Raw genomic sequence first — 57,671 nt, 5'->3', positions numbered from 1 at the left:
GCAAGAGACGGATCGGCTGGCGATGCTGCGCGGACGCAAAGTCGGTCCACGCCCCGCCGGGTGCCCGGACTCGCAAGTGAATGTCGCCGACATGGACATACCCGTCACCCGCGCGCTCGGCTTCGCGGCTACCGGGGACGAAATCGAACCCCGGCAGCGTATTTGGCGACAGGCGCGCCAGGGTCTGGGTATCGCTGCGCAGCGCCACACGAAACGCGCGCGTCTTCAGGCTTGTCACGACCACCGGCGGATAGGAGACTTTGATTGCGACGGGTTTGCCATCTTCCGCACGACTGATCGTCGACGTGAACAGCGTACCGCCGATCACGGAAGCAAGAAGGACGGTCCGCAACGGCAACATAGGATGGCTCACAATCGATCAGGGCGGGTGGAACGTGAAACGCCACGTCCGATGCGTCAATGTATATTATACCGTATATTATTTTGTGGAAATATCCGGCGGTACACGGCAGACCCGTCATGCCGATAGTCGGATGGGAGAATGAGATGCGCGCGAACCGGCGGGAATGGATGTGGGGCATGGCCGCGGTCACGCTGGCAAATGCGCCTGCGCGCGGGATGGCGGCGGTCGCGACGACTGCGCTTCCGGCTAAGGCCAAGCCGCTGCCGCTGTCGTCGGTCCGGCTGCTCCCCTCCGCCTATGCCACCGCGGTCGAGGCGAACCGGACGTATCTGCTGCGGCTCAGCGCGGACCGGCTTCTCCACAATTTCATGGCCTATGCCGGGCTTCCCCCCAAGGCGCCGATCTACGGCGGCTGGGAAAGCGACACGATCGCGGGCCACACGCTCGGCCATTATCTCACCGCGCTCGTGCTGATGCATCAGCAGACTGGCGACGCCGCGTGCCGCACCCGCGCGGACTATGTCGTCGCCGAACTCGCGCGCGCACAGGCCAAGCGTGGCACCGGCTATGTCGGCGCGCTCGGGCGCAAGCGGAAGGACGGGAAGATCGTCGACGGGGAGGAAATCTTCCCCGAAGTGATGAAGGGCGACATCCGCTCAGGCGGGTTCGATCTCAACGGGTCATGGTCGCCGCTCTATACGGTGCACAAGGTGTTCGCCGGGCTGCTCGACGTCCACGCCGGCTGGGGCAACATTCAGGCGTTGCAGGTCGCGACCGGCCTCGCGGAGTATTTCGCCAGGGTCTTCGCCGCACTCGACGATGCGCAGATGCAGAAGTTGCTCGGGTGCGAATATGGCGGGCTCAACGAAAGCTATGCCGAGCTGTCCGCGCGCACCGGCAACCCGCGCTGGCTTGCCGTCGCGGAACGGCTGTACGACCGCCGCGTGCTCGACCCGCTCGTCGCGGGCGAGGACAAGCTCGCCAATTTCCACGCCAATACGCAGGTGCCAAAGCTCGTCGGCCTAGCGCGCATCCACGAGCTCAACGGCAAGCCCGAGCCTGCCAATGCCGCGAAGTTCTTCTGGCAGACCGTCACCGGCCACCACAGCTACGTCATCGGCGGCAACGCGGACCGAGAATATTTCACCGCGCCCGACACGATCGCGACGCACATCACCGAACAGACGTGCGAGCATTGCAACAGCTACAATATGCTCAAGCTGACCCGGCAGCTCTACGGCTGGCAGCCCGACGGCGCGCTGTTCGATTATTACGAGCGCGCGCATCTCAACCACGTGATGGCGGCGCAGAACCCGCGCAATGCGGGCTTCAGCTACATGACCCCGCTGATGTCGGGCGTAGCGCGCGACTATTCAACCCCCGCCGACGACGTCTTCTGGTGCTGCGTCGGCAGCGGGATGGAAAGCCACGCCAAGCACGGCGAATCGATCTTCTGGGAAGGCGGCAACACGCTGCTCGTCAACCTCTACATCCCCGCCGAAGCACAGTGGCGCACGCGCGGCGCGACGCTCCGGCTCGACACACGCTACCCCTATGAACCCGAATCCCGCCTGACGCTGACGACGCTCGCCAAACCCGGCCGCTTCGCGATCGCGCTACGCGTGCCTGGCTGGGCCGCAGGCAAGGCCGTCGTGCAGGTCAATGGCGCGCCAGTCGAACCGGTGTTCGCCAACGGTTATGCGCTGGTCGAGCGCCGCTGGAAGAAAGGCGACACCGTCTCGATCGGGATCCCGCTCGACCTGCGGATCGAAAGCGCGCCGGGCGATGCGGACACCGTCGCAGTACTGCGTGGGCCGATGGTGCTCGCCGCCGATCTCGGCCCCGTGGCGGACAAATGGGACAAGGCCGACCCCGCGCTGGTCGGCACCGACCTGCTCGCCGCCTTCACGCCGGTCGCGGGAAGCGCGGGCAGCTATGCGACGCGCGGGATCGTTCGCCCTGGCGACCTGACCTTCGTCCCCTTCTACAGCCAGTATGAACGCCGCAGCGCGGTCTATTTCAAGCGCTTCACCGATGCCGCATGGAAGCGCGAGGAAGCCGCCTTCCTCACCGAACAGGCGCGCGCACGCGATCTCGCCGCCCGCTCGGTCGACACGATGCATCTCGGCGAAATGCAGCCTGAACGCGACCACGGGCTGACCTCCGAGATTTCCTACCCGGTCAGCTATCGCGGGCGCAACGGGCGCGATGCGCGCTCGGGCGGCTATTTTGAATTCGCGATGAAGACCCGGCCCGGCCCGCTGGTGTTGCAGGCCAGCTATTGGGGCGACGAGCGCGCGCGCGACTTCGATATCCTCGTCGACAACGTCCGGATCGCGACCCAGCATCTCGAGGCCGACCAGCCCGGCAAATTCTTCGACGTCGACTATCCGATCCCGCCTGCGCTCACCAAGGGCAAGGCGAGCGTCAAGGTCCGCTTCCTGCCACACGACAAGTCGTCCGCCGGGCCGGTGTTCGGTGCCCGACTGATGACCGCCGCACCCGCCGCGAAACCGGGGCTGACCGCGTGAGCGCACCCGACACCCGCCCCGACGTCCGCCTGTCGCTCGACGCGCTGCGCGATCTGGCGCGCGCGAAACTGCTCGGGGCGGGCCTGTCGCGCGCCCATGCCGAGGCGGTCGCCGAGACGATGGTCGCGGGCGAACGCGACGGCTGCGCGAGCCACGGCATCTACCGCCTGCTCGTCGCCGCCAACAGCATCGCGCGCGGCGTGGTCGTCGTCGATGCCGAGCCGCGCATGAGCGAACCCGCCACCGCGCTGGTCCGCGTCGATGGCGGCGGCGGGTTCGCGCAGCTTGCGTTCGAAAGCGGCAAACCCCGCCTGATCGAAAAGGCACGCGCAGGCGGCATTGCCGCGCTCGCGATCACCAATGTCGTGCATTTCGCGGCCTTGTGGCCCGAGGTCGAGGCCCTCGCGGACGAAGGTCTGGTCGCGCTGGCGGTGACGCCGAGCCACGCCTGGGTCGCGCCCGCAGGGGGCACGCGCCCCGTCTTCGGTACCAACCCGATCGCATTCGGCTGGCCGCGCCCCGGCGGCGAGCCGTTCGTCTTCGATTTCGCGACCAGCGCGGTCGCGCGCGGCGAGATCGAGCTCCACCGCCGCGCGGGCAAGCCCGTCCCCGACGATTGGGGCTATGACGCCGCCGGCAACGCGACGACCGATGCGCAAGCCGTGCTCGCAGGCGCGATGCGGACGTTCGGCGGGCACAAGGGCTCGGCACTCGCGGCGATGGTCGAACTGCTCGCGGGGCCGTTGATCGGCGAGATGACCAGCCGTGAATCGCTCGTGGCGGACGCGGGGCGTGGCGGATCGCCGATCGGCGGCGAGCTGATCCTCGCGATCGATCCGGCGGGGTTCCTCGGCGCGGCGGTCGCCGAGCATCTGGAACGCGCCGAGGCGATGTTCGCCGCGATCGAACGCCAGGGCGCGCGGCTGCCCTCGCAACGCCGCTACGCCGCGCGGCAGCGCAGCCTGGCCGACGGGGTGGTCCTCCCCGCGGCCTTGTACGACGACATCATGGCGCTGCCGCAGGGAGAATGACGATGACGACGATTCCGCGGAAGATCCTGCTGCTGATCGCGCTTGGCGGGACGATGCTCGGCAGCGTCGCGGTGCAGGCCGCCCCCCAGCGCAAGGCCACCGCGCAATCCGCCGACGCGCGATTTCAGGCGCTCTACACATCCGAATACCAATGGCGGCAACGCCAGATGGAGCAGGACGAGGACACCCCCAGGGGCAAGAGCGCGAAACTCCCCGATGTCGGCCCGGCGGCGCAGGCCGAGCGCCTCGCCCGCTGGAGTGCGACCGAAACCGCCTTGAAAGCGATCGCCCCTGCCAGCCTTTCGCCCGCGAACCGCGTCAATTACGTCGTCTACAAGCAGCAGATCGACGCGCTGCTCGCCGAGCAACGCTACCGCGAATATGAAAAGCCGCTCAACGCCGATTCGAGCTTCTGGGGCAATATCGCGGGCTCCGCGCGCGGCAGCTTCCGCTCCGCGCAAGACTATCGCAACTATATCGCGATGCTGCGCGACATCCCGCGCTATTACGACCAGCAGATCGCCAACATGCGCGCCGGCCTCGCGCGCGGCTTTACCCCGCCGCAGATCACGCTCCAGGGCCGCGACGCCGGCGTAGCGCAAGTCGTTGAGGCAAAAGGCGTAACCGCCTCGCCCTTCTACGCGCCGTTCGAGACTTTCCCCAAGACGATCCCCGCCGCCGAACAGGCCACCCTCCGCGCCGAGGGCAGCGCCGCGATCACCCAGGCGGTGGTGCCAGCCCACGCGAAACTGCTCGCCTTCCTGCGCACCGACTATATCCCGCACGCCCGCGTCGCGCTCGCCGCCTACGACCTGCCCGACGGAAAAGCCTATTATCAAAGCAAGATCCGCGAATATACGACCCAGGATCTGACCCCCGACCAGGTCCATGCGGTCGGCCTCGCCGAGATCGCCAAGATCCGCGCGCGGATGGACACGGTGATGCAGCAGGTCGCGTTCAAGGGCGATTTGCAGGCGTTCTTCAACCACTTGCGCACTGACCCGCAATTCTACCCCAAGACCCCCAACGAACTGCTGTACCGCGCCGCGTGGATCGCCAAGACCTTCGACGGCAAGGCGTCGCAATACTTCGGCCACCTCCCGCGCAGCCGCTTCGCGATCAAGCCGGTCCCCGCCGACATCGCGCCCTTCTACACCGGCGGGCGCGGCGGGCCGGGGATCTACCTCGTCAACACCTACGACCTGAAGTCGCGCCCCTTTTATTCGCAAATCGCGCTGACGCTCCACGAAAGCGCGCCCGGCCACGCGTTCCAGATGCCGCTCGCGGGTGAGAATACCGCGCTGCCCGCGTTCCGGCGCGATACCTATCTGTCGGTCTACGGCGAGGGCTGGGCGCTCTATTGCGAGGCGCTCGGGGAGGACATGGGGATGTACGAGACACCGTACGACACCTTCGGCTTCCTGAGCTATCAGGCGTGGCGCGCGGCGCGGCTGGTGGTCGATACCGGCATCCACGCCAAGGGCTGGACCCGGGCGCAGGCGCAGGCGTATCTCCATGACAATACGGCCTTGTCGGATCACGAGATCGAGACCGAAGTCGACCGCTACATCGCCTGGCCCGGGCAAGCGGTGTCCTATTACATGGGCGAGCTCGCCTTCCTCGCCGCGCGCGACAAGGCGCAGAAGGCGCTGGGTGCGAAGTTCAACATCCGTGCGTTCCACGATGCGATGCTCGAGATGGGGTCGGTCCCGGTCCCGGTGATCGAACAGCGCACCGACCAGCTGATCGCCGCGGGTGGCAAGGGGCCGTATCCCGACGAGGAATGAGGCGAGCGGGGATGCCCCAAACGCCGTCATGCACCGCGAACGTGAGACCGCTGCGTGAAGGCAATCGGAGGTTTGCCCGCCACCCCGCGCCCCAAAAGCTGCCGTCATGCTGAACTTGTTTCAGCATCCACCGCGCAACAGGCATAGTCCGGAATCGCGGAGCGCTGGATCCTGAAACAAGTTCAGGATGACGGACGGTTTAAAACGCTCGTCTGCGCCGTGATTGATACTGGCTGGCGCCGCCCGTCCTACCGAACCGTCCTTTGCCGTTTTCCCGCGAAGGCGGGAATCCAGAGCCACGCAAAACAACGGCTTACAGATCTCGCGACTCCTGGACTCCCGCCTTCGCGGGAGAACAGCGATGGTTGCGCAGAGGCTATGCCTACGAATGACGGAAGGAAGTGAACCTCAGCGCGCGCCGTCGGCCATTTCCGCCTCGATCAACGCCACCGGAATAATCCCCGGCGCCCACATCGCCTGCAACGCCGCCGCCGCGTCGAAGCGCGTGCCGTCGCGCTCGGCACGGTCGGACAGGTCCGACAACAGCCGGTCATATTGCAGCTTCCCCGTCACGTAGCTCGTCCCATAGCCCGGCTGGCGCAGGTACAGCAGCTGTTCGAACCCGACGAGATCGCTCTTGGCATCAGAGAACCCGCGCGGCGTCCAGCGCGCGTGATATTGCCCCGCCTCCGCCAAGGTCATCTCGTTCGCCTGCACCTTGAGCGACGCCAGCCCCCGCGCCGCCCGGTTCGCGAGCATGATCCACACCAGCTCGCGCCCGCGCGGCAGATCGTCGTACAGCCCGGTGTGGAGCGCGATTTCCTCCATCGCGGTCGCGAACCCCTCGGAGCGTTCTTCCCAAATGTTGTAGAGCAGCGGCCCCTGCCGGATCGGGTTGGCCTGCGGCTCGTGCTTCAGGCGCGCGAGGTCGATCCAGTGATAATCATGGCTGTACAACGGCAACGGGTCGCGCGCGGTGACGTGCGAGAAGAAGTTGCGCTCGGCGAGTGGGGTGAACGGCACTTGCTGCGCGGCGATCGCGGCGCGGTAATAGGGTTTGTCCGGCACCATCCCCGTGGTAATCAGGAAATCCGCAAACCGCCGCGCCTTCTCGGCGGCCAGTTTATTGTAGGCGGCAGGATCCTCGATCGGATCGAGCGGCGGCAGCGCACGGTTGCGCACTTCCTCCAGCCGCAACGACGCGCGCGACCGGTCGAGCTCGCGCTGGAGCAACGCGACCTGTTCGTCATAGCCGTACGGCAGCAGGTGGACGTTGCGCATCGCCCAGTCATAGTCCGCCTTGCCCACCCCCGATGGCCCGGTCTTCTTGGGTGCTTCCGCCGCGATCCACGTCGCGAACGCATCGGTCGCCGCGCGCGCCGCGCGCACCGCGGGCAGCGCCGAGCGTCCCGCACCCGACAGATCGGCGTGCTTCGCGCCTTCCAGCGTGCGCATCGTCAGCGTCCCCGCCTCGAGCTTCGCCAGCACCGCCGACTGTTCGCGGAACGCCCGCGCGCCATACAACCACAGGTCGCGCGCGTTGCTCTCGCCGAGCTCGCCGCGCGCCTGCGTCAGCAACGCCGGCACGGTCTTGAGCATCGCGGTTAGCTGTCGCGCATCCTTTGCCGACAGCGGATAATCGAACGCAAACAGGTCGATCTTCGGGGCGTTGGGGCCTTCGTGCGCGGGCACGTCGCTCTCTTCGCCCCACACCGTCTGGTAGAAGCCGGGATCGCGCGCCCATGGCCGCAGCACGCGCAGGTTGAAGTCGAGCCCGTTCATCTCGGCCTCGATCAGTTGCGCGTCGATCCCGTCCGCCTTGCTCCAGCCGGTCCGGTCGAGCGCCGCCAGCCGCTGGCGGAACGTCGCGAGCCCGGCAGCCTGGCGCGCCATCGTTGCGGGGGAATAATCGGGCACGCCGTCGACCAGCGGCGCGTCCGCCAACCGCCGCCATTCCGTAAAGAGCGCGACCAGCGCGGGTCGCCCCGGCGTCGCAGTCGTCCGGGCGGGCGGTTCCTGCGCCTGAAGCGGCACTGCGGTCGTCGTCGTCAGCAGCGCGAGCAGCAGTGCGAAGCGTGTGGAATGGCGCATCATGTTTCCCCCTGTGATTGAAAAGCCGCCCCCGCCCCCCGCTACCCGAACGGCCGGTCGATCGACGGCTGCGGCTCGGTGAACCACGCCGCGCCCGTCTCAGTGACGTGGAAGTGATCCTCCAGCCGCACCCCGAAGCGATCGGGCACCACGATCATCGGTTCGTTCGAGAAACACATCCCCGGCGCGAGCGGAGTCCGGTCGCCGCGCACCAGATAGGCGGGCTCATGGATCGACAGCCCGATCCCGTGCCCGGTGCGATGCGGCAGCCCCGGCAACCGATAGTCCGGCCCCAGCCCGGCGCGCTCCAGCACTACGCGCGCCGCCGCATCCACGCTCTCGCACGAAACCCCCGGCCGCACCGCCTCGAACGCTGCGCGCTGCGCCGCCTGCTCGGTTTCGAAGATCGCATGGACCTCGGCGTCGACCGTCCCGAACGCATAGGTCCGCGTGATATCCGAATGATAGCCCTCGACCTGGCATCCCGTGTCGATCAGCACCAGCTGGTCCTCCTCGAGCAGTTGATCCGCCGGCAAGCCATGCGGAAACGCCGTGGCGCGCCCGAACTGCACCGCGCAGAAATACGATCCCGCCGACCCCAGCGCCCGATGCGCGGAATCGATGAAGCGGATCACCGCGCTCGCCGCGATGCCGGGTTCGAGGATCGCCGCCGCGCGCCGCTGCACTTCCAGCGTCATCGCCTTGGCCTGCGACAACAACGCCAGTTCCGCCGGGCTCTTGAGCATCCGGCACGCATCGACGACCCCCGACGCATCGCGCAGCACCAGCCCGCACGTCCCCAGCGCAGTCGCCATCCCGAACGGCAATTGCGGGTCGACCAGCAGCGTCGCGCCACCGCGCAACCCGGTGGCCACCAGAGCCGACGGGCTCTCATCCTCTTCCCACAACCGCACGTCGGCGGGGATCTCGAGCGCCGCGAGCAGCGATCCTTCCTCGAACCGCGGGCAGACGATCACCGGATCACCCTCCACCGGCAGCACCAGCGCGACCATCCGCTCGCTCGCCCCCCAAGGAACGCCCGCGAAATAACGCAAGCTCGCCCCCGCGCCGACCAGCAGCGCATCCGCCCCCGCTTCCGCCGTCAGCGCCCGCGCGCGGTCGAGCCGGGCCGCGCGTTCTCCAGCGGTGATGCGCGGTGTTGGGTCCCGCCACGGCAGCAGTGACGCCAGTTCAGCGGCTACAGTCGATCCACCGATGGTCATGCACGGGGTCCTTGTCTGGAAAAACGGTCGAGCGAAAAGCGCGCGATCGCGACCGACGGCTCATCCGCCACCGCAAGCGCGCCGACAAGCTGCGCGGTCACCGGCGCAAGCGTCAAGCCGAGATGCTGGTGCCCGAAGGCATAAAGCAGATTAGGATGTCGCGCCGAGCGCCCGATCGCGGGGAGATAGTCGGGCAGCGTCGGGCGCGCGCCCATCCAGCGCCGAAACGGCCCGGTGATCGGCAGCCCGAGCTGCGCGACATGCCGCTCCAGCCGCGCCCATTTGCGCGGATCGGCGGGAGCGTCAGGATTGCCCAGCTCGACGAAGCTCGCCGCCTGGACGCAATCGGCATAGCGCGTGACGATCATCGAGCGGTCCTCGAACACGATCGGCGGCAGATCCGCCGGCCAGCCCGCCGCATCGGTGCGGATGTGATAGCCACGCTCAGCGATCATCGGCACGCGGTACCCCAGCGGTTCGAGCAGCCCGCGCGACCGAACCCCCGCGCTGACCAATACGAGATCACTGGGATGCCCCGCGATCGCGACGCCATCGCCGGTCTCGACCAGCCGCGCCACGTCGCGCACGATCACCCCGCCGCGGGCGACGACCGCCGCCTCCAATACGTCCGCCAGCCGCGCAAGGTCGCTCACCTGCCCGCTTCCGGAGAACCGCACGCCGTCGATGATCCCCTTGGTCAAGCCACGCAAACGGCTGAACGTCGGCGAATCGACTTCGCCGATCGTCGCGGTGCCGATCGCCGAGCGACGCCATTTCAACCGCCCCCGCCGCGCCGTCGCGTCGGATTCCCACGTCACGATATGCCCGTCCTGCCGCAACAGATCCGGCGCATCGAGACCGTCGACCAGCGCGCGCCAGCGCGGCATTGCCGCCGCCAGCAATGGCGTCAGCGCGGCGACGCCCGCCGAAAAGCGCTGTGGCGTCGATGCCGCCGCGAGTTTCAGACCGAACGGCACCCAGCTCGCCGCCATCGACAGCGGCAAGGCGAGCGCCCCGCCCGATGCGAACAACCGCCCCGGCACCGACCGCACCGCCCCCGGCGCCGCGAGCGGCGCAACCTGTTCGACCGCGATATGCCCGGCATTCCCCCAGGACGCAGCACCCTTGGAGACGTCCGGGTCGAACAGCGTCACCGCCAACCCCCGGTCGAGCAACGCAACGGCCGCAGTCAGTCCGACGATCCCGCCGCCGATGATGCCAATCGATCGCAAGGAATTCTCCTGTTACATGCCCAAATCGCGTTTCGTATACGATATATACTCAGCGACGGCGGAAGGTCGAGACGCAAAAACCGCGTTCCGGCGATCACGCTCGCCAAGGAGGGGATGACCCTCGGCGCCGAACACGGCCTTCCACTGCTGCGCCGAGATGATCGCGATGGTCGAGCATGCGTCGTGCCATTTGATGCTGCAGTTCGATCACGCACGGTAGAGCGTCAAGCCACGTGTCACGGATTTGTCGCCGTATCGTCATGATATCTCCGGAAAACTGCCCTCCAACTGTAACGGAAGCCCCCTACGGCCGCGATCAAGTGCAGCAGCACAAAACGGGGGCCTCCATGACGAAATCATCTGTGTCGAAACTCGCACTCGCCGCAAGCCTGTTGGCTGGCCTTCAGTTCACGCCTGCCCATGCCGAGACCGTGCCTGCCGCACCGGTCGCGGAACCAGCGCCCGCCGCCCCCGACGCGTCGCCTGTCGACGATGACGCGGGGCAGACGATCGTCGTCACCGGCAAGGCGACCCGCTCGGCAACCGCGCTGCCCGGCACCGAAATGCAGAAAATTCTGCCGGGTATCTCGCCGCTCAAGGCAATCGCTACCCTGCCCGGCGTGCTCTACATCACCGCTGATCCCTGGGGGTATAACGAGCAGAACGCGCAGATCTTCATCCACGGCTTCAACGCGCAACAGCTCGGCTATACGATGGACGGGCTGCCGCTCGGCGACCAGAGCTATGGCAATTACAACGGCCTCGCTCCGCAACGCGCGGTCATCTCTGAGAATGTCGGCCGGGTCGTTGTGTCGACCGGCGCGGGCGACCTTGCCACCGCCTCGAACAGCAACCTCGGCGGAACGGTCGAAACCTATTCGTCCGATCCGCTGAAGACGTTCGGTGTGCAGGCGGCGCAGACCGTCGGCAGCTATTCGACCTCGCGCAGCTTCGTGCGGATCGACAGTGGGACGTTCGGCAACGGGAATACGGCCTATGTCTCGGCGGCACGCCAGGACGCGCGCGCCTGGGATTTCAACGGCAAGCAGGGCGGCTATCAGGTCAACGCCAAATTCGTCCATGACGACCGCATCGGCAAGCTGACGGCCTATTTCGACTATAACGACATGACGCAGCCGAACGAGGACGCGACCGTCTTCTTCAAGCCGTCAGCAGGCGGCACCGCCACCGCAGTGCAACTCTACACGCCGTATACCAAGCCGTTCTTCTATCCCGATTTCACCACGTATCGGACGTCGTACCTCAGCGCGCAGGGCAATTCGCCGACGGCTGTCGGCAGCAATTACCGCAACTATTATTCGGACGCGCAGCGCACCGACTTCCTCGGCTATCTACGCTACGACGCGCATCTCTCGTCGAACGTGACATGGTCGACGACGGGCTATTACCATCACAATGACGGTGTCGGCGTCGTCGCCGGGCCGCTCGGCCAGTCGATCACCACGATCCAGCCCTATCTCGATCCGGGCTATGCAAGCTTGCCGGCCAACTGCCGCTTCGGCGCGAACAGCAACGGCGTCGCGCCCGCTGCCTGCACCGCGCGTACGGCCGCGCAGCAGCGCGCAGCCGGTGCTGCCCTGCTCGCCGCGACCGGTGGGTCCGGGCTCGTGACGCGCACTACCGAATATCGCATCGACCGCGGCGGCGTGATCTCGGCGATCAATGCCACGTTCGGTGCGCATACGATCGAATTCGGCGGTTGGTTCGAACATAACAGCACGACGCAGTGGCGCCGCTGGTACGGGGTCGACGTCACCAACCCCAATGCAAGCACGCCCTACATTCGCCCGCTCGAGGTCGCACAGCCGCTCTTCACGCAATATCAGGGTGAGGCGCGGATCAACCAGTTGCAGCTTCATCTGCAGGATACCTGGCAAGCGACCGATCGGCTGCTGCTCCAGGCGGGGTTAAAGACCAGCGCGCAATGGGCTGACGGCCGTTTCCCGGTGCAGCCGGTGCTGGGCTCGCTGTCGGGGCTCACCGGCGGGCTGCCGCAGGGGCGGATCGATACGCTGCGCTGGTTCCTGCCCTCGGCGGGCGCGACTTATGATCTGACGCGCAACGAACAGCTCTATTTCAACGTGCAGAAGAACTTGCGGCAATATCAGGCCTATCTCGCGGGCGGTGGCGGACCCTGGTTCACCGGCAGCCAGGCGGCGTTCGACGCGTTCGCGCAGGAGGGCAAGCCCGAGAGCAGCTGGACCTATGAAGGCGGCGTCCGGAGCCACCGCAGCTTCGACGGCCTGCTCAGCGGGTTGGAGGCGCAGGTGAATTACTATCACGTCGTGTTCAACAACCGCCTGCTGGCGATCTCGACCAATCCGGGCGGCATCGCGGGCGGCGGGATCACCGGCGGCACCTCGATCCTGGTCAACGTCGGTGCGGTGCATACCGACGGCGTCGACGCGGCGTTCACGCTGCACTTCGGGCGCACCTTCACGCTCTACAATGCGGCATCGTACAATCTGTCGAAGTATCAGAGCGACTATACCTCGACGGCATCGGGAATCGGCGCCGCGACGGGTACGTGCATCGGTGGCTACCTCGTGACCGCCGGCGTCGTGCCGACGTGTGGCAAGCAGCTTCCGGGCACCCCGAAGTGGATGAACAAGACCGTTGCCACACTCGCACAGGGGCCGTTCGAAGCGCAGGTCATCGGCGATTTTGTCGGCCAGCGGTTCGCCACCTTCACCAATGACGCGAGCGTATCGTCCTACTTCCTGACGTCGCTTCGCCTTGCGGCGAAGGTGCCGGACGGACGGCTTCCGCTGCGCAAGCTGGAAGTCTCGCTGAACGTCACCAATTTGCTGGACAAGAAGGGTGTGTCGACGCTGTCGGTCGGATCCGCCACCAACAGCTGGTCAGCCTATCCGATCGCGCCGCGGCAGTGGTTCCTGACGGTGTCTGCCGCTTATTGAGGACAGCCGTCATCGTGGCGGCGCATCCCACCGGGACAGACGCCGCCACCGCGACCCGAGCCGCCCGAATGCTGCCGTTGCGCTTGGGGGTGAGCGAGCGCGTCGAGAGCATAGGATTGTTGCACCGTGGCGGGACTCGGCTTGGTGACTCCTGGGCGCCGGGCGCAGTCGTCGGAACCTTGTTCATGTCGCGCGGCGGGCGAAGGTAGCGAGTGAGGCTGGCGCAATGCCGTGTCCGATGGCATCGTAGCGGCTCAATGGTGTGCCTACGCAACGACATCGACGCGTGTCAGAGTGGACGGGAAACGTTGCGATGAGGAAAATCCTGATGGCCATCGCCGCTACGATCCTGCCCCTTTCAGCCACCGACGCGAACGCCGCCAACGCGCCACCGAAGGTTCGGATCGCCGAGATCGAGATCGATCCCGGCCAACTCGCCGCCTACAAGACCCTTCTGGCCGAGGAGCAGGAAGCGTCGGTGCGGCTCGAGCCCGGCGTACTCATGCTGCACTCCGCCGCGATCGCGACCGAGCCGACCCATATCCGCCTGCTAGAGGTCTACGCGGATCAGGCCGCCTATGAGGCGCACATCAGATCGCCGCATTTCTTGAAGTATAAAACGCTGACCGAACGGATGATAAAGTCGTTGAAGTTGATCGAGGCGACGCCGATTCTATTGTGCTCCAAGGCCGGGGCGGCGGGGCCGATCGACACCTGCCGGTGAACGAGCGCCCCCGATCTTCAGCGGCTGTAGTGCGCACCGGAACGAACGTCCGAAGCTGGTAAGCGGGCCGGACGCGCGGAGTGTCGGCAACTTGGGTCGAACCACCGACCTTACGCGTGATGCCCGCTGAGTTCTGACCCCGCATCGCGCGCGAAGCGTCGGTTCCATATCGTCGCGGAGGCGGAGACCGCGGTGACCACGAAGAATGCCAGCGAAAAGTCGCTGAGCACCGGCGTCCCCCGTCCCGACCCCAGCATCCCGACATGGAGCGACGCCGCGCCGACGCAGATGCCGAGCGACAGCATCAACTGCTGGAACGTCGCGTAGAAACTGGTCGCGCTGCTCATCCGGGTCGACGGAATCTCGTCATAGGCGATCGTGTTATAGGCCGAGAACTGGAACGACATGAAGAAGCCCGACAGCATCAGCACGCCGAAGATCGCCGGGATCGGCCAGTCGGGCCGGAACAGCCCGCACACCGCATAGCCCGCGCTCGCACCGATCCCCCCGACGATCAGGCTGTTGCGAAAGCCGAACCGCCGCAGCAGGCGTGGGGCCAGCCCCTTCATGCACAGCGAGCCGATCGCCCCCGCCACGGTGATCGCCCCACTCGCCGCCGCGGTCATCCCGAACCCCAGTTGCAGCATCATCGGCAGCAGGAACGGCTGCGCGCCCTGCGTGATGCGCGTCAGCGACCCGCCGATCACCGACAGGCGGAACGACGGGATCCGCATCAGCGACAGGTCGAGGATCGGGTCCGCCCGGCGCTTGGCGTGGCGGATATACAGGATGCCGGAGACCAACCCGATCCCGATCAGGATCAGCGCCTGCGCCAATTCCCCAGTCCGGCTCGTCATTTCGAACCCGAACAACAGGCAGCCGAGCGACACGCCCGACAGCAGGAACCCGGGAACGTCGAATTTCGCAGGGCGATCCTCCCGCACGTTCCCAATGTAGCGCGTCACCAGCACTACGCCGAGCAACCCGATCGGCACGTTGAGATAGAAGATCCAGCGCCAGTCGAGATAGGTGACGATCGCACCGCCCACCGGTGGCCCGAGGATCGGGCCGATCAGCGCGGGCATGATCAGCCACGACATCGCCTGGACCATATCCTCCTTGGCGACGCTGCGCAGCAGGACGAGCCGTCCGATCGGGATCATCATCGCGCCGCCCAGCCCTTGCAGGAAGCGCGCCGCCATCATGAACGGCAGGCTGGTGGCGAACCCGCACAGCATCGATCCGCCGACGAAGATCAGGATCGCCGCGCGAAACACGGTGCGCGATCCGAACCGGTCCGCAAGCCGCCCGCTCGCCGGGATGAAGATCGCCAGCGCGAGCAGATAGGAGGTGAGCGCCGACCCCATGCTGGTCGCAGGAACGCCGAAATCGCGCGCCATTGTCGGCAAGGCGGTGGCGAGCACGGTCGCGTCCATTTGCTCCATGAACAACGCGCAAGCGATGATCAGTGCGGTGACGCGGTAGTTGCGCGGCGTGTGTGGGACGGTGCCCGGTTCCTTCGCGACCTGCGCGATCGTGCCAGCGGCAGGCAGAATACCGTCGCGGATTTCACTGTTGATCGCGGCCAGCCCGCGGCGCCGCAGCCTCATGCCTGCCACCCCCCGCCGAGCGCCTTGAACACGTCGACCTGGCGATCGACCAACAAGGCGTCGGACGCTGCGAGATTGGCCTGCGCCGTGGTCAGCGCGGCCTGCGCGGTCAGCAGCGACAGGAAGTCGGTCCGCCCGAAGCGGTAAAGCCGCCCCGCTTGATCCGCCGCGGTCGCCGCACTCGCCTGCGCGCGTGACAGCGCCGCATTGCGGTCGGCCTCGCGTGCATAGGCCGACAACGCCGTCTCGGTCTGGCGCAGCGCCTCGAGCGTGGTCGAATCGAACTGCGCCAGCGCCTGGTCGGCGGACGCGCCCGCCTGCGCGATCTGCGCACGGACGACCGGACGGTTGGGGAAGCTCCAGCTGATCAGCGGCCCCAGCCCGAGGTGGAAGGCGTTGCCCGACCCCAAAGCCGATACCGGGCCGGTGAAGCCCGCCGAGCCGCTCAGGCTCACCTGCGGATACAGGTTCGCCGTCGCTACGCCGATCCGCGCGGTCGCGGCGGCGAGCGTGCGTTCGGCGCCGCGGATATCGGGGCGGCGGCGGATCAACGCCGCGCCGTCACCGATCGGCAGCGGGCGGTTAAGCGCGGGCGGCCGCGCGCAGGTCGCGACGTCACGCGGGTAATCCGCGGGCGTGCGACCCATCAGCGTCGCGAGCCGGTATAGCGCGGCGGTGCGGGTCGCGACCTGCGTCGGGATCAGCGCCGCGCTCTGCTCGACTGCCGAGCGCGCGCGGGTAACGTCGAACGCGGTGCCGCGACCGCCGCGCTGCAACCGCTGTGTTACGACGAGCGTCCGGCGTTGCAGCGCGAGGATCCGGTTGTTAGCGGCAAGCACCATGTTGGCGGTGCAGGCGGCGGCGTAGCTGCGCGCGGTCTCCGCGGCGACGGTCACGCGGACCGTGTCGCGGGCGGCGGCGACGGCCTCCGCATCGCCCTGCGCCGCCTCGATCCCGCGCCGGATCCGCCCCGACAGGTCGAGCGGATAGGCGAGCGAAATGCCGAGGTTGTAATCGAGCGTACCCGGCAGCGACCCGCCGGTCGTCGTCAGGCGATCGACCGAGGTTCCGCCACCCAGCAGCGTCGACAGCGTCCGCCCCGCCGCGACCTCCGCGACCACCGCGTCCGCGCGGCGCAGGTTCGCATCCGCCGCGCGCAGATCCGTGTTCGCGGCCAGCGCCTCGGTGACGAAACCGTCGAGCCGCGCGTCGCCGTAAAGCTGCCACCAGCGATCGGGCAGCGGCACGTCGGCGAACACCTTCTCGTGCCCGCTGTCAAAGCTGTTCTGCGCGGACGGGCGATTGACCACTGCCGCCTCCGGAAGCGCATAGTTCGGCCCCGCGGTGGTGCACCCCGCCAGCGCCAGCGCGATCAGCGCGGGCAGCGTCCTGCGCGGTGCGGTCCGAAAGCCCGTCATGCCACCACCACCGGCTGACCGGCCTTCTGCTCGACCGTCACCGTCGCGGTCCGCCCGACGATCAGCGGGATGCCCGCCGGGACTTGACCCAGCTTGACCCGCACCGGAATGCGCTGCGCCAGCCGGACCCAGCTGAAGGTCGGGTTGACGTTGGGCAACAGGTTGGACGTGTTGGTCCGCTCGCTGTCGTTGATCCCGGCGGCGATGCTGTCGACGCGCCCGTGCAACGCACGCGGCTCGCCCATCAGATGGACGATGACCGGATCGCCGAGGTGGATCCCGCCGAGCTTGGTCTCCTCGAAATACCCCTCGACGCGAAGCGAGTCGGTGTCGACCAGCGCCATCGCCTGCGCGCCTGCCGCGATATAGTCGCCGGGGTGGAGATCGAGGTTGGTGACGATCCCGTGCACCGTCGCACGCACCGTCGTCCGCGCGAGATTGAGCGCGGCGGTCGAGCGCGCGCTCTGCGCCTGCGCCAGCGCCGCCGACGCGGTGGCGACGCGCGCGACATTCTGTTCGTGCGTTTCCTTCGCGACCAGATCGCCGAGCGCGAGATCGCGTTGCGCCTCGCGCCGTGCCTGCAGCAGCGTCGCACGAGCGCTCGCTATCGACGCGTCGGATTGCGCGAGCGTCAGTTCAAAGCGCGGGCGATCGACCACGAACAGCACGTCGCCGGGCTTGACCGCCTGATTGTCATGGACCGCGACTTGCGTCACCAGCCCCGCGACGTCGGGCGTCACGCGCACGATGTCCGCGCGAATGCGGCCGTCGCGTGTCCACGGATCGGTCTCGTACCGCCGCCACAGCCAGATCGCGACCAGCACCGCGAGCGCGACGATGATCAGGGTGACGGCGGACCGGCCAAGCGGGGCGATCAGCGATTTCAGGCGGGCGGAGGTCATGCGGAAAGTCCGGTCAGCAGGGCAAGCAGCCCGAGGAGAAGGATGAACAAGGCGACGTCGACGAGCGGTCGATAGGCGACCAGGCGGTACACCCCGGCAAAGCCGAGCAGGCGCGACACCACGCCGGTCAGCAGCAAGGCCGCAACGCCCAGCAACAGGATGGTCGGCAGGAACACGCCACCGATCGAGACTTCACCGATCATGTCGTCACCTCCACGCCCGGTTGATAGGCAAGCGCCTGCGGGAACAGGTTGCGGCGCAGCGACGTCAGCGCGAGCACGCCACTGCGACGCCGCTCCGGCAGGCTCGCCCCGAAACCGGTCAGCGCGCGATCGATCCCCGCGAGCAGGTCCGGTTCCGGGGGCGCGGGCTCGTTCGGTCGCAAGGCGCGGTAATGCGTGCCCACGCCGCGCAGCACCGGGGTGATCAGGGCGTCTTCGGTCTCCGATCCATCGAGCCGTAGCTGCCGCAACTCGCCGACCGCGACGCCGACGCGCAGATCGGCGAGCGCATCGAGCAGCGGCTTCCCCGGATCCTCGCCCTGCAGCGCGAGGCGCGGCGCGAGCAGCCCGATCCGGTCGAGCATCCGCGCGACCCATCCGGCCGCATCGGGCTGCCCGCGCAAATCGCTGCGGGCCGCGAGCTCGCGCCAGCCCGCGCGGATAAGGCGGCGCGCGCTGGTATCCGCGCCGATCGTCTGGAACAGGCCGACGGTGACGACCGCGAAGAACGTCCCCACCAGCTGCGAAATCCCGCCGTTGAGAAACGCATCGAAGCTCCCCCCGAAGCGATCGTTAAGACCGACCGTGTTGAGCCCGCCAAGCAATGCGCCGAGCGTGATCAGCAAAGTCGACGGACGTGCGAGGAACATTCCGCCGAGAAGCATCGGCGGTGCAAGGACCGCGGCGAGCGTAACGAAGTCGGTTACGCGCGGCAGGATCGCGAACGCATAGACGGCGGCCACGGCAAGCCCGAGGATCGTTCCGTAGAAGAACGCCATGATCGCGGGTGCGGGATCGTCGCTATTGCCGAACAACGCGCAGCAGACCCCTGCGATCAGTACGGCCCCCGCCCCGTCCGACCAGCCCGTCCCGATCCAGAAAGCGCAGCCGAGCAGGATCGTCGCAACCGTCCCGCCAGCCGCGCGCACGGCAATCCCGCGATCGCGATGGAGCGGACGCCGCGCAGTGCGCTTGAGCAACGCAGCGACCCCCGGCGTTACGGGCGCGCGCGACGGCGAGCGCATCTGGTCGCGCAGGTCGCGCGCGTTGCGATGCGCGTCGATCAGCTCGGCGAGGCGCGCGAGCAAGCTGAGCCGGAGCGCATCACGCCAGATCATCGACGGCGCGGGGGTCGGTTCGAGCGCGCGGGCGCGCGCGATCAAGGCGTCCGCGGTCGCGCTGCGGTCTGCGGTGGAAGGCGGATCACGCAACCAGTCGCGAACGTCCTCGATCAGCGCGAGCGCCTCGGGCCGCGGCGCGTCGGCACTGCGCAGCAACTCCCCGATGCGGTCGTCGACCGCGCTGGCGAGCGGCAGCAGCATCGACAGTTCGGCCTGGAGCGCGCGCAGCGTGCGCACGCGCGGCAGCAACCGTGCCGTATCGAACGGAAGATGGATGGAAAGCTGGTGCAACTCGTTGATATCAAGCGCGAGGCGGCGACGGTCCCGGTCGAGCGCGGCGTCCGCCTCGCCCGCCAGCGAATCGCGCGACCAGCGTTCCGCGTCGCCGAGGATCGTGTCGATCCGCGCCAGCAAGGTCGCGGTCACGGTCTGCGGGAAGACCAGGCCGTGGATCAAACTCCCGCACAGGATGCCGATCGTGATCTCCTGGACGCGCAACGCCGCCGTCGTGAAGATCGCACCGGGCGCATCGACGGAAGGAAAGCCGATGATGCTCGCGGTATACCCTGCCAGCAGGAACAGATAGGCGCGCGGGGTCCGGTCGAGCAGCGAGATGTAGAGGCAAAGCCCCAGCCACAGCGCCAGCCCAAGCGACAGCAGTTCGGGCGCGTTGACCAGATTGGGCACCAGCACCACCGCCGCGATCGCGCCGAGCACCGTGCCCGCGACCCGGAACACCGCCTTGGACAGCACGGCGCCGGCAAGCGGCTGCGCGACGATATAGGACGTCGTCACCGCCCAATACGGACGCGTCAGACCGATCCGCAGCGCGATGTAATAAGCGAGGATCGCCGCGACGAAGCATTTCACTGCGAACAGCGCTTCCCGGCTGCCGAACCGTGCCCCGATCATCGGGCGCGGCCTTGCTGGAAGCGCGCGCCGACCCGCTCGGCGACGCGGAGCGCGGTCGAAAGGTCTTCGTCGCTGACGCCGTCGAGCATCGTCCGTCGCAGGCTTTCGAGTGTCGCTTCGATCGTCGTGACCAGCGCACGGCCTTGCGCCGTCAGCCGGATCCGGCTGACCCGCGCGTCGTCGGGATCGCGGTGGCGTTCAACCCATCCCCCCTCGACCATCTGGTCGACCGACCGGACCAGCGAGGCCTGCGTGACGTCGAGCTCGTTCGCCAGATCGGTTTGGCGCACGTCGTCCCCCAGTCGACCGACCTGGATCAGTGCCCAGCCGATCGAGGCGGACAGCCCCATGCCGCTGAGCGCACGATCCGCCGCCTTCCGCCACATCCGCGCAAGCGGCAGGAGGGTGCGCGCGTAGGACGACTCGAGAGTGGATCGCGGAGGAATCATTAGCATGCTAAGTAATATGATTTCGCGATGCTGCAATGCAGCACGGCAAGATTTATTGTTGGGCTAGCCCTATTCTCCCTGAGCGCAGATCGCTCGGTATGTCCAAGCGCTCGATCAACGCTTGCTCGTCCTCCACGCCGCGACCGCAATCACGACGCCACCGAGCGCCAGCAGAACGCCGATCGCGCCGGTCGAGGTCCAACCCAGCCCCGCCGCAATCGCGACCCCGCCGAGCCATGCGCCAAGCGCGTTGGCGATGTTGAACGCGCTGTGGTTGAGCGCGGCGGCAAGCGCCTGGGCATCGGCGGCGATATCCATCAGGCGGGTCTGCAATGGAGCCCCCATCGACAACGCCGCGAAACCGACGAAGAACATATTGACCGTCACTGCGATGACCGAGGGCGCGGTGACAGGGATCAGGCCAAGCGCAACGACGTTGAGCGCCAGCGTCACGAAGATCGCGCGCATCACGCCCCGATCGGCCAGCCAGCCGCCGAACAGGCTCCCGGCGACCATCCCCATCCCGATGACCGACAGAACCAAAGGCACGCGCGCTTCGGTCATGCCGGAGATTTCCGTCAGCAGCGGGGTGATATAGCTGTAGACCGCAAAGACCCCGCCGAACCCGATCGCGGCGATGCCGAGCGTCAGCCAGATCTGGCCGCGCTTGAGCGCGCCGAGTTCGGTCAGCGGGCTCGCATTGTCGGGCGCGGGTGTGGGGTTGAGCGCAACCCGGCACAGGATCGCGGTTGCCAAGCCGATCACCGCAACGACGCCAAACGCCGCACGCCAGCCCGCGGCCTGACCGACCCAAGTGGCAAACGGGACGCCAACGATGTTGGCAAAACTCAACCCAAGCATCACCCGTGCGACGGCCTGCGCCCGTTTCTCGACCGGCACCAGCGATGCGGCGACCAGCGCGGCGATCCCGAAATACGCACCATGCGGCAGTCCGGCGAGAAACCGCGCGGCGACGATGAGGGCATAGCTGGAGGCGACCGCACACAGCAGATTGGCGACCGCGAAAAAGATCATGAGGCCGATCAGCATCGCCCGTCGTCCGACTCGTGCAAACAGCACCGTCAGCAGGGGCGCTCCCACCACGACGCCGAGCGCATAGGCGCTGATCATGTGACCGGCGATGGGAACGCTGACGTGGACGTCATTTGCGACGTTGGGTAGCAGTCCCATCGACGCAAACTCACCCGTTCCGAGCGCAAAGCCGCCAAGAGCGAGCGCAATTTCTGCCAGATACGCGGTCTTTGGCGTCACGGTGACGGGATTAGCGGCGATCGCATCCTGGGCGCTCGTCATGCGGGAAGTCCTTGATGGGATATCCCCTCCGCGCCGGTGCTCTTGCACTCCGCTGGTCGCCGTGGATGTGGTCGTGCCACGGACAAGTTGCAACCGCGAGACTTGAACCGGCTATCAGAGGTTCCCGATAGCAGGTTCGTGATGCCGCCCGCATCCCCAAGGATACGCGCTTCACGAACCCGACTATCGGGATCCCCATCAGGTCGCTCGGTCGCGAGACCGGATCAGAACTTGACCCGTACCCCGAAGTTGTACCGTGCACCCGTTTCCTGGAGCAGCAGGAACCGGTCTTCGATCGCCGACCATTCGCTCACCCGCGTGTTCGTGACGTTGACGCCCTGAACATAGACCTGGAAGTTGCGGGTCAGGTCATAGGCAACATTGAAGTCGAGCTGCCCATAAGACGAGCGGTTGCGCGGTCGTCCCTGGCTCGACCGGCACTGCCGCAGGTAATCCGAACGCCAGTTGTACGACGTCCGTGCCGAAATGCCGTACTTCTCGTAAAAGACGCTGCCGTTGGCCGAATGCGGCGACAGGCCGTTGTACCCGCAGTCATAGTCCGTGAGAGTTTGATCGCGCTCCACCTTGCTGTTCACGTACGTATAGTTGCCGGTGACGCCGAAGCCCGACGCAAATCCCGGCAGCCAGTCGAATGCATATTGCGCCCCCACCTCGACGCCGCGGATGTAGCCGGTTTGTCCGTTGCGCGTGCGGGTATCCTGGAACACGCGACCGAACCGGTTGACCGGCAGCGTCTGGAGTTCAAGGAAATCGCTGAGGTCCTTGTGGAATGCACCCACGCTGAAATAGCTGACGGGGGTGACATACCATTCGAGCGAGACATCGTAGTTGGTCGACCGGAAGGGCAGCAGGTTCGGGTTGCCGCCGCTGGACTGCGGCACCGAAATTCGGCCACCGAAATCGTTGTTCACGCCAAGATCGGTCAGCGTCGGGCGGGTCACCGTCTGTGAGAACGCAGCCCGCGCGAGCAGCTTGTCGGTGACGTTGTACCGGATGTTCGCCGACGGCAGTGCGTTGACGTAGCTGTTGCTCACCGACACCGCCGTTGGTGGACCATAGGTGTATTGCAGCGTGTCATCCCCCGGCGTGTTGGCGATGCTCGTGACGGGCGTGTCGAAGCCGGCGGACAGGACTTGCGTCCTGACGACGCGGACGCCGACGTTGCCCGACCAGCGCGGGCCGCCGAACTGCATGCTGATGTACCCTGCGGTCAACCGCTCCTGGACGTTGACCGTTCCGCGGAGCTGCTCGCGGACCCCGAACGGTCCGCCCGGAAGCGCGAGCGCCTGTTGCGCGAATGCGGCCTGTTGCGCGGGTGTTCGGCCGTTGGTCGGGATCGACAGCGTGGCTGGGTCATTCAGATAGGCAAGGAACGCCTGCGGATCGAACTGGAACAGCGAAGGCGGAATGTTCCGACCGCCACCCTGGAAGTTCTGCCAATCATACGATTCCAGAAGGCCTTGAGCGATCGGGACCTGATACCCGCAATAGGTGCAGCTCGAATCGCTGTTGTTGAACGACCGGTTGACCTTGCGCCGTTCGGTGTAGGAGCCACCGATCAACACCGACTTCAGGATCGAATTGTCCACCTGATACTTCGTATCGAGATGGAATTCCGAACCTCGATCGCGCGATCGATTGGTATCGATCCCCATGTAATGCAGGCGCATCCGGTTGGGATCGTTGATGATGGAATTGTCGAACGACGCGGTCGGCAACTGGCCGGGATTGAGATTGAACTGATAGTTGTAGGGCAGCAACGCGCCGATCACGAGATACTGGTTCGGCGAAACGCGGTTCGCGCCCGTGACCGACGCATCGAGCCGGACTTCGACGTTGCTCGACGGGTTCCATTTGACGTTGCCGCCGATCTGATAGCTCTCGGATTGGCGATTCGTCAGGTTGTAGACGTGGTCGACCTTCGAATTGAGGCCGTTGTTGGTCAGCCGGTCGCGGTTGTCCGCCAGGAACTGCGGGTTCTGGGCGATGAAGTCGCCGCCGATCATGCTTAGACTGGTCGCGGTCCTATTCCCGTCGAACGTCGGCTGATAATAGGGCGCGGCCAGAAAGTTATCGAGCCGGCGGACTTCCCCCGACACGTTGAACTTCGAGTAGACGCCGTCGACGGTAAATTCGAGCGTGTCGGTCGGCTTGAACTGGACCGCACCCGCCAGATTGATCCGCTCACGCTGTTCCTGCGTGCGCTGATAATAGAGGCTCTGGGGAACGTTGACGTTGCCCGACACCGGGTATCGCGGGTCTGCGCCGGTGATCAATGTCGGCGTGCCGCCGATCACCGAGATGATATCGGGCCGGCCGTTGATCCACCCGTCGATCGCGATGGAATCGTCCTGGTTCTTGCGCTTTGTGTACGACCCCGACAGGACGACGCCGAAGGTCTTGTTGGGATTGGTCCACGAAGCGGTAGCCGATCCATCCGGCCCGGCCTTCTCGCGCAACGTATCGTAAATGGCGCCCGCCGATGCCGCGAAGTGGAACCCGCTGCGTCCCGACAGCGGACGTGCGGTAATGATATTGACCGTGGCCCCGATGCCGCCTTCCTGCAGTTCGGGCACGTTCGATTTGAACACGTCGGTACGCTGGATCATGTTGGACGAGAGAACGTCGAACGAGAATTCGCGTCCGGGATTGTCGGTCGCCATGACGCGACCGTTGACCAGAACGGTATTGAATTCCGGCCCAAGGCCGCGAACGGTGATGAACTGGCCTTCGCCGCCCGATCGGTCGATCGCGACGCCGGTAATGCGTTGGAGCGATTCAGCGATATTGGAATCGGGGAATTTCCCGACGTCTTCCGCGCTGATGCTGTCGACGATTTGCTGTGCGTCGCGCTTCACGCGTGCCGAATTGGCGAGACTGCTGCGAATTCCGGTGACGACGATGTCCTCGCCGGGTGCGGGCGTATCCTGACCCGGCTCAGCGGCCGTCGGGGTCGGTTCCAGCGGTTGCGCGGTAGCGCTGTCCTGCACCGATCCTGGTGTGGGCGCGGTGACATCCTGCGCGAACGCCGGCGTGGTGACGAGAGCGCTGCCGATCAGCAGGCAAACTCGTGCGGAACGAAACTTCATAATCCCTCTCCCGGTATCGGGCAATCCTGAGCCCATTCAGTTTGTAGTTATCTCGAGCTTGTTGCCGCCCGATGATCTGCGATCCTGGAACTAGTCTGGCACCGTGGCAGGACAGACTCCCGCGCCATTGCATATTTTTAGCAATAGAAAGGCACAGACATTCCAGGTGATGTTGTTGATATATTCACTTCATCGACATCTTGCCGATCAATGTCCTTTCTCACGGAGGCATTCTGAGCATTGCAACCTCCGGTGATTTGAGTGCGGCCGATAAGAACGGTCGACGTACTGTTGCCTCCGGCAACGTCGTCTTACTTCTTATCCTGGCGGAATGAGCGGTAGGCGACCCAGTGTCTCGGTCATTCGACGAGACGCTGAACGGTCCGCTTTGCATAATGCCATCGGAACAAGTGCCGGGTTGTACGGATCGGAGGCGTACCGCGACGCCATCAGCGAAGCCCTGAATCGATCGCTGCGGGGGCGTGACGAGGAATGCTTATCATCTTGCGGGAAGCTTTTGCCGTGCACCACCCACGGCGGGCTGCGGCCCTTATTTTGCGTTTTGGCGCGCTTGAGCGACGTGTCGAACCACAGCGCGCTATGGTAACGGCAGCCTTCGTTGTGACCACGCCGGCCTCTCCCTCTGCGACGTCTGAGCGCCAAACTTACGCGTTGAGTATGTTCATCTATTTTTAATGTAAAGGATTACATCGCGACCCGTTTGCAAAGCGGGACCATGCGATCGCGCTTTCCGTGCTTCGCTATTCGGGTGTCCAACCTGGGGATTTACGCTCGCAACGCCCCGACAAATTCCCCTTCGGCCAGCGTGCGGTTTCCCGCGAGCCACGCCATCAACAATTGCGGCAAGCCGAAATTAGACCGCATGGCGTGGCGGCGTTCAGGGTCGGTGCCCAACGATTTATTCGGATTGCAAAGCGCGTTTCGAATCGCCCTCACTTGCGCCGCCACGTCGCGCCGGCTGCAATTGGTTCACCACTTCGGGGTGTCGCGCTCCCGGCCGTAAAGCCGTTACGTCGGCCCGGCAGATAGATCATCGAAACCGGTTGACGATATCCGAACAGCGCGGGCAGACCGCTCTGCGCATGCCAGCCCCTCGCGACGGCTATGCCAAAACCGTCATCCGCTTGGCACGCCCGTCATAATCTACCGCCAGACCTGCGCTTGCCAAAAGTGCGGCGGTTCCGGGGCGCATCACATGAACGCGGATCTCCCTGCGCTTCGTCATGCCGGGATACGTGCCCTGCCGCGTGCCGAGCGCGAGCACCCCTGCCGACTGTTCCCAAGTGAGCATCATGCGCGCCGCCGCACCCTGCTCATAGCGATAGCTGAGCCCGTCATCCTCGTACAGCGAAGCAGTGCCATCCCGCCCGGGATAGACCATGAGATCAAGCGGCCCGCCCAGAAGCCGCGCGGTCGATTGGCCGACAGGCCCCAGCGGCAGGATGCTGCCCGCCCGCACGTGCAGCGGAATGCGGTCGAGCGTCACCGCGACGGTGTACGTCCGCCCACCCGCACGGTGCTCATTCGTCCAGAAATCGTACCAGCCGCCCTCTGAAATCGGCAAATACACGTCCCAGGTCGTCACGTCGGCCGCCAGTACCGGTGCGACGTGGATGGCGCTGCCGAACATATATGCGTGAACCTGATCCAGCGCCTTCGGATCGTCTGGAAACTCGAACACCAATGGCCGGATCAGCGGCATTCCGGAAGCGGAGGCCTCGGCTGCCAGCGAGTAAATGTAGGGCAGCAACCGATAGCGGAGTTCGAGGTAGAAGCGCGCGACGCGTTCCACCGTCTCGCCATAGCGCCAGAACTCGGTATCGGTCATGTAGCCGTGGACGCGCGTCATCGGCAGGAAGGTCGCGAACTGGAACCAGCGCAGGAAGCGTTCCTGATAGGCGGGGTCGGTATATTGCCCCTTCCCCGGGCGGAAGAAGCCGCCTGCGTCGACGGTCCACCAGGCCTGGCCTGCCGCCGCCATGTTGAGCCCAGCCGGGATCTGGCGTTTCAGCGTCTCCCAATCGTGGCCGATGTCGCCCGACCATGTCGCTGCGCCGTAACGCTGCTGGCCGGGCGCCGCCGATCGGGTGAGGATCATCACACGCTTGTCGGGATAGGCGCGCCGCTGCGCCTCATAGACCGTTCGGCTGACTTGGAGCGGGTATAGGTTGCGGCGTTTCTCGCCCGGCTGGGTCCGGCCCGGTGCCGCATAGATCGGCCGTCCGGCCAGATCGTCATTCTCGGGCTCGGTCGCGTCCTGCCACCAGGCATCGATGCCAAGCGCGCCGAGCTTCTGCGTCTGCTGTTGGGCATAGAAGCGCGCAGCGACGGGATTGAAGAAATCGATCCACTCGGTGCCCGGAATGTAGAAGCGCTTGGCGGCGACGTCCTTGCCGAGTTCGGTTTCCTTGCCGACCTTTGACCAGACCGACAGCATGAAGCGCATGTCGATCGCATGCAGATCGCGAACGAGGCCAGCGGGATCGGGATAATGATCCTCATCGAAACGCATGGCGTTCCAGCCATACTTTCCCCAATATTGCCAATCCTGCACCATCATGTCGCAGGGCAGCTTGCGCGCGCGGAATTCGCGTGCGGTCGCGAGGATCTCGTCCGACGAGTGGAACCGCTCGCGGCAATGAATGTAGCCGAGCGCCCATAGCGGCATCATCGGCTGCGGCCCGAGCAACGCGTGATAGCCCGCCATGACCTGAGCCGACGTCGGCCCGGCGATCACGACATAATCGATCCCCTCGGATACCGGCGACGACCAGGTCGTGCGATCTTCAACGGGTGCGAAGGCGAGGACCGGAACGTCCTCGTCGCTTGCCCGCACCAGCACACTGTGCTCCCCCGCGGCAAGCGCGCCGATGACGCTGGCGGTCGGCGGCAACCAGGCATTGGTGTGATCCGTCAGGGGCTTGCCGTCGATCGCCAGATAATGGCGCGAGGACATCTTGCGCCCGAGATCGAGCAGGAACGCATAGCGCCCACTCTGCGGGACGCTGAACGTGCCGGTGAACTCCGCATCGCGGCGCTCGACGCGGGCATTGCCGGTGGAGGTGGTGACATCCGCCATGCGCGCCGCGCCAGCCGCCGCCCGGCGGGTCAAGGCGATCGCCCGATCCGGTCGGTTCAGCTCCGCCATGCCGGGATTGTGCCACAGCAGACCATAGCCCTTGCTCGACAGCACGAACAGCTGGCTGATCTGCGTATTCACTTGCGTCAGGCGGCGGGGAAGACCGCGGATATCGAGATGGCCGTCCTGGAAACAGCCCGTGCCGTAGAGGCGTTCGTCGGCCGGGCTGGCGAACCCTTGCGTTACGGCGAGCGTCGGCTCGGTTCCGATCGTCGACGGCGCGACGTGGCGCGATCCGGGCGCTTCGCTGAGCAGCAGCTTGCCCCCGCCGTCATGGAACGACAGGCACCCAGTAGCTTCGTCCCACATGCATCGCGCGTGCGGCAACGTCAGCACCGTTCGACTACCTTCCCGAGTCCGCTTCGGGATAGGCGGCTTCGCGATCGGCGCGAGCATTTCGCTCGGCGTTGCGGGAGGTGCTCCAACGGGCGCGACGCGGACGCGAAATGCACGGTCGCTGAGTGCCGTGACGGCAATCGACAGGTCGCCGGTGCGGATCACGAAATCCGGCGCGGCGATCCTTGTCGCGGCTTGCACCAGGCCGCTCGACACGATCGCCACGCCCGCACCGCTTCCAAGCAGCGCGCGCCGGGTGATGGCCGCGCTACGCGGCGTTTTCGTCTCGCTCACGCAACCTCCCCTTCGCTTCGTTTCTGCACGGCGCGGCCATCAGCCGGGCCGCCCATCTTCCTCGATGATCGCGACGTCCCACGGGGCGAGGTCGATCGATCCGCCGCGCTGAACCTTGCGCCCATGCAACAGTTCGGTGCCCGCGGCCGGAGCCGCCAAATGCTGTGGCGAAGCCGAATAGTTGAGCACGTACCGGACGGTATGACCGTTCTTGAGCGTGCCGCCGCGCACGATCAGCGGGAACTGCACCCCCGCGACCGACGGCAAGACCCCTGCCCGCGTGACTTCGGCGGCGACGATCTTCTCGGCGAGCGCGTCGCTCGGCATGAAGCCGACATAGCTGACTTCGCCTTTGCCCCAATGGTTGCGCGTCATCGCGGCGCCGGCCGGCCAGGACGGGTGCTGATAGCGCGCCACGACCTCGGCGGTGGTGGGCTTCAACATCTCCATCCACCAACGCGGCGCGTTGTCGGCGTCCGAGACCCCGAACGGATTGCCCGCGAGCGTGACCCCGACGGGAATCGTGAACTCCTGATAGGTGACGCCCGCCGCCTCAGCGATCGCGCCCGGCTGGGCGGCATAGCGGACCTTCGTGTTCTCGTCCGAAAAGCCGCTTTTGAAGGTGTAGAGCACATGCCCACCGCGCTTGGCGTAATCGTTGAGCCGCGCGATCTCGGCGTCGCTCGCCGCGTACAGAGCGGGCACGACGATGAGCTTGTACTGATCGAGCTTCTGCGTGCTGTCGGGCGACACGATGTCGGCCTCGACGTTCATCCGATAGAGCGCATCGTAGAACGGGCGCAGCACCTGATTATATTCGATGCCCGCCGGCTTGAACGAATTGAACGCGGTCTGCGCGGCGTTGCTGACATAGACGGCGACCTGGTTGTGTTTCGTCATGCCTGCCAGCTTCGGGCCAAGGCGAGCAATCTCGGCGCCGATGACCTTTGCCGCCGCATATTCGGCATTGGGCTTATAGTCCTGCGACAGCAGCCCGCGCCAATAGGTCTCGACCGCGTTGGCAGTCGTCGCCCAATGCCAATATTCGACCATCTGCGCGCCCGAGGCGAGATGGCTGAACGCCTGGAGGCGAAGCTGGCCCGGATAGGGCGTCCATTGCGGGAAACCCTGCGCCTCGGTTTCCAGCACCAGATAATTCTGTCCGTTGCGGATCGAGCGCGCCTCGTCGCCGCCAAAGGCGATCTCCGCGCCGGTCAGCTTGTCCTGCGTCGGATGATAGATGTCGATGCCGGCGATATCGAGCGAGCGTGCCGCCTTCCAATGATCGACCTCGGGCTGGATGCCGTAGGAACCCTCGCGCCAGCCCAAATCGAAATTCTGCGTCGTGAATTGCCCCGGCCGGGCATGCGCGCGCACGAGCTTGGCCTGCCAGCCGAGGAAGTCGGTGACGAGGCTGCGCTGATAAGCGGCGAAGGCGTTGGACATGCTGGCGTTGATCGAGCCGTTGGTCGACGGGAAATCCTCCCACCGGTTGATCCGGTTGGACCAGTAATTCAGCCCCCACGCCTGGTTCAGGGCATCGAGGCTCGGCCATTTCGCCTTGAGCGACTGGACGAACGCCGCCTGCACCGCCGGGCCGCTGGTGCCATAGGGCTTGGTCTCGTTGTCGAGCTGATAGCCGATCACCGCCGGGTGATCCTTCACATGGTCGACCAGTGCGACGATCACGCGCTCTGCCGCCGCGCGGTAATCGGGATCGGTGATGTCCATGTTCTGCCGGGTGCCATATTGCGCGCGCACACCGTCGCGGCCGACGACGAGCACGTTGGGATGCTGGCGCGCGAGCCAGGTCGGGATCGCATAGGTCGGCGTTCCGACGATCACCTTGATGCCCTGCTTGTGCATCGCGGAGAGCATGCGATCGACATGGCTGAAATCGAACACCCCGGGCTGCGGTTCGAGCGTACCCCAGGTCGACTCCGCGATGCGGACCACGCTGATCCCCGCCGCCTTCATCATCCGCGCGTCCTCATCGACGCGGTCGACCGGCGTGTACTCGTCATAATAAGCGACGCCGTACAGGATGGTATCGGGCATCTGCGCTTGCGCCGCTGCCGGCGCCGCCACGATTGCCAATGCGAGTGCTTTCAAGATCCGCTGCATGATCTGCCTTCCATTGCCAAGGCGTTCCCCGGCGATACCGTTTCTAGAAATCGAGCGTGGCGTGCCGGATGGGTTTTGTCGTCTTTACAACACGCGAGACGCTGCTGCCTTGGCGGACGTGGATCAGCCCAGCATCACATGCTGAAACGAAGTCCGACCCGGAACGTCCGACCGTTAACGTCATACAACGACGGATTGACAAAATTCGGCGATGCGGGCGGCTCCTTGTTGAACAGGTTATCGATCTTGAAATAGCCCGTCACCTGCTTGGTGAAGTTGAACGTGCCACCTACGTCCATCAAGAAGGCACCCGGAAAGAAGTTATTGTCAATCGTCGGCCTGTTGTTCGTTGATACCGGACAATTACCCGCAGAGCATTCTACATATTGGCTACCGAACACACCATCGCTGAACCAGCGCTCCTGCAACAGCAGCGAGAAGCTATCATTGGCATAGGTCTGCGTTGCCAGCCATTTCCAATCGGGTGTGTTTCCGACGTTGACCCCAGCACTATCGATCGGGATCGTCCCGGGCAAACCCGTATCAGTCACGAACTTGCGGATATTGGTGGCCAGCGCGCGCAGCGTAAAGTTGCCCGGCAAGCCAAGCGGACGCCGCCAACGATAACTCGCCTCGATGTCGAAGCCATCCGTGTCGATCGAGGCGAGGTTGAACGCCTGAACATTGATGAAGTTGGGTCCTGCTGCGTTGTTCAGATTGAACGCACTGCACGTTTCCGGAAGGATGTTCTGGAAACACAGATTGACGATGTCCCCCGTGCCCAAGCTGGAGATCACGTCCTTGATTTTGATGTGATAATAGTCGACCGACAGACTGAGGCCGGGCAGCCGCGACGATCCCGAAAATGCTATCCCGGCGGTGGTGTTCCGCGCAATCTCGGGCGTCAGTGCCGTATTGCCGATCGTATTCTGGATTGCGAGCACGTTGACGTTGCGGAACGGATCGAAGAACCCGGGTAGCGTCGTGGTCGTCGGTGCGGCGAACAGTTCGGACAGGTTCGGTGCCCGGACGTCGCGCGAGGTCACCCCGCGCAACCGCAGGCCGTCGATCGGCAGGTCCCATGTCCCGCCAATCTTCCACGCCCAGACGGTGCCCGACGTGCTGTAGTCGGTGACGCGGATCGCGCCGTTCAACGCCGCGCGTCCAGCCCCCTCGGAATTGAGGATCGGCACGTCGGTTTCGACGAACCCCTCCTGGACGCTGTAGGCCCCGCTGCCGTTCTTGTAATTGCCCGCATACCAATTGTTGCCCCCGGTCAGCAGCGTAGGATCGGCGGGATAGTCCGGCGTGTTCGGTGTGGCCGCGTTCCCCGCGCCATAGGGATCGGCGCGGACCGTATAGAATTCGTGCCGGAACTCGCCGCCAAAGGCGAAGGACACCGGCCCTGCCCAAAGACTGAACGGCGCGCCCGAGAAGTTGATGCTGACGACGTCCTGAGTCTGTCGGGTCCGCTGGTACGGGCCGTCTTCGGGCATGATATAGTTCAACGCCCCCTGCGACGGGTTGCCGCCGAAGATGTTGAGCGGCTGACACCCATTCGCGCGGGCGACGGGATTGGCGCAGACGGTCGCGCCGTTGACGATCGTCGCGTTGATCGCCTGGTTGAAGCGGTTCGACAGCAGGACGTTGTTGACATCGATGTTGGAATAGTTGGTGCCGTGCTCGTAATACAGGTCGTAGGTCCAGTCGGACCCGGCGACGGATTGGCGCCCCTTGGCCCCCGCCACGAAGCGATACTGGCGGCGATCGGTGAAGACTCTGGTGCTCCCCAAAGCGGCGTTGCTCGTGCCGTATTGGAAGCTGGAGATCCCCGCCGAGGCACAGGCCGCCTGGACCGAGACGGGCACGAACGGATTGGCGCACTGGATCGTCAGGTTCGGACGGTTCTGGCCGCCGATCGGCTGGTTGCTGGTTTTCACCTGAGCGATATTCGCCGTGACGTAGATCTCGTTATCGGGCGCCCAGTCAAAGCCGATCCGACCGAAATTGCTGAACCGCTGCAGCCTCGACTGCAGCGAGCGGCCCACATCGACATTTCCGGACAGGTCGCCACCAAGGCAGCTTCCAGGGAAACACCCGATGACCGCACCGGAGGCGGTCCGCGATGGCACGCCATTCGAGCCATATTGGAACTGAAAGGGATTGCCGGCCTGATCGAAGGCCGTGCCCTGCAGCGGGCCCGCGGTAATCAGCCCGAACTTCGTATAACTATATTGCTGCGAGTAGTTGCGGACGAGATATTGCGGCGATCCGTCGTTGAACACGTTGCGATTGATCAGCGTCGTTTGCCGGAACCAATCTCGTCCACTCGCCAGATTGATCCCTAAGCCCCCGCCCTCGATGCCACCCTCGTGCGCATATTCGGTGCTTCCGACGAGGTGGAGCCGATCGCTCAGCAAACTCGTTCCGGCAGCGAGCTGTAGGAGGACCTCGCGGTTGTCGCCGTAGGTGGTGACGCCACCCTGGACGTTGCCCTTTATGCCCTTGAACCGGGTGTCGGTGATGAAGTTGACCACCCCGCCGACCGCATCCGATCCGTAGGAGGCCGAGGCACCCCCATTTACCACATCGACCCGCTTGATGAGCAGTTGCGGAAACAGGCTTACGTCGGGCACGCCGGTGACGTTGGCGCCAACGACGCGCTGGCCATCGATCAGCGTCAGCGTGCGGATCGCACCGACGCCGCGCAACGAGAAGGAGCTGAGCCCCTGCGCACCGCTCGATGTGCTGAACGTACCGGTGCTCGTACCAGTCGATCCCTGCAACGATGGCAGTTGGGCGATGGTCGTGAAGACGTTGGGTTGCGCGTTAGCGGCAATCGCGTTTGCGTCGATCACGGTCGTCGGGGTCGGGGCTGTGAAACCGCCGGTGGTGATGCGCGATCCGGTGACGACGATATCCGTCGACGCTGCTGGTTCAGCGGTAACTTGATCCGGCCCAACAGGGGTCGTTTGCTGAGGCGCCGCGACCGCGATCGGGTCCGCAACGACCGGCGAGGATGCGGTGGGAACGTCCTGTGCTTGCGCTCCGGCAGGCATTGCCAGGATGCATGCGGCCATCGCGATGACGCTGGTTGCTCCAGCGCGCTTGTAACCGTGCGACGTTCTCGACTGTATCGCCATCGTCATCATCTCCATGCCGTCCAGCGTTTGGCTGGTAACGTTATCGTTAACGCGGTCTGCGGAATCGACACCTGTTCGCAGGCCGAGACAATCACGCAATTCCAATCTTCGTAGGTACGATGTGGCGAAAGGTTTTCATTTATGCAAGCAAGATTCCTCTGGCAGAAACATAAGACATGTTCGGCCCTTTCGGTAGGCGAGCTACGCTAACGTTAACGGGCGCCGTTCTGACTACCGGCGGATGGCGATCGTGATGTACCCGTCGTCGTCAGGCCCTATGGATATTCGATCTAGCAAGGAGATTGATCATGACAGGCGTAACGCTCCCCATCACTTTGCTAACAGCGGCGGCATTGGGCGCGATCAACCTGTGGCTCGCGCTCCGCATCGTTCGCATGCGCCTGCGGGACGCGGTGCTGATCGGCGACGGCGGCGATGATCTGCTGGCCGGACGGATGCGCGCGCACGCCAACCTGGTCGAATATGCGCCGTTTGTGCTCGTGCTGCTGGCGCTCATCGAGGTCGCACGCGGCTCAGGTGCGGTCCTCGCCGTGACGGCGCTGACCTTCGTGATCGCCCGCATCGCGCATCCGATCGGGATGGACTTGCGACGATCCAACCTGCCGCGTGCTGGCGGCGCGGTCCTGACGTGGCTTGTACTCGCCTTCCTTATCGTCTGGGCCGCGCTGGTCGCGGTCGGCGTCGCCTGATCCGCTGCCCGACCGTCTCCTGACGAACTGGATCGCTTCCGTTGAAGCCCATGATGGTAACGCCGGTAACGTCGCGAACACTTCGATCCGGAACAGCGCGGTGAAACGAAGATTTTTGTCGGACCCTCTCCGAACGCCCGCCGGTCCCGTAGGAAAACGACGACCGCCATCCCGGGGAACTGTCGTCAGCGAATAAGCTGCAATGCCGCTCGATCGGCGGTAGCAGCGGCCAATTCGGCACGCGCAGACGCAATTCTCGCCTGCGCCTCGACCAGGCGCACCCTCGCGTCGGTGGCAGTCTCCTCGCGTTGGTTGACCAGGAAGAAATCAGCCGAGCCCAACTCGAACCGGCGGCGCTCGGCTGCGGCCAGGCGGTCAGCGAGTTGACGCTCCTCGTCGGCAATTCCGGCCAGCCGCTCCGCGGCGCCGACTGCTATGACGATGCCCTGCACTTCTACGGTAATTTGGTCGCGCAAAAAGCGACTGCGCTGGCCGAGCGCGTCGATCTCGGCTTGCGCCGCTGCGACCCGGCCCTTGGCTGCGCGGTTTTGCAGCGGGACGCTGAAGCGGAAACCGATCGCAGCCTCGAGCGGCGTCCGGTTGGGGCCACCCAGACCAACCGGCCCGACATCCTTGCCGACCTCGCCGCGCAGGTCGAGCCGAGGCGACAGGTCATTCTCCGCCAGGATCAGCCGCGACGTCGCCTGGTCGATCCGAGCGAGCACGGCGCGATAATCAGGTCGCTCGACTGGGCCCGCACGGGTCGCCGAGACGGGCAACGCGGCCAATGCCCCCGCGTCCGCCGGCAAGCGGTCGTCCGACACCGTCACGGGCGTTCCCGCCTCGTCGCGCAGGTAAAGCGACAGCGCATTGGCTGCACCGGCGACATCCTGCTCGGCACGCACCACCAGCGCGCGACGCCGCACCAGATTCTGGTCGTTCTCGACGAGCAGAATCTCGGGCCGCGCGCCGAGCGTCACCAGCCGGCCTATGGCGCTGCGCCGCCGCTCCGCGAGTTGCAACAGGTCGCGATAGGCGCGCATGCGCAGGCCGGCCGCGACCCAGGCCTGATAGGCATCGACCGCGCGACGCTGGACGCCGATCGCGACCATGTCCGCCTCGAACCGCGCGACGTCGATCTCGGTACCGGCGATGGTCCGCCGCGTGCGGCGTTCGTCGATTACCCGGTCGCGCAGCAGCGCGAACAGCGCGCCGACCTTCGCTTCGCCCAGGCGATTGGTATAGGACTGGTCCTCATAGATCGGGAAACGGCCGCGCGACGCGCGATAGCCGCCATAGACATAGCCACCATTGCCCGTGAGCGGTCGCGTCGCGCGTCCCTCCACGACGGTGCCGTCATAATAGCCCGCAACGCGTGCCTTCGACTCGACATCGAACACGGTGTCGAACGCGCCCTCTGCGGAGAGGGCGCGACCATCCGCCTGCCGCACGCGCGCAAGCGCCTCGACGATCTGTGGCGCGGACCGCGCAGACGAGCGCAGCACCTCGTCCAGCGTCAGCGGCACGCCTTGCGCCGCTGCGACCGAAGGCCCGAGCGTGAAGAGCAGAAACGCAACGAGCCGTATCATTTCTTTGCATCCCCTTCCTTGCCGCCATCGTCTGCGACAGGCTTGGCCGGCGGCTTGGGTTGTTTCTTGCTGGCTGCCGCGGTCCGCTGGCCGAACTCGAGCGGGAAGTCGTTCAGCTGTCGCCACACCTCGTAGCCGACAAGGACGGTTTCGCCCTGTACCCAGCCGCGCACCTTGCCACCCGGGCGGACGAAGGTGCTGGTCGGCCAGCCCGGCTTGCCGGGGCGCGGTTCGACCAGGATGCGGAAGGCCCCATCGGGGGCGGCATTGGGATCGATCATCCGGACACGTCCGTCGAACATTCCCTGCGCGACCGATGGCCAGCCGCTGAACTGGATCGCCGGCCAGCCTTCGAACTCGAGCCGGACCGGGCGCCCCGGGCGGATCAGCGGCATGTCACGGCCATCGACATACAGCTCGACCGCGCGCTCGACACGCTCGGGCGCGATCACCGCCAGAACGGTGCCGGGCGATACCAGCGCGCTGCCGCTCGCCGCGTTAAGCTGCTGGACCCGACCGTCACGGGGAGCGCGGACAAGCTGCGCCGACTGCCGTCTCAGCTGAATATCGATCCGGTTGAGCTTCGCGCGCGCTTCGGCAAGCTTGGCGCCGGCGTCAGCGACCTTGATCTGCGTCTGCTCATAGTCGCGGCGGGCGGCAAGACCCTCGGCGAGCAACTGCCCGGTGCGCGCGACGTCGATCCCGGCGACCGCGCGGCTCTGCTGGATTGCGGCGATCTCTGCCTGGACCTGCGCGCGTTCGGCACCAAGCCGTGCAAGCAAGTCTGGATCGAGATCGACGACGCGCGCGATCGGATCGCCGCGCGCGACGTGCTGACCGTCCTGGACGTACCAGCGCTCGACCTTGCCTGGCACCAGCGCGGTTACCTGTTGCTGCCGGTCGCCGGGATCGAGCGCAACGACCTGCCCCGTCCCGTTGGCGGTTTGCACCCAGGGGACCAGCGCCATGATTCCCACGGCGATCGCGATGCCCAGGACCAGCATCCACGCCACGGCCGACGCGACCCGCGGCGCGCGCATCGCGGCCAGCGTCTGGAAATGCGCGAGGCGATCGGGCTTATACGACATTGCCGGATCCCTGCTGGGTCGCGGCAACCAGCGCCGCGCAACTGTCGAAGCGACGCTGCCGATCGGGTTCGAGATGAAACCAGCCGTCGAGCGTGATATCCTCGGGGCGCCCGGTGCACAGCAGGACCGTCGTACCCGCCGCCTTGAGATGGCGCAGGACCTCGGCCAGGCGGCTCGTCGGAATCAGATCATAGAGCTGCGACAGCATCAGCACGTGCGGTCGCACCAGCAGGGCATTGGCCAGCTTCAGGGCCATGACTTCTCCGATCGACAGCGGATAGCCGGATGCCGCCAGCGGTGTGTCGAGGCCGTGCGGCAAGCCCGCAACGCGGTCGCGCAGGCCGACCGTCTCGAGCGCGTCGAGCATGACTGCGGAGGTCGACGCGGCGGCGGCAAGCGTCAGATACTCGCGGATCGTGACCTCGACGATACTGGGCCGGTCGAGCACCATCACCTCGGACCGCAACAGATACATGTCGAACGTCGCCATATCGGCGCCCCCAACCAGGACCAGCCCGCGCTCGGGCACCACATGGCGCTTGAGGACCATCGCCAGCAGCCGCTCGGCACCGCCGTCCGCCCGGGTGACGAGCTGTTCGCCCGCCGCAAGGTCGAAATCAAAACGCCCACCCTCGGTCACGACGCGGTCGAGCCGCACCGCGCCGTCGCCGGGCGACTGGCCCACGCCGACGACCGCGCTCTCCTGCGGAATTGCGTAGAGCAACGACAATTCCTCTGCGCTGGCGACGAGATCGTAGAGGGAATCGAGATACCAGCCGAGTTGCGACACACCGTAGAAGACGCCGCTGAGGATCAACTCGGCCGCAACGAGCTGTCCGATCGACAACTCTCCGCTCAAGATCAGGTTGCCGCCCAGCGCCAGCAGCGCCGCGCTGGCAAAGGCGTAAACGAGCAGGAAGGCGACCGTCTGGGTGAAACTATACCGGAAATAGCGGCGGTGGCGATCGACATAGGTGGCCGTAACGGCTTCCGATCGGTCCATCGCGAAATCGAAATGACGACTCGATTTATAGAAGCCGTTCGATCCGCCGACGCTTTCGAGCCAGCGCGCAGCGTCGTGCTTGGCATGGCTGAGCGCGACCGCCGACCGGATCGAACCACGCGACCAGATCAGCCAGATCGCAAGGATAACGAGCAGCAGGATCGCGTTGAAGGCGAGGAAGAAGGGGTGGTAGAAGCTGGTGACGATCAGCCCCACTGCGGATTGCAGGATGATCGTAAATGCGCCGATGACCAGGCTCGGCACCGCCTTCTGCACCACCACCAGATCGAAATAGCGGTTGAACAGGTCGCCGCGGTTCTGGTCCGCGAAGAAGGGGTTCTGGGCATGAACCGCGCGGACCGTGATCTCGGCGACGATCCGCGCGAACAGCCGTCGCTCGAAGAGCGCCATCATCCAGAACCGCATCGCGCTCAGTCCGGCGACCACCAGCAACAGCCCGAGCAGTAGCCCCGCCAGCGTCCATAAAGGTGCAGGCATCGCCGTATTGGCGACGCTGTTGATCAACAGTTGTACCGAGATCGGCGTGGCGAGCGACAACAGGCTGATCGCCACGCCGTAGACCATCGTGAGCCGGACGTAGGGCATGTCCGGCCCAACGATCTCTGCCAGCCACCCGGCCGCTGAGCGCCATCCGATATGTTCGCTTGCCATGTGCCCCTCGCGTCTGATCCGGGCCAAGTATCCCTGATCTGAGGCATTGGAGCAATCCAGCCCGCCTTATGCTTTCAATAGGAATAACCTATGCGGAAACCGCGCGCAGCAAGTCCGCAATAACGCCATAGGCCGGTGCGCGGCCGGCACCCTGTCGCCACAGCAGGCCGATGTCGCGGTAATACCGGCTACCCTTGATCTTCCGCACCACGACGTCGTCACCCTCGCGAATTTCCTGCCGGACATAAAGGTCCGGTAGCAGGGCGAGACCCATGCCCATGCCCGCCATCTGGCGGATCGCGTCCAGGCTGGTCCCCTCATAGTCACGCAGCACCGTTGCCCCGACATCGACCGCAATCGCTGCCACCTGTTCGGCCAATCGATATTCGGGCAGCAGCGTCAGCAAGCTGGTTCCGCGCAGATCGGCGGGGGCGATGATCGTCTTGGCTCGCAACGGGTGATCGGACGCCATCGCGACATACAACGGTTCGCGAAAGAGGCGCTCGCTATGAAACGCACCGCCCGTCACGGGGAGTTGTGCCAGGATCAGATCATGGACGCCGGTGGCAAGCCCGGCCGCGAGCGCGGTCGGCAGGCCTTCGCGGACATGCACTCGGAGCGTGGGGTGCTCACGGTGCAGTCGCGCAACGAGGGCCGGCAGAAGATAGGCGCCGAGGGTCGGTGATACGCCCAGCCGGATCGTGCCGATCAACGGATCGGCCGATGTCGCCCGGAAATCCTCGAGATCCACGACATCGAGCAGAATACGCCGTGCCCTGTCGAGCAGGTCGCGCCCCAGCGGAGTAAGGATCGCCGGCCCGCCCCGCTCGAACAAGGCTGCCCCGACAATCGTTTCCAGCGCGCGAATCTGTTGCGAGAGCGACGGTTGGGAGACCCCCATTCGCTCGGCCGCTCGCGTAAAGCTGCCGGTTTCGGCTAGCGCGACGAAGTAGCTGAGGTGACGAATCGTAGTTTTGGGAAACGACATGACCAACGCTATGCCGTAAGGACGCGTGACGCACCAATCGACGCCTGCCCCGAGTTCGTAACCGGCTTGTAGAAGATGCGGCGAATGGAGGCGCTTAGCCTTTCTGGTCCGCGCGGATGGCATGCCAAGTCCGGGAGCAACCCCTTGGGCTGGCGATGTCGGTGACAGCTACGCCAGGTTTTCGCCGATATTACCGATCAGCGGCATACCCCGTAATGAGAAGGCGTCGCCCCCAAACGGAGCCTTCCTTCGATCCGGCAACGGACGCCCCCTTCACCGCTTCGAACCCGTCGTGTCGTGGCGCCATAGCCATTCGAGCGCGCCCGGCAGAGTCTGGGCAATGACATTCCCGTCAACGTGCGCGGCATTCTCCGCAACCACATAGCGATAGTCATACCCTTTGGCCTCCAACGCCGCCGCCATGCGATCGTTTGCCATGGGCCAGTTGTGATAAGTCGGTTCAGGATCTTGCCAGTGCAGGTCCTTGCTGCCCACCTCCATCCACATTCGGATCGGCTTGCGCGGGCTGTCGGGAATGAGGCGGGCGTGAAAGTCCCATGCGCCGCGCGGCGTCGATGGATCGACCGGCGAAGCCTGGTTCACGAAGGTGCCCGAATAGGACAGCACCTTGCCGTACCATTCGGGGTGAAACCAGGCCATGGCGAACGCCGCTGACGCGCCGGAACTGCCACCCATCGTCGCACGCAACGAAGGATTGCGGGTGAAGCGCACGGCATACAGTGCAGTCACCTGCGGCAGCACTTCACGCTCGACGAACTCCGCATAGCGGCCCGAGACCGTGTCGTATTCCAGACCGCGCTCGGACCCCTGCGCGTCGCCGCCGCCTGATTGTATCATCACGGCGACGATCGGCGGCACGCGGTGCGCCGCGATCAGGCTGTCGAGCGCAGCCGCGACGCGCACGGCGTAATCACGCCCGTCCTGCACCACCAGCAGGGGTGCCTCGGTGCCGTGGCGATAACCCGCCGGAATGTAGACAAGGACCTCCCGGCGATAGGGTGCGGCTTCGGACTCCTCGTCCGCCGGCGCCGCGATGCGGTTGCCATAAGCGTCGCGCCGCTGGGTGACGGCGTTGTCGAGTTGCCGAATGCCGGGGAAGATGCGGCTGTCGCGCGAGTGCATGATGAAGCTGTGCACCGTCCCGTGCGGCGTGGCGCGCCGCACCGCCATTTCGGGGGCGTCGATATAGGGCGGCGCGATGCGGACGGTATCCGGCGCGCTCGCAGTTGCGACGAGAAGGACTGACAGAGGCAGGGCCGTGATTCGCATTGGGGTTCCCCTTCATCCAGCGAGTGCCGGGCCATTGGCTTGCCGTAACGGCGTTCGGACGCCAAGCGCATTGGCGAGCAGCGCACCGCCGGCACCGGAGCACACTCATGATCCTCGCCAAACGCTCGGGACCGATCTACACCGTTCGATGATAGCGCAAACAGCGCACGGAGAGGGGTAAAGCGCATGAAAAGGCCGACCAATATTCGCGGGTGCGCCGTGCTGGCGGCGTTCCTGCTGACGGCACCAGTCGCGGCGAAGGGCCCTGCCCGCCCGCCGCTGGCCAGCGTGTCACACATCGCGGTCTATGCGCAGGATCCGGCCAAAAGTGAACGTTTCTACGTCCACGATCTGGGTGCAGTGAAGCTTCCCGACCCCGAACATCCATCCGGCGCGCGCTATTATTTCGCGCCGTCCCAGTTCGTCGAGGTGCTGCCGCTGCCCCCCGGCGAAGCTTCGATCAACCGTCTTGCGCACGTTGCGTTCAACACCGCCAATGCCGAAGCGATGCGAACATATCTGGCGGCGCAGGGCGTCGCCGTGCCCGCGAAAGTCAGTATGGCCGCGGACGGCAGCCGCTGGTTTTCGGTGACCGACCCGGAGGGAACGGTCGTGCAATTCCTGCAACCGCCCGCCCGGCTGCCGGCGATACCGGTCAACCCGCTTTCCAGCCATGTCATGCACTTCGGGTTCATCGTGCATGATCGCGTCAAAGAAGATCGCTTCTACAAGGCTGTCCTCGGGCTGCGGCCCTATTGGGAGGGCGGGATGCAGGACGATCATCCCACCTGGATCTCGCTGCAGTTGCCCGACGGGCGCGACTGGATCGAATATATGGTCGTCGGGACGCCCGACACTACAGGCATCCCGCCCACGATGTCGGCGGCCAACCTGGGGGTGCTCAATCACTTCGCGCTCGGCATACCCGACGCGCGCGCGGCCTACACATTGCTGTGGAACGGTGACCGCCTGCAGGGCCAGGACCAGACTCCCAAGATCGGACGCGATGCCAAGTGGCAGCTCAACCTGCTCGATCCCGACGGGACGCGCGCCGAACTGATGGAGTTGCACGCGATCGGCAAGCCCTGCTGCTCCCCCTTCCGCGCGCCAGATCCACAGCGATGAGCAGAGGAAGGATCATGCAGAAATCCACCGTGTGGGTGGCCGCCGCGACGATGACGATCCTGTCTTCGGCGCTGTGCGCACAGGTATCGCCGGAAGTTCCCGGAACCTCTGCCAGGAACAGCCCGCCCGGCGCACCGCTCGCGCCGGACTGGGCCTATCCGCAATCGACGCAGCACGATCAGGTGGGGCCGCCAGCCGGCTTCCACCGCGATACCCGCGTGGAGAACACCCCGATCGGCGTGTTCGACGGACAGGCCGACGTCGGGGGTGCGCTCGTACCCGGCAAGGCGTCGCTGGACGGCGGCACGTACACGATCCATTCGGCGGGCTATAACGTCTGGTACACCCGCGACGAGTTCCGCTTCCTGTTCAAACGCATGAGCGGCGACATCTCGCTCGCGGCCGATCTGGCTTATCCCGACGGCGGCTTCGGCGACCATAAGGCGCTGCTGGTGATCCGCCAATCGCTTGATGACGATGCCAAGGAAGCGCTGGTCGCGCTCCACGGCGACGGCATGATCCATTTGGCGCAGCGCCCCGCCCCGGGACGACGGATCAGCGACCGGGAATATCGCATCGGCAGTCGTGGCGGCCTGCCCGGCGGCAAGTCGCCCGACAGCCTGATCACGCTCAACGCGAAGCGCATCGGCATCGAGAAGAAAGGCGACCAGTTCACGCTGTGGGTGAGCGAGCAAGGCGAACCGATGCATCAGTTCGGGGCGCCCATCACGCTCAAATTGACCGCTCCGTTCTATGTCGGCATCGGCTTCACCTCGCACCTGCCCGGCGTGGCCGAGACCGCCACGGTATCGAAGCTCGTGCTGGAGAACCGTGCCGGTCGCGTGCGCTGAAACGATGCGTCGATCCGTCTCACCGCTTGAGGCGCGGCATGCCGAGGAAGTCGCGCTTGCCGAGCTCGACGCCTTGTGCGCGCAGAATCCCATAGGCGGTGGTTGCGTGGAAATAGAAGTTCGGCTGCGAAAAGGAGAGTAGGAAGTTGGCGCCGGTGAAGGGCATTTTCGTCTCACCGAATGCGAACTGCGTGTCACTGTCCGCCAAAGCGTCGAACGTCTCGCGGTCGATCGCGTTCAGGCTCGCAATCGCGCCCTGCAGCACAGTATGCAGCTCCGCGAGACTGGTCGGCCAAGCCGACCGATCGGGGGAGAAGGTGCCTGCCCGCACGCCCTCGATCCCGCCGATCGAATGGATTGCGCACGACTTTACCTGATACCCGAATGGCAGCATGTCCGGCGCCAAGCGTGCGTCGATCAAATCAGCTTCCGCTATGCCCTGCTTCAGGCAGAATGCCGCCGCCTTGTCGAGCAAAGCGTCGATCGCTGCGAGGATTTGAAGGTTGGACGGAACAACGGCATCGTAAAGCGAAAAGGTCATCAAATGGCTCCAGCAAAGGCCGCGTCGTTATGCAGGGTTCCGTGTTGCAGGTCCACGCGCATGCACGACGCAAGTCGCCCTCGGTATGTCAGTGAGCAATCCCGAATATCTGGCGCTCGTTTACCCCCGCGTTAAGCCGCTCGACTGGCGATTTCGCTGTTCTCCGGACCCTTTGTCCTCGCAATCCCCTGATATCCACGGGGGAAGACCAAGGCGGGTACGAAGAGGCCGGAGCAACGTCGTTCGATAGATCGCGCTGCTGACTTTGGATCGCCGCCGTACGCGTTCGCATCATCCATGTTGCGTTGCGGGGGCGGCTAGTGGATGAGTAACCCGCGCCAAGTTCTGAAGGCATAATGATACCAAGGAGATGCGCCCTGTTCGCGAACGATACCGATGCAACCGGGCCAGCACCGACGTTGCCAAACGCGCAATTGCCTGGCGACGGACGGACCGATGCGTAAAGTACCGGCCGTATCATGGATGGTTGCGCTCTCGCTCACCACCTTGGTGTCGGCTTCGGCGGCCGCACCCCCGGCACCGTCCCGCTGGGATGCGCCGGGTGCGCGCAATCCGTTACTGCCCGGTTATTTCGCCGACCCGTCGATCGTCCGCGACAAGGGCCGTTGGTACATCTTCGCGACGGTCGATCCGTGGGGCGACGACCGGCTTGGAATGTGGACATCGGACGATTTCCGCAACTGGACCTTCTCGACCCCCGCATGGCCGACCAAGGCCGCCGCGACCAGCAAGACGTCGGGGGATTCAAAGGTCTGGGCACCATCGGTCGTCAAGGCGGCGAATGGGCGCTGGTACATGTACGTCTCGGTCGGCAGCGAGATCTGGGTCGGCAGCGCGCCCTCCCCGGCGGGTCCATGGGCGGACGCGAACGACGGCAAGCCCCTGATCCCCGGTGACTTCCGCCCGGGTTACCACATGATCGACGCCGAGGCGTTCATCGACGACGACGGCCAAGCTTACCTGTTCTGGGGATCGGGGCTGAACTGGGTCAACGGACGGTGTTTCGTCGCGCGCCTCGACAAGACGATGACCAAGCTTGACGGTGCGCCGAAGGATTGCACGCCCGCGCATTATTTCGAGGCGCCCTTCCTCGTCAAATCGGGCGGATCGTATCTGCTGACCTACAGTTGGGGCAACACGACACGCGACACCTACCAGGTGCGCTACGCGGTCGGAAAGTCGCCGATGGGACCGTTCACCGAAGCGGCGAACAGCCCAATCCTCGAAACCCATGCCGACCGGCAGATCATCAGCCCCGGGCACCATGCCGTTTTCCGCTATGCGGGTCGGCCCTACATTCTCTACCACCGCAACGGCCTGCCCTATCCCCCCGTGGACGGAACCGTATTGCGACAGGTTGCGGTCGACGCACTGAGGATCGATGGTGATCGAATTGCGCGCGTGACCCCAACGCACGACGGCGCCGATCTCCCGGGCCAGGCCGCGCGTAGGACAACCGGGCTACCGTGGCGGGGAAGCGCCTCGAGTGCCGCCGACGCAGGACACAGCCCACAGCGGGCCGGTGACGACAATTACGCGACCGCATGGGTTGCGCGCGAAGGGGATTCCACCCCCTGGTTGCAGGCTGACCTCGGTCGAGTGCGACAGATCCACGGGAGCAGCGTGCGACCGCTCTTTCCCGGACGCGCGGCTGATCTCGGGGTTTCCGCGTCCTCCGACGGACGGAATTGGGTGACGATCGTTCCGTCAAAACCACAAGCGGGATCGCCGATCGTCCTCCAGCATGCCGTCAAGGCACGGTACTTGCGGCTGCACGCGCAGAAAACGGCGATCATCGAATGGAATATCGATTAAACGGTCCGTCCCGCAAAACAGCTCCAGCGTCGGGTATTTGCCGGTTCTATAGAGAGCTGCCCGAACGCTGAAACCGATCGTACCCAGGATAGAAGGTGTGAAGCTTCCTCTGCACAATCTTCGGAAGTGGTCCTTCGTTCATGGGGGGGTGACCGATGGCGATCGCATTCACCCAACGGGGCAAATCCCAAACACGAGCTTCGATAACCAACCGTCTGCCGCACGTTAGTTACCTCTATTCCAATGAATAAGGTAGATGTGCGTGGCGCCAACGAATCGACAATACGCCTGCGCGGTACAATCGGAGATAGCCATGAGCGTGATCGTTGAACAAGCCACCGATCTCGGCGACGATGAAGTCGATCTGATCGATCGCTACTTCTCCGCGGCGAACTACCTTTCGGTCGGGCAAATCTACCTGCTCAGCAACCCGTTGCTGCGCGAACCGCTTGCAGCCGAGCACATCAAGCCGCGGTTGCTTGGCCATTGGGGCACCACGCCAGGGCTGAACTTCATCTATGCGCACCTCAATCGCGCGATCCGGCAGCGCGGCACCGACGTGCTCTACGTGTGCGGTCCCGGCCATGGCGGCCCCGGCATGGTTGCCAACACTTATCTCGAAGGCACGTATTCGGAGATCTATCCCGCGATCAGCGAGGATGCCGCCGGGTTGGGCCGGCTGTTCCGGCAGTTCTCCTTCCCGGGCGGCATTCCGAGCCATGTCGCCCCCGAGACGCCCGGTTCGATCCATGAAGGCGGCGAACTCGGCTACGCGCTGGTCCATGCGTTCGGTGCGGCGTTCGACAATCCCGACCTGGTCGTCGCCTGCGTGGTCGGCGACGGCGAGGCCGAAACCGGGCCGCTCGCCGCTTCCTGGCATTCGAACTGCTTCCTCAATCCGCAGCACGATGGCGCGGTGCTGCCGATCCTGCATCTCAACGGGTACAAGATCGCCAACCCGACGATCCTCGCACGGATGCCCGACGATCAACTCCGCTCCTTCTTCATCGGACTTGGTTATGAGCCGCTGTTCGTCGAAGGCAGCGAGCGTCCGGCGATGCATCGTCGGATGGCGCGCGTGCTCGACACCGCGCTCGACCGGATCACGGCAATTCAGACCGCCGCGCGCAGCGGCGAGGATGTCGGAACGCCGCGCTGGCCGCTCATCGTGCTGCGCAGCCCCAAGGGCTGGACCGGGCCGAAGGAAGTCGACGGACTGAAGGTCGAGGGTTTCTGGCGCGCGCATCAGGTCCCGATTGCAGCGGCCAGGGAGAATGACGCACACCGCCAGCTGCTCGAGGACTGGATGCGCAGCTACCATCCCGAAACCCTGTTCGACGAACACGGTCGTCTGGTCCAGGAACTGCGCGCGTTGGCGCCCGAGGGCGACAAGCGGATGGGGTCGACGCCCTACGCCAACGGCGGACGAAACCGCACCGTATTGCATCGGCCCGACTGGCGCACTTTCGCGATCGAACTGGCGGAACCCGGCGCCACGATTGGCGAGGCAACCCGGGCGGCAGGACGCTATCTCGCCGAAGTGATGGCGCTGAACGCCGAATCCCGCAACTTCCGGCTAATGGGCCCCGACGAGACCAATTCCAACCGGCTCGGCGCGGTGTTCGAGCAAACCGACCGTGTGTGGATGGAACGGATCGAGCCGTTCGACGACCATCTCGCCCCCGATGGTCGGGTGATGGAAGTGCTGAGCGAGCATCTCTGCCAAGGCTGGCTGGAGGGCTATCTCCTCACCGGGCGGCACGGCCTGTTCAACTGCTACGAAGCGTTCGTCCACATCGTGGATTCGATGTTCAATCAGCACGCCAAATGGCTGAAGGTCAGCCGCGGCCTTGGCTGGCGCAGGCCAATCGCGTCGTTCAACTATCTCCTGTCGAGCCACGTCTGGCGGCAGGACCATAACGGCTTCAGCCACCAGGATCCGGGCTTCATCGACCATGTGGTCAACAAGAAGGCGGACGTGGTCCGCGTGTACTTGCCGCCAGATGCGAACACGCTGCTGCGCACGGTGGATCACTGCCTGGGCACCTACGACCGGATCAACGTGATCGTCGCGGGCAAGCAGCCGTCGCCACAATGGCTGTCGGCGGACGACGCCGAGCGGCATTGCGCGGCCGGGCTCGGCATCTGGAGCTGGGCCGGAACCGAGGTGGTGGGCACCGAGCCCGAGGTCGTGATGGCCTGCGCCGGCGACGTCCCGACGCTGGAAACGCTTGCCGCGGTCGATCTCTTGCGGACGCATGTGCCGGGGCTGCGTATCCGGGTCGTCAACATCGTCGACCTGATGACGCTGCAACCCGAAGCGGAACATCCGCACGGGATCAGCGACGCTGATTTCGATGCCATCTTCACTCGTGATCGCCCGATCATCTTCGCCTTCCACGGCTATCCGTACCTGATCCATCGCCTGACCTACCGCCGGACCAATCACGCCAATCTCCACGCCCGTGGCTTCAAGGAGGAAGGCACCACCACGACGCCGTTCGACATGGTCGTGCGCAACGATCTCGACCGGTATCACCTTGCGCTGGACGTCCTGCACCGCGTGCCGGGGCTGGCCACCCGGACGGCGAGCGTGGCGCAACATCTGCGGGACCGGCTGATCGACCATCATGCCTATGTCACGACATATGGCGAGGACATGCCCGAAGTGCGGGACTGGGCGTGGACGCCCAAAGCAGTCGCCGACGACGTGCAACCGGGGTGACCGCGTGACCGCCATCCTGGCGCTCAATGCCGGTTCGTCCAGCGTCAAGTTCGCGGTGTTCGCGGCGCCGCAGGGCGAACTTGCCTGCGTCCTGCGCGGACAGACGCGAACGGCGGACGGCACGATCACGCTGTCCGCGACTGACGGTGCGGGCACGGCGCACACGGCGGAGTGGTCGGACGACGGCACGCCCGAGACCGAGCTGCTCGACTGGATCGACGCGCACCACGGCGACCAGGCGATCGCTGCGGTCGGCCACCGCGTCGTGCATGGGGGCACCGAGTTTCAGGCGCCCGTCCGCGTCGATGCGGCCATCCTGGAACGGCTGGAGGGGCTCACACCGCTCGCGCCGCTCCACCAGCCGGCAGGGCTGGCGCCGATTCGCCGGTTGCTCGCCACGCGCCAAGATCTTCCGCAGGTCGCGTGTTTCGATACCGCGTTCCACCGCACGATCGGGTCGCCCGCGAACCGGTACGCCATTCCGCGCGCGTGGCACGACGAGGGGGTGCGGCGTTACGGTTTCCATGGCCTGTCCTATGAGGCGATCGTCGCTCGGCTCGCCGCAGCCGACGATGGGGCAGAGCGCCAGAAGATCGTCGTCGCGCATCTGGGAAGCGGGGCCAGCCTGTGTGCGCTGGAGAGCCTGCGCAGCGTCGACACCAGCATGGGGTTCAGCGCACTCGACGGGATCATGATGGGGACGCGACCGGGCAGCCTCGATCCGGGCATCCTGCTCTATCTGCTGCAGCACGCGCATTTCGATGCGGCGCGGCTGGAGCATTGGTTATACCATGAATGCGGCCTGCTTGGCGTGTCCGGCGAATCGTCCGACATGACGGCGCTGACCGCCTCGGACACCGCTGAAGCGCGCGAGGCGATCGCGTGTTTCTGCCTGTCCGTCGCGAAAGGGATCATGGCGATGGCAACGTCGCTGGGGGGCTGCGATCGGCTGGTGTTCACCGGAGGCATTGGCGAGCACGCCGCGCCGGTCCGCGCGGGCATCGCGCGGCACCTCGCCTGGCTAGGTGCCGATGTCGACGACGCGCTGAATGCGGCAAACGCTCCGGTGATATCGCGGCCGGGCAGCGCGATCCGGCTGCAGGTCATCGCTACCGACGAAGAGCGCGTAATCGCCCGGCACGTCCTGGATATCCTGGAGGACAAGCCTGCATGAACTTCGTTCAATGGCTCAACTCGCTCGACAAGCTCCTCTACGAACTGATGAGCTGGCTCGTGTTCTTTCCGGTCACGCTCTGGCGGATCGTCCGCGCGCCGCTGACGACGATGTCCTACGCCGAGGATCAGCTGAAGCTTCCCCCGGATCGCCAGTTCCGCGGCACGGTCAATCCACCGATCACGCTGGTCCTGACGCTGGTGCTTAGTCAGGCGATCGACCTAAGCCTGCACGACGTCAATCCGATCGTCGCGAGCAAGCAGGGGCTGGCCGGACTGGTCAACGACAACACCACGCTGTTGTCGCTGCGGCTAATACTGTTCGGCATTTTCCCGCTGGCGCTGGCAACGCACAAGGTCCGCCGCAGTGGCGTGCCGCTCGATCGCGACAGCCTCCAAGCCCCTTTCTACGCCCAGTGTTTCACGATCGCGCCCTTCGCGCTGGCGATCTCGATCGGCCTCACGCTCGCGGTGCAGCCCAATCTCGTTTTGCGTGGGGTCGGCGTTGCGGCAATGTGTCTGGCTGCGCTCTATTACGGTATCGTCGAGACGCGCTGGTTCCATCGGGAACTCAAACAGTCCTATCTACGCGCGTTCCTCGACACGATGATCTGCACCGTCGAAAGCCTCCTGTTTGCGCTCGGATTTGCCATGCTGTTCACGCTGTCATGATCGCCTTCGCGCGCACAACGGCGGCAATCTGCGGCCCTATTTCACCGCGATGTTAAGGCTGTAATTGGCGGTTTCACCCCTCCGCGCGGCGTTGCGCATCAGGTAAACCTGCACCGTATAGACCCCGGTGGACGGAATCTTGCCTGAGAACCGGTTGCCCGTCGTCGACCCGATGAACAACGCCGCATCGGCACCGGGCGCAGTGACGTTGAAGTAGCTCGATCCGTTGCTGGTCGTCAGCGCGACGGTCATCGTCTGCCCGGCGCGCGCGGCAATGGTATAGTTCACCGTTGCATAGCCGCGAATGCTGTCCTTATAGGCCTTTGCACTCGCGCCCTTGGCGAACTGCACCGGAACCGCCTTTACCGGGTCCTGCGCCGCCACCGGCGTCGCGAGCGCCATCAGGGCAATGCCCAAGATCGAAACGCATTTCACTGTCTCTCTCTCCACGTCAGTTTAAGATAGCGCAGACTGGTGGCGCACACCCGTCTTCGCGTCGTGGCGCAAGACGGCAACGACAGCGACGATCGCGAACAGATAGGTGGCGAACTGGAACAGCACCCCGATCGGCAGAGCGCCATGGGTTGCCTGCGCGCTGAAGGAGGTGAAGTCCCAGAGGCCGTGCATCACCATCGGCAACCAGATGACGCCGCTCACCCGCCGCAGGACGTAGAGCGCGCTGCCCATGATCGCCGCGGCGACACCCTGGATCAGCCCGACGTACCAGGGAATGCCGAACAGCGCATTGGGGATGTGCATCGCCCCGAACGCCGCCGACGACCAGAACCACGCCCACCCCTCGCGCGACACCGCACCGCGGATGCCGGTCAGGAGCACGCCGCGCGCCATGAGTTCCTCGTTGAAGCCGACCATGATCCCGGCGATGGCAAGCATCGCGAGGTGCGCGACCGACAAGCTCGCCCACTGCGTGCCCGCGCCATTCACGATCGCCATGCCGAGCATCCCGATCAGCACGAGCACGGCCGCCCAGCGGGGACCGCCGCGCGTGTTCTCGCGCGTGACCGGGCGCCACCAGCCGAGCCAGCTCACCACGGCGACACAGAATAGCGTGCCGAGGCCGAGCGGGAGATCGAGGCTCGTCAATGCCGTCTGCGCAGACACCATGTCGGTATAGCGCGCGCCGACGACAGCCCAGACCGCGTAGATGATGGCGTTGTAGAACGCGAAGACGCACAGGGCGATCGGCCAGTTTGGCTGTATCCTCATCGCGGGTTCCCCGATGCCACCGTCGCGTTGCCGGTGAGCTACTTCGCCCAGACCAGATGCGCCGCCTTGCCGCCGGCACGCTCCTGCGTCGCGGCACGACAGAACGCCGTATGATCGTTCGCCGAAATCGCAATCTGCCCGCCGAACGTCATGCCAAGACCCAGCGTCGCCTTGCGTTCGATCTCGGTGCGTTGCGCTCCGCTGAGCGAGCGCGGTTTCCCGTCGGCACCGTCATAGATCAGGTCGAACGCGTTCGCGAATGCGCGCGGATCGATTGCAAAACCAGGGCACGTCGCGGCGACCGCTTGCTGATGACCAAGCGCCTGGAGCATTGCGATATGGCCTTCGTCGAATTGCCCGGCCAGAACCGTACGCACCGCATCGGTAACCGCCAGGTCCATGTTGACCGTGGCGGGAGGCGGCGCCGTCCGCTTGCGCGCTGTTTGGGCGGACAGGGGAAACGAAAGCGTCGCTGCGCATGCCAGCGCGAGGCACAGAGTCCGCATCGTCAATATCCCCGGCGGTAAGGATCGTAGGAAAACTGGCGGTCCGTCCAGGCGTAGGAGAACTGGCCACGAACGTAACACCGCCGTTCCCTGCTGTAGCAATTGACGTCCGGCGCGGGCGAGAAGGCGTTGCCGCCATAGCTGCCACCGTAGCCATATTCGTACGCGTTGCGCTCGTCGTCCGCACGCCGCTTGTTCTTCGCCGCCACCGCGGCAGCAATGCCGATCAGCCCGATGCCAAGCGCGACGCCAACCGCCGCACTATCGTCGTCGTGATGACGGTGATCCCGATGCCAGTCGTTGCGATCCCGGTGCCAGTCGTCCCGATCACGACTTGACGCGGGAAACGGCAGAACCAGCGCGCCGGCGATAGCCAGGCCAGTAATCTTGGTAAGCAAGCCCATCATGCTTCTCCCAATCGAAACAACAACATATCATACGAACATCTGAATACAATACAGTCTGTCGTGTCGCCTGATCCCGCGACACCGTATCGCGGCAAGGCATTTCCGACTGATCGATCCGCTGCAACCGACCCCACGCAAGCCACACGCCGTTTCGTACGTGGCTGAGAGGGAATCGACCTGTCCGGTTCCCAACCGATACTGTCCGCCACGGATCACGACCCTGCCCTGCTCGATACGCTCCGCAATGATCTGCCTGGAACGCGTGATCTTCTCTGCGGTCAGTCGAACAGATCGCCACGCTGACTATCGAATGCGGATTCAGGAGCGATCCGCGAGTCCGCACAACGGAGATCGGCGGCGAATGGGTTCTGCCTCGATTGCAGGGCAACGCGCTCACGCGCAAAGTCGTGACGTTTAGGGGTGCCCTCGACAGAGCGCCGGTTCCCGGCACGCAGAGGCTCGAGCGCGGCTGCCGTAGCGGTCAGAACGGATCGTCGCGTGACGGTTGAAACGCTATAGCGCGAGGGCATTCCCTATTTCCTCTTCCCGCGTGGTGCTGGTTCGACAGCATGAGGTGTCCGGATTGTCAGCCGGATCGCGCGTCCCGCGCAAGGCCCGCGGCAATCTGCTCGTCGGTCACGCGTATCCATTGCTCGATCTGTTGGGACGAAACGCCATAATGCGCCGCCAGCCGGTCGATGGTCAGCTCGAGCGCGGCGTCCTCGAAACCGGGCGGTGGCCGGTCGCCCGCATCAGTCTTAGGCGCGGCAGCGCCATCATGCAGCGAAGGCGTTCCAGATACGGGAGCGAAAGTGTCCCTGAACCACTTTTGCGTCTCCGGCGGCGCGTGCGCCATCGTCGGCTCGGCAAGCGCGATCAACGTGTCGAACGCGATGCGGGCATCCCGCAGCTCGTGCAGAATGGCGAGCAGCTCTTGCGAGGTGATGAAGTAGCCGTGCTCGCTGCTCGCATGCTGTGCTGCGATAAGCCGGTGGAGTGCCGTCACGATGTCGAGCACCGGATCGATCTCAGGCAAGGCGCTGGGCAGCGGCGCAGCCCGCGACCCACCGAGCGCGAGGAACGGGTCCAGCGTGCCCGGGCCGAACCGATGTTCCATGTTCGCCAGCGTGACGGCATCCAGATTGGTGTGCGCGCTCTTCGCGTTCCGAACCGTGCTCGCGGAACAGCCAAGGCGATCCGCCAACTCGACGTCGTTCAGGTCGTGGTGCCGCTGAACCGCCGATACGATTGCCTTGACGGCAGCTCGGTAAGCTTGGGTCGAAGGAACCGGGCGTCGTTGATTCATGCGAGCGACTCTTTCTGGCGGATCACAATACTTTGTGTCTTCTGCCAAGCGGTTGGCAAGACCTTGTCGCACCCGCTGTTGCAAGGGATGCGCCGTCACGGCCGGCGTGACGCGAGCAGGATGATGATAATGTCGATTGATCGAAAAGCCCTGAGCGAGCAGCACATCGCCCTGGAAGAAAGCGCCGCTCAACTGCAACGAGCCGTCGCGACCGAGGTGCCCGATCTGGAAGCGCTGGCACGGGCCAAGTGGCAGTTCGGCTATCGTCTCGCTCTACACTTGGCGCACGAGGACCGGCACGTCTATCCAGCGTTGAAAGCGCACGTCGATCCCGCGATCGCGCGGCTCGCGTCGCGATACGAGCACGAGATGGGCGACCTGGACCAGCGGTTCCGGCATTACATCGCGCAGTGGTCGAGCAATCGTATAATTTCCGAATGGCCCAAGTTCGTCCAGGAAACCCGCGCCCTGCTCGCCGGCCTCGCGCAACGGATTCGCTGCGAGGAACATGAACTCTACCCTCTGATCGATCGGTAAGACGACATCGGGATCGACCGCAAGAAACGTGTTCTGCCCGTCTTTACAGCCCCCCCAAGAACTCCGTTCCCAAAACATCCAGGAAATGGACTCCTTCTAACTCTCCGTCCCCACGTGCCATAGCCCCTCGGCCACCGGGCTCAGCAGATAGTCGAGCGCGGATCGCTTTTTCAGGGGGATGAGGATTTCCGCGGGCATACCCGGCTTGAGCGCCCCCTCCCCTTTGAGCGCCGTCAGCCGTCTGTCGCTGTGCGCGAGCAGCGATGCCTCTGCGCGATAATAGCGGTTGCCGGTGCGTTCCTCGGTGAAGCTGTCTGCCGACAAGGACTCGATGCGGGCGTCGAGAACGGGCATCGCGCGGTCATGAAACCCGGAGAAGCGGACCTGCGTCGTCTGCCCTGTGCGCAGATCGTCGGCGTCGTCCGGTGCGACCTGCACCTCCACCACAAGCTTGCGCTGTTCAGGAACGATCTCCATCAGCATTTGCCCGGGCGACACTACGCCCCCCACCGTGAATACGGACAGCCCCACGATCGTCCCCGTCACCGGCGCGCGGACCAGTGAACGGGCGAGCTGTTCGCGCGCCGCCAGAAGCTTGGGACGCAGTTCGTTGAGGCGGACGAGCAAGTCGCGAAGGCTGCCTTCGACCTCCTCGCGCTGCCGGCGATCGACACCTGCCGCGGACAATTGCGCCTCGCTGATCGCATCGCGCGTCTGCAACACCTGCGCGTCGAGCGCACCACGCTCGCCGTCCAGCGCGGCCTGCGTCCGCTCCAGCGCGCGGATCCGATTGGCCGATGCGTAGCCCTTGAGCGCAATGACCCGCATCCCGGCCAGCTCGTCCGTCAGCAAAACATGCTGCCGGCGGTTCGATACGATCTGCTGCGTGAAACCGCCAATCTGCTCTGCATTGGCATGGGCCCGCCGCATCCAGACGGCCTTTTCGGTCTGCAACGTGCGCAAACGCGCCGTCAGGAGCAGCCGCTGCCCGCGCAGCGCATCATCGGCAAGCGCTCGGTCGGCGGCCGGCAGATCGCGGAACTCGACCGGTTCCGCGATGCGCTCGCGCCCCTCGCGCTCGGCGTAGAGTCGCTCCCGCTGCGCGTAGAGCATCAACACCTCCGAGGTCATCCCGCGTTCCAGGGCATGCAGGTCGGCGGACGATATCTCGAGCACCACCTGCCCGCGTACGACCTTTGCGCCCTCGCGAACGTGCAAGGCTGTCACTACACCACCATCGCGGTTCTGGACCGCCTGGCGCTTGCCCGAGACCATGACCGTGCCGTGCGCATAGACCCCCGAGTCGAGCGGCACCATCGCGGCCCCACCCAACAACCCGACGAAGAACAACCCGGCGACCCGCAGCCCAAGCCGGATCTCGCTGCGTGGTGTATGATCGATGGCGGTCATGCCGTGGCCCCTTTCAGTCCGACGACGTTGCCGGCGGTTTCGCCCGCACGCTTGGCCAGCACCGCCAGCACGTCATCGGCGGGTCCCTGACAGTCGACCGCCCCGTTGCTGAGCACCAGCAGGCGATCGGCGGCGGCGAGCACGCCGGTACGGTGTGCCGCCACGATGATCGTGGCGCCGCGCCGGCGGGTCGTGTCGAGCGCGCGGAGCAGCGCGGCCTCCCCCTCCGCATCGAGCGCGGCATTGGGTTCGTCGAGCAGCAGGATCGCCGGATCGTCGAACAGCGCGCGCGCGAGCGCCACGCGCTGACGCTGGCCGGCCGACAACGCGATGCCGCCGCGCCCGATCAGGCAATCATACCCGCCCGGCAGCGAAAGGATCAGTTCGTGACACCCCGCCACCTGCGCCGCGGCGATCACGCGGTGATCGAGATCCTCGGCGTACCGTGGGTCGATCGTCGTGAAACGCGCAATATTCTGCGCGATCGTTCCCGTCAGAAACGCTGGTTCCTGCGGAACGTAGCCACGGTACCGCGCAAGCCGTTCGGCGTCCCACATGCCCGTGTCGGCGCCGTCGATCATGACCTTGCCCGCTTCGGGCGTGATCCCGCCCGCCAGAACCCGCATCAACGTGCTCTTGCCCGAACCCGAGGCGCCGACGATCCCCAGCATCTGTCCATGCTCCAGATCGAGACTGACGCCCTTCAGGAGAACGCTCGACCCATCAGGACTGCGCACCACGATCTTCTGTGCCGATACGCGGCCCTGCGGTGCGGGCAGTGCCGTGGCGACGGACGCGACGCTGCTGTCGTCCAGCAGCCGCTTCAACGATTTGATCGCTTCATTGGCGTTTTGCAGGTTGGACCAGCCGCCGATCAGCATTTCGATCGGCTGCAATGCGCGGCTCAACAGCACCGATGCGGCAATGATCGCCCCGACGGAAATCTGCCGCTCGATCGCGAGCATCGCTGCGACGCCGAGCGCCAGCGACTGCAGGAGCAACCGCATGAACTTGGCGATCGCGGCGTAGCGGACCGTGGCCATCTGCGCAGCGGCGCCTGCCGCCTGGCCCTCCGCCCGTTCGGCGATCTGGCGATCGACCATCGAACGCCCCATGCCAAGCGCGCGAATGAGTTCGGCATGGTGGGCAATGTCTTCCTGGACGATCGCCGATTTGGTCGCGGCGCCGTGCGCGGTTCGCGTGAGCCTGCGTGTGGCCCGGTCGGAATAGACGGTCAGCAGAACGAGGATCGCGCCCGCGCAAACGACGAACAGTCCAAGCAACGGATGGATCAGCACCGCGGCCAGCACGTAGATCGGCGTCCAGGGGGCGTCGAACACCCCGATCAGCGTCGGCGCGGTGATGACCAGCCGCACCGTATCGAACTCGCGCATTGCCTGCGCCGAGGAAGGGTCGCCACGCCCGCCCTGCCCCTTGGCGATCAACCGCGCGAGGATCGCCCGCGCCAGGCCGTCGTCGAGCCGGAGCGACGCCTTCACCATGAGGCGCGACCGCACCGCCTCGAGCATCGCGATCGTGCCGATCGCCGCCGCCAGCACCAGCGTCAGCGCCAGCAAGGTCGTCACCCCGCCCGTTGGGACGACGCGGTCATACACCTGCATCATGTACAGCGTGGGGGCGAGGTACAAGATGTTGACCAGTGCGCTGAACATCAGCGCGGAGATGAAATGCCCACGACACCCCGCCAGTGCCGCGCGCGCCGCCGCTGGCAGCCGGTCACCGAGATTGCCCATTGCCTCGCCCTCCCCTCATGCTGCTCAGAGACCGAAATCGGTGTGGTCTATCGTGCCGGCGCTGACCCCGGTCAGCGTGATCGTCTGTGCGCCGATCGCAATGACGGTGTTGGCCCCGACCTGCGAGATGAGCACCTGCGCGCCGAAGTTGCCGGCGTTGACCCCGAAGCCCGAGATATCGAGCAGGTCTTGCCCCCCGACCGCGTCGAAGTCGAAATCGAGCAC

42 protein-coding genes (1 of these 42 running past the window's edge) are annotated in these 57,671 nt (G+C 65.3%); 13 read left to right on the top strand and 29 right to left on the bottom strand.

The features are described 5' to 3' along the window. Positions 1 to 361: the 5' portion of a DUF5695 domain-containing protein gene (locus QBJ92_RS14610; protein WP_277970433.1), read on the bottom strand. Its footprint begins 2,387 nt before the window's first position; only the first 361 of its 2,748 coding nucleotides appear in the window; the start codon lies at positions 359 to 361; the stop codon falls past the left edge of the window. 146 nt (positions 362 to 507) lie between these two features. Here QBJ92_RS14610 and QBJ92_RS14605 point away from each other — a divergent pair, with 146 nt between their 5' ends. Genes QBJ92_RS14605 through QBJ92_RS14595 form a run of 3 tightly spaced genes read left to right on the top strand, consistent with a single transcriptional unit; the run spans position 508 to position 5,713 of the window. After that, a complete protein-coding gene (locus QBJ92_RS14605; RefSeq protein ID WP_277970432.1) occupies positions 508 to 2,895 on the top strand; it encodes a glycoside hydrolase family 127 protein in 2,388 nt (795 codons plus the stop codon). After that, entirely contained in the window at positions 2,892 to 3,926 is a 1,035-nt protein-coding gene (locus tag QBJ92_RS14600; RefSeq protein ID WP_277970431.1) for an Ldh family oxidoreductase, read from the top strand. Before QBJ92_RS14605 ends, QBJ92_RS14600 begins: the two co-directional genes overlap by 4 nt. 2 nt (positions 3,927 to 3,928) lie before the next feature. Beyond that, positions 3,929 to 5,713, top strand: coding sequence for a DUF885 domain-containing protein (locus tag QBJ92_RS14595; protein WP_431358412.1), 1,785 nt, complete (start codon positions 3,929 to 3,931; stop codon positions 5,711 to 5,713). A 408-nt stretch (positions 5,714 to 6,121) separates the two neighbouring features. Here the strand turns inward: QBJ92_RS14595 and QBJ92_RS14590 are convergent, their stop codons facing one another. From QBJ92_RS14590 to QBJ92_RS14580, 3 genes are read right to left on the bottom strand one after another with little or no spacing between them, the layout of a single operon-like run. Next, on the bottom strand, positions 6,122 to 7,804 hold the full coding sequence (locus QBJ92_RS14590; RefSeq protein ID WP_277970430.1) for a DUF885 family protein: 1,683 nt from the start codon (positions 7,802 to 7,804) through the stop codon (positions 6,122 to 6,124). A gap of 41 nt (positions 7,805 to 7,845) precedes the next feature. Further along, on the bottom strand, positions 7,846 to 9,027 hold the full coding sequence (locus tag QBJ92_RS14585) for a M24 family metallopeptidase (protein WP_277970429.1): 1,182 nt from the start codon (positions 9,025 to 9,027) through the stop codon (positions 7,846 to 7,848). After that, a complete protein-coding gene (locus tag QBJ92_RS14580) occupies positions 9,024 to 10,259 on the bottom strand; it encodes an NAD(P)/FAD-dependent oxidoreductase (protein ID WP_277970428.1) in 1,236 nt (411 codons plus the stop codon). The genes QBJ92_RS14585 and QBJ92_RS14580 overlap by 4 nt, the downstream gene beginning before the upstream one ends. Before the next feature lie 347 nt (positions 10,260 to 10,606). On the opposite strand from QBJ92_RS14580, the gene QBJ92_RS14575 reads away from it, so the two are divergent. Both QBJ92_RS14575 and QBJ92_RS14570 read left to right on the top strand, forming a co-directional pair. Next, positions 10,607 to 13,198, top strand: coding sequence for a TonB-dependent receptor (locus QBJ92_RS14575; RefSeq protein ID WP_277970427.1), 2,592 nt, complete (start codon positions 10,607 to 10,609; stop codon positions 13,196 to 13,198). Between the two features lie 328 nt (positions 13,199 to 13,526). Continuing rightward, positions 13,527 to 13,922 (top strand): putative quinol monooxygenase, encoded by a 396-nt coding sequence (locus tag QBJ92_RS14570; protein WP_277970426.1) that lies wholly within the window; start codon positions 13,527 to 13,529, stop codon positions 13,920 to 13,922. Between the two features lie 110 nt (positions 13,923 to 14,032). Here QBJ92_RS14570 and QBJ92_RS14565 read toward each other — a convergent pair whose 3' ends face one another. From QBJ92_RS14565 to QBJ92_RS14515, 11 genes are all read right to left on the bottom strand, one after another. After that, a complete protein-coding gene (locus tag QBJ92_RS14565; RefSeq protein WP_277970425.1) occupies positions 14,033 to 15,532 on the bottom strand; it encodes an MDR family MFS transporter in 1,500 nt (499 codons plus the stop codon). After that, a complete protein-coding gene (locus tag QBJ92_RS14560; RefSeq protein ID WP_277970424.1) occupies positions 15,529 to 16,950 on the bottom strand; it encodes an efflux transporter outer membrane subunit in 1,422 nt (473 codons plus the stop codon). The genes QBJ92_RS14565 and QBJ92_RS14560 overlap by 4 nt, the downstream gene beginning before the upstream one ends. Further along, a complete protein-coding gene (locus tag QBJ92_RS14555; protein ID WP_277970423.1) occupies positions 16,947 to 17,852 on the bottom strand; it encodes a biotin/lipoyl-binding protein in 906 nt (301 codons plus the stop codon). Before QBJ92_RS14555 ends, QBJ92_RS14560 begins: the two co-directional genes overlap by 4 nt. Next, on the bottom strand, positions 17,849 to 18,055 hold the full coding sequence (locus QBJ92_RS14550) for a DUF1656 domain-containing protein (protein WP_277970422.1): 207 nt from the start codon (positions 18,053 to 18,055) through the stop codon (positions 17,849 to 17,851). The genes QBJ92_RS14555 and QBJ92_RS14550 overlap by 4 nt, the downstream gene beginning before the upstream one ends. After that, positions 18,052 to 20,106 (bottom strand): FUSC family protein, encoded by a 2,055-nt coding sequence (locus tag QBJ92_RS14545; protein WP_277970421.1) that lies wholly within the window; start codon positions 20,104 to 20,106, stop codon positions 18,052 to 18,054. Before QBJ92_RS14545 ends, QBJ92_RS14550 begins: the two co-directional genes overlap by 4 nt. Next, positions 20,103 to 20,561 (bottom strand): MarR family winged helix-turn-helix transcriptional regulator, encoded by a 459-nt coding sequence (locus QBJ92_RS14540; RefSeq protein ID WP_277970420.1) that lies wholly within the window; start codon positions 20,559 to 20,561, stop codon positions 20,103 to 20,105. The genes QBJ92_RS14545 and QBJ92_RS14540 overlap by 4 nt, the downstream gene beginning before the upstream one ends. A 108-nt stretch (positions 20,562 to 20,669) precedes the next feature. Continuing rightward, complete coding sequence (locus tag QBJ92_RS14535; RefSeq protein ID WP_277970419.1) at positions 20,670 to 21,869, bottom strand: MFS transporter; 1,200 nt, start codon at positions 21,867 to 21,869, stop codon at positions 20,670 to 20,672. A gap of 224 nt (positions 21,870 to 22,093) precedes the next feature. Beyond that, positions 22,094 to 24,979: a TonB-dependent receptor gene (locus tag QBJ92_RS14530; RefSeq protein ID WP_277970418.1), complete on the bottom strand. Its 2,886-nt coding sequence runs from the start codon at positions 24,977 to 24,979 to the stop codon at positions 22,094 to 22,096. A gap of 1,123 nt (positions 24,980 to 26,102) precedes the next feature. Next, positions 26,103 to 28,769, bottom strand: coding sequence for a glycoside hydrolase family 31 protein (locus QBJ92_RS14525; protein ID WP_277970417.1), 2,667 nt, complete (start codon positions 28,767 to 28,769; stop codon positions 26,103 to 26,105). A gap of 39 nt (positions 28,770 to 28,808) precedes the next feature. Further along, positions 28,809 to 30,893, bottom strand: a complete 2,085-nt coding sequence (locus QBJ92_RS14520; protein ID WP_277970416.1) for a beta-galactosidase — start codon at positions 30,891 to 30,893, stop codon at positions 28,809 to 28,811. A 134-nt stretch (positions 30,894 to 31,027) separates the two neighbouring features. Then, on the bottom strand, positions 31,028 to 34,036 hold the full coding sequence (locus QBJ92_RS14515) for a TonB-dependent receptor plug domain-containing protein (protein ID WP_277970415.1): 3,009 nt from the start codon (positions 34,034 to 34,036) through the stop codon (positions 31,028 to 31,030). Positions 34,037 to 34,344: 308 nt separating this feature from the next. On the opposite strand from QBJ92_RS14515, the gene QBJ92_RS14510 reads away from it, so the two are divergent. After that, complete coding sequence (locus tag QBJ92_RS14510; protein ID WP_277970414.1) at positions 34,345 to 34,746, top strand: MAPEG family protein; 402 nt, start codon at positions 34,345 to 34,347, stop codon at positions 34,744 to 34,746. Positions 34,747 to 34,931: 185 nt separating this feature from the next. On the opposite strand, the gene QBJ92_RS14505 is transcribed toward QBJ92_RS14510, so the two are convergent. The 5 genes from QBJ92_RS14505 to QBJ92_RS14485 all read right to left on the bottom strand — a co-directional run bounded on the left by QBJ92_RS14505 (position 34,932) and on the right by QBJ92_RS14485 (position 41,376). Continuing rightward, positions 34,932 to 36,335 (bottom strand): TolC family protein, encoded by a 1,404-nt coding sequence (locus QBJ92_RS14505; protein WP_277970413.1) that lies wholly within the window; start codon positions 36,333 to 36,335, stop codon positions 34,932 to 34,934. After that, positions 36,332 to 37,423 (bottom strand): efflux RND transporter periplasmic adaptor subunit, encoded by a 1,092-nt coding sequence (locus QBJ92_RS14500; protein WP_277970412.1) that lies wholly within the window; start codon positions 37,421 to 37,423, stop codon positions 36,332 to 36,334. Before QBJ92_RS14500 ends, QBJ92_RS14505 begins: the two co-directional genes overlap by 4 nt. Beyond that, positions 37,413 to 39,098, bottom strand: a complete 1,686-nt coding sequence (locus tag QBJ92_RS14495; RefSeq protein WP_277970411.1) for an ABC transporter transmembrane domain-containing protein — start codon at positions 39,096 to 39,098, stop codon at positions 37,413 to 37,415. The genes QBJ92_RS14500 and QBJ92_RS14495 overlap by 11 nt, the downstream gene beginning before the upstream one ends. Before the next feature lie 88 nt (positions 39,099 to 39,186). Then, on the bottom strand, positions 39,187 to 40,086 hold the full coding sequence (locus QBJ92_RS14490; RefSeq protein WP_277970410.1) for a hydrogen peroxide-inducible genes activator: 900 nt from the start codon (positions 40,084 to 40,086) through the stop codon (positions 39,187 to 39,189). A gap of 273 nt (positions 40,087 to 40,359) precedes the next feature. Beyond that, positions 40,360 to 41,376: an alpha/beta hydrolase gene (locus tag QBJ92_RS14485; protein ID WP_277970409.1), complete on the bottom strand. Its 1,017-nt coding sequence runs from the start codon at positions 41,374 to 41,376 to the stop codon at positions 40,360 to 40,362. Positions 41,377 to 41,562: 186 nt separating this feature from the next. On the opposite strand from QBJ92_RS14485, the gene QBJ92_RS14480 reads away from it, so the two are divergent. Further along, complete coding sequence (locus QBJ92_RS14480) at positions 41,563 to 42,501, top strand: VOC family protein (RefSeq protein WP_277970408.1); 939 nt, start codon at positions 41,563 to 41,565, stop codon at positions 42,499 to 42,501. Between the two features lie 14 nt (positions 42,502 to 42,515). Next, positions 42,516 to 43,352: a hypothetical protein gene (locus QBJ92_RS14475; protein ID WP_277970407.1), complete on the top strand. Its 837-nt coding sequence runs from the start codon at positions 42,516 to 42,518 to the stop codon at positions 43,350 to 43,352. 19 nt (positions 43,353 to 43,371) lie between these two features. Here QBJ92_RS14475 and QBJ92_RS14470 read toward each other — a convergent pair whose 3' ends face one another. Beyond that, on the bottom strand, positions 43,372 to 43,893 hold the full coding sequence (locus tag QBJ92_RS14470) for a DUF1993 domain-containing protein (protein ID WP_277970406.1): 522 nt from the start codon (positions 43,891 to 43,893) through the stop codon (positions 43,372 to 43,374). Between the two features lie 456 nt (positions 43,894 to 44,349). Between QBJ92_RS14470 and QBJ92_RS14465 the strand changes: the two genes are divergently transcribed. From QBJ92_RS14465 to QBJ92_RS14450, 4 genes are all read left to right on the top strand, one after another. Beyond that, positions 44,350 to 45,729 carry a family 43 glycosylhydrolase gene (locus QBJ92_RS14465; RefSeq protein ID WP_277970405.1) on the top strand — a complete coding sequence of 460 codons (1,380 nt, stop codon included), beginning with the start codon at positions 44,350 to 44,352 and terminating at the stop codon, positions 45,727 to 45,729. A gap of 313 nt (positions 45,730 to 46,042) precedes the next feature. Beyond that, a complete protein-coding gene (locus QBJ92_RS14460) occupies positions 46,043 to 48,454 on the top strand; it encodes a phosphoketolase family protein (protein ID WP_277970404.1) in 2,412 nt (803 codons plus the stop codon). A 4-nt stretch (positions 48,455 to 48,458) separates the two neighbouring features. Beyond that, complete coding sequence (locus QBJ92_RS14455) at positions 48,459 to 49,628, top strand: acetate/propionate family kinase (protein ID WP_277970403.1); 1,170 nt, start codon at positions 48,459 to 48,461, stop codon at positions 49,626 to 49,628. Further along, positions 49,625 to 50,299 (top strand): hypothetical protein, encoded by a 675-nt coding sequence (locus QBJ92_RS14450; RefSeq protein ID WP_277970402.1) that lies wholly within the window; start codon positions 49,625 to 49,627, stop codon positions 50,297 to 50,299. Before QBJ92_RS14455 ends, QBJ92_RS14450 begins: the two co-directional genes overlap by 4 nt. Before the next feature lie 36 nt (positions 50,300 to 50,335). Here QBJ92_RS14450 and QBJ92_RS14445 read toward each other — a convergent pair whose 3' ends face one another. From QBJ92_RS14445 to QBJ92_RS14425, 5 genes are all read right to left on the bottom strand, one after another. Next, positions 50,336 to 50,701: a hypothetical protein gene (locus QBJ92_RS14445; protein ID WP_277970401.1), complete on the bottom strand. Its 366-nt coding sequence runs from the start codon at positions 50,699 to 50,701 to the stop codon at positions 50,336 to 50,338. A gap of 54 nt (positions 50,702 to 50,755) precedes the next feature. Then, entirely contained in the window at positions 50,756 to 51,526 is a 771-nt protein-coding gene (locus tag QBJ92_RS14440; protein WP_277970400.1) for a CPBP family intramembrane glutamic endopeptidase, read from the bottom strand. A gap of 38 nt (positions 51,527 to 51,564) precedes the next feature. Next, complete coding sequence (locus QBJ92_RS14435) at positions 51,565 to 52,032, bottom strand: hypothetical protein (protein ID WP_277970399.1); 468 nt, start codon at positions 52,030 to 52,032, stop codon at positions 51,565 to 51,567. A gap of 2 nt (positions 52,033 to 52,034) precedes the next feature. After that, positions 52,035 to 52,436: a hypothetical protein gene (locus QBJ92_RS14430; RefSeq protein ID WP_277970398.1), complete on the bottom strand. Its 402-nt coding sequence runs from the start codon at positions 52,434 to 52,436 to the stop codon at positions 52,035 to 52,037. A 589-nt stretch (positions 52,437 to 53,025) separates the two neighbouring features. Continuing rightward, the gene (locus tag QBJ92_RS14425; RefSeq protein ID WP_277970437.1) at positions 53,026 to 53,937 is read right to left on the bottom strand and encodes a hypothetical protein; all 912 of its coding nucleotides are present in this window, start codon (positions 53,935 to 53,937) and stop codon (positions 53,026 to 53,028) included. Here QBJ92_RS14425 and QBJ92_RS14420 point away from each other — a divergent pair. After that, a complete protein-coding gene (locus QBJ92_RS14420) occupies positions 53,833 to 54,282 on the top strand; it encodes a hemerythrin domain-containing protein (protein WP_347342797.1) in 450 nt (149 codons plus the stop codon). The two genes, QBJ92_RS14425 and QBJ92_RS14420, sit on opposite strands and share 105 nt — an antisense overlap. Positions 54,283 to 54,378: 96 nt before the next feature. Here QBJ92_RS14420 and QBJ92_RS14415 read toward each other — a convergent pair whose 3' ends face one another. The 3 genes from QBJ92_RS14415 to QBJ92_RS14405 form a co-directional block, all read right to left on the bottom strand. Beyond that, positions 54,379 to 55,692, bottom strand: a complete 1,314-nt coding sequence (locus QBJ92_RS14415; RefSeq protein ID WP_277970397.1) for an HlyD family type I secretion periplasmic adaptor subunit — start codon at positions 55,690 to 55,692, stop codon at positions 54,379 to 54,381. Then, positions 55,689 to 57,446, bottom strand: coding sequence for a type I secretion system permease/ATPase (locus tag QBJ92_RS14410; protein WP_277970396.1), 1,758 nt, complete (start codon positions 57,444 to 57,446; stop codon positions 55,689 to 55,691). Before QBJ92_RS14410 ends, QBJ92_RS14415 begins: the two co-directional genes overlap by 4 nt. Positions 57,447 to 57,470: 24 nt before the next feature. Continuing rightward, on the bottom strand, positions 57,471 to 57,671 hold a 201-nt coding region (locus tag QBJ92_RS14405), incomplete at its 5' end, for a hypothetical protein (RefSeq protein ID WP_277970395.1).

This window comes from Sphingomonas echinoides (assembly GCF_029623395.1).
Taxonomy (GTDB): domain Bacteria; phylum Pseudomonadota; class Alphaproteobacteria; order Sphingomonadales; family Sphingomonadaceae; genus Sphingomonas; species Sphingomonas echinoides_A.
This window is presented reverse-complemented; position numbering and strand designations above follow the sequence as displayed.

What these genes read in the sequence shown, in the direction of transcription:
- QBJ92_RS14605 (WP_277970432.1), top strand. Translation starts at nt 508, where the DNA reads ATGCGCGCGAACCGGCGGGAATGGATGTGGGGCATGGCCGCGGTCACG.
- QBJ92_RS14575 (WP_277970427.1), top strand. Translation starts at nt 10,607, where the DNA reads ATGACGAAATCATCTGTGTCGAAACTCGCACTCGCCGCAAGCCTGTTG.
- QBJ92_RS14495 (WP_277970411.1), bottom strand. Translation starts at nt 39,098, where the DNA reads ATGGCAAGCGAACATATCGGATGGCGCTCAGCGGCCGGGTGGCTGGCA.
- QBJ92_RS14540 (WP_277970420.1), bottom strand. Translation starts at nt 20,561, where the DNA reads ATGCTAATGATTCCTCCGCGATCCACTCTCGAGTCGTCCTACGCGCGC.
- QBJ92_RS14475 (WP_277970407.1), top strand. Translation starts at nt 42,516, where the DNA reads ATGCAGAAATCCACCGTGTGGGTGGCCGCCGCGACGATGACGATCCTG.
- QBJ92_RS14410 (WP_277970396.1), bottom strand. Translation starts at nt 57,446, where the DNA reads ATGGGCAATCTCGGTGACCGGCTGCCAGCGGCGGCGCGCGCGGCACTG.
- QBJ92_RS14520 (WP_277970416.1), bottom strand. Translation starts at nt 30,893, where the DNA reads ATGCAGCGGATCTTGAAAGCACTCGCATTGGCAATCGTGGCGGCGCCG.
- QBJ92_RS14430 (WP_277970398.1), bottom strand. Translation starts at nt 52,436, where the DNA reads ATGGGCTTGCTTACCAAGATTACTGGCCTGGCTATCGCCGGCGCGCTG.
- QBJ92_RS14585 (WP_277970429.1), bottom strand. Translation starts at nt 9,027, where the DNA reads ATGACCATCGGTGGATCGACTGTAGCCGCTGAACTGGCGTCACTGCTG.
- QBJ92_RS14545 (WP_277970421.1), bottom strand. Translation starts at nt 20,106, where the DNA reads ATGATCGGGGCACGGTTCGGCAGCCGGGAAGCGCTGTTCGCAGTGAAA.
- QBJ92_RS14480 (WP_277970408.1), top strand. Translation starts at nt 41,563, where the DNA reads ATGAAAAGGCCGACCAATATTCGCGGGTGCGCCGTGCTGGCGGCGTTC.
- QBJ92_RS14420 (WP_347342797.1), top strand. Translation starts at nt 53,833, where the DNA reads ATGCGCCGTCACGGCCGGCGTGACGCGAGCAGGATGATGATAATGTCG.
- QBJ92_RS14470 (WP_277970406.1), bottom strand. Translation starts at nt 43,893, where the DNA reads ATGACCTTTTCGCTTTACGATGCCGTTGTTCCGTCCAACCTTCAAATC.
- QBJ92_RS14565 (WP_277970425.1), bottom strand. Translation starts at nt 15,532, where the DNA reads ATGAGGCTGCGGCGCCGCGGGCTGGCCGCGATCAACAGTGAAATCCGC.
- QBJ92_RS14465 (WP_277970405.1), top strand. Translation starts at nt 44,350, where the DNA reads ATGCGTAAAGTACCGGCCGTATCATGGATGGTTGCGCTCTCGCTCACC.
- QBJ92_RS14510 (WP_277970414.1), top strand. Translation starts at nt 34,345, where the DNA reads ATGACAGGCGTAACGCTCCCCATCACTTTGCTAACAGCGGCGGCATTG.
- QBJ92_RS14570 (WP_277970426.1), top strand. Translation starts at nt 13,527, where the DNA reads ATGGCCATCGCCGCTACGATCCTGCCCCTTTCAGCCACCGACGCGAAC.
- QBJ92_RS14560 (WP_277970424.1), bottom strand. Translation starts at nt 16,950, where the DNA reads ATGACGGGCTTTCGGACCGCACCGCGCAGGACGCTGCCCGCGCTGATC.
- QBJ92_RS14595 (WP_431358412.1), top strand. Translation starts at nt 3,929, where the DNA reads ATGACGACGATTCCGCGGAAGATCCTGCTGCTGATCGCGCTTGGCGGG.
- QBJ92_RS14415 (WP_277970397.1), bottom strand. Translation starts at nt 55,692, where the DNA reads ATGACCGCCATCGATCATACACCACGCAGCGAGATCCGGCTTGGGCTG.
- QBJ92_RS14460 (WP_277970404.1), top strand. Translation starts at nt 46,043, where the DNA reads ATGAGCGTGATCGTTGAACAAGCCACCGATCTCGGCGACGATGAAGTC.
- QBJ92_RS14590 (WP_277970430.1), bottom strand. Translation starts at nt 7,804, where the DNA reads ATGCGCCATTCCACACGCTTCGCACTGCTGCTCGCGCTGCTGACGACG.
- QBJ92_RS14535 (WP_277970419.1), bottom strand. Translation starts at nt 21,869, where the DNA reads ATGACGAGCGCCCAGGATGCGATCGCCGCTAATCCCGTCACCGTGACG.
- QBJ92_RS14555 (WP_277970423.1), bottom strand. Translation starts at nt 17,852, where the DNA reads ATGACCTCCGCCCGCCTGAAATCGCTGATCGCCCCGCTTGGCCGGTCC.
- QBJ92_RS14440 (WP_277970400.1), bottom strand. Translation starts at nt 51,526, where the DNA reads ATGAGGATACAGCCAAACTGGCCGATCGCCCTGTGCGTCTTCGCGTTC.
- QBJ92_RS14445 (WP_277970401.1), bottom strand. Translation starts at nt 50,701, where the DNA reads ATGGCGCTCGCGACGCCGGTGGCGGCGCAGGACCCGGTAAAGGCGGTT.
- QBJ92_RS14450 (WP_277970402.1), top strand. Translation starts at nt 49,625, where the DNA reads ATGAACTTCGTTCAATGGCTCAACTCGCTCGACAAGCTCCTCTACGAA.
- QBJ92_RS14515 (WP_277970415.1), bottom strand. Translation starts at nt 34,036, where the DNA reads ATGGCGATACAGTCGAGAACGTCGCACGGTTACAAGCGCGCTGGAGCA.
- QBJ92_RS14530 (WP_277970418.1), bottom strand. Translation starts at nt 24,979, where the DNA reads ATGAAGTTTCGTTCCGCACGAGTTTGCCTGCTGATCGGCAGCGCTCTC.
- QBJ92_RS14490 (WP_277970410.1), bottom strand. Translation starts at nt 40,086, where the DNA reads ATGTCGTTTCCCAAAACTACGATTCGTCACCTCAGCTACTTCGTCGCG.
- QBJ92_RS14500 (WP_277970412.1), bottom strand. Translation starts at nt 37,423, where the DNA reads ATGTCGTATAAGCCCGATCGCCTCGCGCATTTCCAGACGCTGGCCGCG.
- QBJ92_RS14505 (WP_277970413.1), bottom strand. Translation starts at nt 36,335, where the DNA reads ATGATACGGCTCGTTGCGTTTCTGCTCTTCACGCTCGGGCCTTCGGTC.
- QBJ92_RS14435 (WP_277970399.1), bottom strand. Translation starts at nt 52,032, where the DNA reads ATGCGGACTCTGTGCCTCGCGCTGGCATGCGCAGCGACGCTTTCGTTT.
- QBJ92_RS14550 (WP_277970422.1), bottom strand. Translation starts at nt 18,055, where the DNA reads ATGATCGGTGAAGTCTCGATCGGTGGCGTGTTCCTGCCGACCATCCTG.
- QBJ92_RS14485 (WP_277970409.1), bottom strand. Translation starts at nt 41,376, where the DNA reads ATGCGAATCACGGCCCTGCCTCTGTCAGTCCTTCTCGTCGCAACTGCG.